Origin of the sequence: Polaromonas sp., from assembly GCF_030680935.1 — a bacterium.
GTDB lineage: Bacteria > Pseudomonadota > Gammaproteobacteria > Burkholderiales > Burkholderiaceae_C > Polaromonas.
On record NZ_JAUXUP010000026.1, the window covers coordinates 55,757 to 113,427 of the forward strand.

49 protein-coding genes and 1 other RNA gene (2 of these 50 running past the window's edge) are annotated in these 57,671 nt (G+C 62.1%); 15 read left to right on the top strand and 35 right to left on the bottom strand.

Features of this window, described 5'->3' with window-relative positions; all coding sequences use genetic code 11:
- A protein-coding gene (locus tag Q8L50_RS07200; protein WP_305347983.1) for an amidase crosses the window boundary here: on the top strand, positions 1-223 show its end. Its footprint begins 1,067 nt before the window's first position; only the last 223 of its 1,290 coding nucleotides appear in the window; its start codon lies off the left edge, out of view; it ends in the stop codon at positions 221-223.
- 18 nt (positions 224-241) lie between these two features.
- Here Q8L50_RS07200 and lgt read toward each other — a convergent pair whose 3' ends face one another.
- Positions 242-1,048 carry a prolipoprotein diacylglyceryl transferase gene (gene lgt, locus Q8L50_RS07205; protein WP_305347984.1) on the bottom strand — a complete coding sequence of 269 codons (807 nt, stop codon included), beginning with the start codon at positions 1,046-1,048 and terminating at the stop codon, positions 242-244.
- Between the two features lie 5 nt (positions 1,049-1,053).
- Positions 1,054-1,995 (bottom strand): LysR family transcriptional regulator, encoded by a 942-nt coding sequence (locus Q8L50_RS07210; RefSeq protein ID WP_305347985.1) that lies wholly within the window; start codon positions 1,993-1,995, stop codon positions 1,054-1,056.
- A gap of 96 nt (positions 1,996-2,091) precedes the next feature.
- On the opposite strand from Q8L50_RS07210, the gene ilvD reads away from it, so the two are divergent.
- Positions 2,092-3,801 (top strand): dihydroxy-acid dehydratase, encoded by a 1,710-nt coding sequence (gene ilvD, locus Q8L50_RS07215; RefSeq protein WP_305347986.1) that lies wholly within the window; start codon positions 2,092-2,094, stop codon positions 3,799-3,801.
- 27 nt (positions 3,802-3,828) lie between these two features.
- Here the strand turns inward: ilvD and Q8L50_RS07220 are convergent, their stop codons facing one another.
- The 5 genes from Q8L50_RS07220 to Q8L50_RS07240 all read right to left on the bottom strand — a co-directional run bounded on the left by Q8L50_RS07220 (position 3,829) and on the right by Q8L50_RS07240 (position 10,973).
- A complete protein-coding gene (locus tag Q8L50_RS07220) occupies positions 3,829-4,773 on the bottom strand; it encodes a hypothetical protein (RefSeq protein ID WP_305347987.1) in 945 nt (314 codons plus the stop codon).
- A 61-nt stretch (positions 4,774-4,834) separates the two neighbouring features.
- Complete coding sequence (locus Q8L50_RS07225; protein ID WP_305347988.1) at positions 4,835-7,996, bottom strand: efflux RND transporter permease subunit; 3,162 nt, start codon at positions 7,994-7,996, stop codon at positions 4,835-4,837.
- 33 nt (positions 7,997-8,029) lie between these two features.
- A complete protein-coding gene (locus Q8L50_RS07230; RefSeq protein WP_305347989.1) occupies positions 8,030-9,439 on the bottom strand; it encodes an efflux RND transporter periplasmic adaptor subunit in 1,410 nt (469 codons plus the stop codon).
- Positions 9,440-9,648: 209 nt separating this feature from the next.
- Entirely contained in the window at positions 9,649-10,122 is a 474-nt protein-coding gene (gene rnhA / locus Q8L50_RS07235; RefSeq protein ID WP_305347990.1) for a ribonuclease HI, read from the bottom strand.
- Positions 10,119-10,973 carry a class I SAM-dependent methyltransferase gene (locus Q8L50_RS07240; protein ID WP_305347991.1) on the bottom strand — a complete coding sequence of 285 codons (855 nt, stop codon included), beginning with the start codon at positions 10,971-10,973 and terminating at the stop codon, positions 10,119-10,121. Before Q8L50_RS07240 ends, rnhA begins: the two co-directional genes overlap by 4 nt.
- Positions 10,974-10,985: 12 nt before the next feature.
- On the opposite strand from Q8L50_RS07240, the gene gloB reads away from it, so the two are divergent.
- The 3 genes from gloB to Q8L50_RS07255 all read left to right on the top strand — a co-directional run bounded on the left by gloB (position 10,986) and on the right by Q8L50_RS07255 (position 14,282).
- Complete coding sequence (gene gloB / locus Q8L50_RS07245) at positions 10,986-11,756, top strand: hydroxyacylglutathione hydrolase (protein WP_305347992.1); 771 nt, start codon at positions 10,986-10,988, stop codon at positions 11,754-11,756.
- Between the two features lie 140 nt (positions 11,757-11,896).
- Positions 11,897-13,318 carry a transglycosylase SLT domain-containing protein gene (locus Q8L50_RS07250; RefSeq protein WP_305348049.1) on the top strand — a complete coding sequence of 474 codons (1,422 nt, stop codon included), beginning with the start codon at positions 11,897-11,899 and terminating at the stop codon, positions 13,316-13,318.
- A 100-nt stretch (positions 13,319-13,418) separates the two neighbouring features.
- Positions 13,419-14,282, top strand: coding sequence for a restriction endonuclease (locus Q8L50_RS07255; protein WP_305347993.1), 864 nt, complete (start codon positions 13,419-13,421; stop codon positions 14,280-14,282).
- Positions 14,283-14,297: 15 nt separating this feature from the next.
- Here Q8L50_RS07255 and Q8L50_RS07260 read toward each other — a convergent pair whose 3' ends face one another.
- From Q8L50_RS07260 to dnaX, 8 genes are all read right to left on the bottom strand, one after another.
- Positions 14,298-14,450, bottom strand: coding sequence for a DUF3096 domain-containing protein (locus Q8L50_RS07260; protein WP_305347994.1), 153 nt, complete (start codon positions 14,448-14,450; stop codon positions 14,298-14,300).
- A 172-nt stretch (positions 14,451-14,622) separates the two neighbouring features.
- Complete coding sequence (locus tag Q8L50_RS07265; protein ID WP_305347995.1) at positions 14,623-15,462, bottom strand: ABC transporter permease; 840 nt, start codon at positions 15,460-15,462, stop codon at positions 14,623-14,625.
- 2 nt (positions 15,463-15,464) lie between these two features.
- Complete coding sequence (locus tag Q8L50_RS07270; protein WP_305347996.1) at positions 15,465-16,301, bottom strand: ABC transporter ATP-binding protein; 837 nt, start codon at positions 16,299-16,301, stop codon at positions 15,465-15,467.
- A gap of 245 nt (positions 16,302-16,546) precedes the next feature.
- A complete protein-coding gene (locus tag Q8L50_RS07275; protein ID WP_305347997.1) occupies positions 16,547-17,596 on the bottom strand; it encodes an ABC transporter substrate-binding protein in 1,050 nt (349 codons plus the stop codon).
- A gap of 120 nt (positions 17,597-17,716) precedes the next feature.
- Positions 17,717-18,130, bottom strand: a complete 414-nt coding sequence (locus tag Q8L50_RS07280) for an MAPEG family protein (RefSeq protein ID WP_305347998.1) — start codon at positions 18,128-18,130, stop codon at positions 17,717-17,719.
- A 90-nt stretch (positions 18,131-18,220) separates the two neighbouring features.
- Positions 18,221-18,847, bottom strand: coding sequence for a recombination mediator RecR (gene recR, locus Q8L50_RS07285; RefSeq protein WP_305347999.1), 627 nt, complete (start codon positions 18,845-18,847; stop codon positions 18,221-18,223).
- 135 nt (positions 18,848-18,982) lie between these two features.
- Positions 18,983-19,315: a YbaB/EbfC family nucleoid-associated protein gene (locus Q8L50_RS07290; protein WP_305348000.1), complete on the bottom strand. Its 333-nt coding sequence runs from the start codon at positions 19,313-19,315 to the stop codon at positions 18,983-18,985.
- A 30-nt stretch (positions 19,316-19,345) separates the two neighbouring features.
- Positions 19,346-21,124 carry a DNA polymerase III subunit gamma/tau gene (gene dnaX / locus Q8L50_RS07295; protein ID WP_305348001.1) on the bottom strand — a complete coding sequence of 593 codons (1,779 nt, stop codon included), beginning with the start codon at positions 21,122-21,124 and terminating at the stop codon, positions 19,346-19,348.
- 82 nt (positions 21,125-21,206) lie between these two features.
- Here dnaX and ffs point away from each other — a divergent pair.
- An RNA gene (gene ffs / locus Q8L50_RS07300) (signal recognition particle sRNA small type) lies at positions 21,207-21,303 on the top strand.
- 4 nt (positions 21,304-21,307) lie between these two features.
- Here ffs and Q8L50_RS07305 read toward each other — a convergent pair.
- From Q8L50_RS07305 to Q8L50_RS07340, 8 genes are all read right to left on the bottom strand, one after another.
- Entirely contained in the window at positions 21,308-25,288 is a 3,981-nt protein-coding gene (locus Q8L50_RS07305; RefSeq protein WP_305348002.1) for a PAS-domain containing protein, read from the bottom strand.
- Complete coding sequence (locus Q8L50_RS07310; protein ID WP_305348003.1) at positions 25,285-26,451, bottom strand: two-component system response regulator; 1,167 nt, start codon at positions 26,449-26,451, stop codon at positions 25,285-25,287. The genes Q8L50_RS07305 and Q8L50_RS07310 overlap by 4 nt, the downstream gene beginning before the upstream one ends.
- On the bottom strand, positions 26,441-26,911 hold the full coding sequence (locus tag Q8L50_RS07315; RefSeq protein ID WP_305348004.1) for a response regulator: 471 nt from the start codon (positions 26,909-26,911) through the stop codon (positions 26,441-26,443). The genes Q8L50_RS07310 and Q8L50_RS07315 overlap by 11 nt, the downstream gene beginning before the upstream one ends.
- Positions 26,901-28,673 carry an ATP-binding protein gene (locus Q8L50_RS07320; RefSeq protein WP_305348005.1) on the bottom strand — a complete coding sequence of 591 codons (1,773 nt, stop codon included), beginning with the start codon at positions 28,671-28,673 and terminating at the stop codon, positions 26,901-26,903. The genes Q8L50_RS07315 and Q8L50_RS07320 overlap by 11 nt, the downstream gene beginning before the upstream one ends.
- Before the next feature lie 93 nt (positions 28,674-28,766).
- Positions 28,767-29,048 (bottom strand): hypothetical protein, encoded by a 282-nt coding sequence (locus Q8L50_RS07325; RefSeq protein ID WP_305348006.1) that lies wholly within the window; start codon positions 29,046-29,048, stop codon positions 28,767-28,769.
- Between the two features lie 74 nt (positions 29,049-29,122).
- Positions 29,123-30,490, bottom strand: coding sequence for a TIGR03862 family flavoprotein (locus tag Q8L50_RS07330; protein ID WP_305348007.1), 1,368 nt, complete (start codon positions 30,488-30,490; stop codon positions 29,123-29,125).
- Positions 30,491-30,691: 201 nt separating this feature from the next.
- Complete coding sequence (locus Q8L50_RS07335) at positions 30,692-33,910, bottom strand: exodeoxyribonuclease V subunit beta (RefSeq protein WP_305348008.1); 3,219 nt, start codon at positions 33,908-33,910, stop codon at positions 30,692-30,694.
- On the bottom strand, positions 33,907-36,411 hold the full coding sequence (locus tag Q8L50_RS07340) for a PD-(D/E)XK nuclease family protein (RefSeq protein WP_305348009.1): 2,505 nt from the start codon (positions 36,409-36,411) through the stop codon (positions 33,907-33,909). The genes Q8L50_RS07335 and Q8L50_RS07340 overlap by 4 nt, the downstream gene beginning before the upstream one ends.
- Before the next feature lie 108 nt (positions 36,412-36,519).
- Between Q8L50_RS07340 and trxA the strand changes: the two genes are divergently transcribed.
- The 6 genes from trxA (at position 36,520) to Q8L50_RS07370 (ending at position 42,419) form a co-directional block, all read left to right on the top strand.
- Entirely contained in the window at positions 36,520-36,852 is a 333-nt protein-coding gene (trxA, locus tag Q8L50_RS07345; protein WP_305348010.1) for a thioredoxin TrxA, read from the top strand.
- Positions 36,853-37,122: 270 nt separating this feature from the next.
- The gene (gene rho / locus Q8L50_RS07350) at positions 37,123-38,385 is read left to right on the top strand and encodes a transcription termination factor Rho (protein WP_188709245.1); all 1,263 of its coding nucleotides are present in this window, start codon (positions 37,123-37,125) and stop codon (positions 38,383-38,385) included.
- Positions 38,386-38,584: 199 nt separating this feature from the next.
- On the top strand, positions 38,585-38,869 hold the full coding sequence (locus Q8L50_RS07355) for a type B 50S ribosomal protein L31 (RefSeq protein ID WP_305348011.1): 285 nt from the start codon (positions 38,585-38,587) through the stop codon (positions 38,867-38,869).
- Between the two features lie 108 nt (positions 38,870-38,977).
- Positions 38,978-40,684, top strand: coding sequence for a hypothetical protein (locus Q8L50_RS07360; protein ID WP_305348012.1), 1,707 nt, complete (start codon positions 38,978-38,980; stop codon positions 40,682-40,684).
- Positions 40,685-40,833: 149 nt separating this feature from the next.
- The gene (locus Q8L50_RS07365; protein ID WP_305348013.1) at positions 40,834-41,508 is read left to right on the top strand and encodes a GNAT family N-acetyltransferase; all 675 of its coding nucleotides are present in this window, start codon (positions 40,834-40,836) and stop codon (positions 41,506-41,508) included.
- A complete protein-coding gene (locus Q8L50_RS07370) occupies positions 41,505-42,419 on the top strand; it encodes a carbon-nitrogen hydrolase family protein (RefSeq protein ID WP_305348014.1) in 915 nt (304 codons plus the stop codon). The genes Q8L50_RS07365 and Q8L50_RS07370 overlap by 4 nt, the downstream gene beginning before the upstream one ends.
- 33 nt (positions 42,420-42,452) lie before the next feature.
- Here the strand turns inward: Q8L50_RS07370 and phoR are convergent, their stop codons facing one another.
- The 7 genes from phoR to pstS all read right to left on the bottom strand — a co-directional run bounded on the left by phoR (position 42,453) and on the right by pstS (position 49,067).
- A complete protein-coding gene (gene phoR / locus Q8L50_RS07375) occupies positions 42,453-43,796 on the bottom strand; it encodes a phosphate regulon sensor histidine kinase PhoR (protein WP_305348015.1) in 1,344 nt (447 codons plus the stop codon).
- Positions 43,793-44,518: a phosphate regulon transcriptional regulator PhoB gene (gene phoB, locus Q8L50_RS07380; RefSeq protein WP_305348016.1), complete on the bottom strand. Its 726-nt coding sequence runs from the start codon at positions 44,516-44,518 to the stop codon at positions 43,793-43,795. The genes phoR and phoB overlap by 4 nt, the downstream gene beginning before the upstream one ends.
- A gap of 3 nt (positions 44,519-44,521) precedes the next feature.
- Entirely contained in the window at positions 44,522-45,223 is a 702-nt protein-coding gene (phoU, locus tag Q8L50_RS07385; RefSeq protein WP_305348017.1) for a phosphate signaling complex protein PhoU, read from the bottom strand.
- A gap of 58 nt (positions 45,224-45,281) precedes the next feature.
- Complete coding sequence (gene pstB / locus Q8L50_RS07390; RefSeq protein WP_305348018.1) at positions 45,282-46,064, bottom strand: phosphate ABC transporter ATP-binding protein PstB; 783 nt, start codon at positions 46,062-46,064, stop codon at positions 45,282-45,284.
- An 11-nt stretch (positions 46,065-46,075) separates the two neighbouring features.
- The gene (pstA, locus tag Q8L50_RS07395) at positions 46,076-46,945 is read right to left on the bottom strand and encodes a phosphate ABC transporter permease PstA (protein WP_305348019.1); all 870 of its coding nucleotides are present in this window, start codon (positions 46,943-46,945) and stop codon (positions 46,076-46,078) included.
- Positions 46,942-47,907, bottom strand: a complete 966-nt coding sequence (gene pstC / locus Q8L50_RS07400; protein ID WP_305348020.1) for a phosphate ABC transporter permease PstC — start codon at positions 47,905-47,907, stop codon at positions 46,942-46,944. The genes pstA and pstC overlap by 4 nt, the downstream gene beginning before the upstream one ends.
- A 116-nt stretch (positions 47,908-48,023) precedes the next feature.
- The gene (gene pstS / locus Q8L50_RS07405; RefSeq protein ID WP_305348021.1) at positions 48,024-49,067 is read right to left on the bottom strand and encodes a phosphate ABC transporter substrate-binding protein PstS; all 1,044 of its coding nucleotides are present in this window, start codon (positions 49,065-49,067) and stop codon (positions 48,024-48,026) included.
- 191 nt (positions 49,068-49,258) lie between these two features.
- On the opposite strand from pstS, the gene Q8L50_RS07410 reads away from it, so the two are divergent.
- The 3 genes from Q8L50_RS07410 to ppx all read left to right on the top strand — a co-directional run bounded on the left by Q8L50_RS07410 (position 49,259) and on the right by ppx (position 52,598).
- Positions 49,259-49,741, top strand: a complete 483-nt coding sequence (locus tag Q8L50_RS07410; RefSeq protein WP_305348022.1) for a fasciclin domain-containing protein — start codon at positions 49,259-49,261, stop codon at positions 49,739-49,741.
- A 151-nt stretch (positions 49,742-49,892) separates the two neighbouring features.
- A complete protein-coding gene (locus Q8L50_RS07415) occupies positions 49,893-51,041 on the top strand; it encodes an ABC transporter substrate-binding protein (protein ID WP_305348023.1) in 1,149 nt (382 codons plus the stop codon).
- A gap of 66 nt (positions 51,042-51,107) precedes the next feature.
- Positions 51,108-52,598 (top strand): exopolyphosphatase, encoded by a 1,491-nt coding sequence (gene ppx / locus Q8L50_RS07420; RefSeq protein ID WP_305348024.1) that lies wholly within the window; start codon positions 51,108-51,110, stop codon positions 52,596-52,598.
- Between the two features lie 28 nt (positions 52,599-52,626).
- Here ppx and Q8L50_RS07425 read toward each other — a convergent pair whose 3' ends face one another.
- The 5 genes from Q8L50_RS07425 to Q8L50_RS07445 form a co-directional block, all read right to left on the bottom strand.
- A complete protein-coding gene (locus Q8L50_RS07425; RefSeq protein ID WP_305348025.1) occupies positions 52,627-53,097 on the bottom strand; it encodes a histidine phosphatase family protein in 471 nt (156 codons plus the stop codon).
- 5 nt (positions 53,098-53,102) lie between these two features.
- Complete coding sequence (ppk1, locus tag Q8L50_RS07430) at positions 53,103-55,211, bottom strand: polyphosphate kinase 1 (RefSeq protein WP_305348050.1); 2,109 nt, start codon at positions 55,209-55,211, stop codon at positions 53,103-53,105.
- 117 nt (positions 55,212-55,328) lie between these two features.
- Positions 55,329-56,396: a glycosyltransferase family 1 protein gene (locus Q8L50_RS07435; protein ID WP_305348026.1), complete on the bottom strand. Its 1,068-nt coding sequence runs from the start codon at positions 56,394-56,396 to the stop codon at positions 55,329-55,331.
- Complete coding sequence (locus Q8L50_RS07440; protein WP_305348027.1) at positions 56,393-57,256, bottom strand: UDP-2,3-diacylglucosamine diphosphatase; 864 nt, start codon at positions 57,254-57,256, stop codon at positions 56,393-56,395. The genes Q8L50_RS07435 and Q8L50_RS07440 overlap by 4 nt, the downstream gene beginning before the upstream one ends.
- A protein-coding gene (locus Q8L50_RS07445; RefSeq protein ID WP_305348028.1) for a GNAT family N-acetyltransferase crosses the window boundary here: on the bottom strand, positions 57,256-57,671 show its 3' portion. Its footprint extends 439 nt past the window's final position; the window shows 416 of its 855 coding nt (coding positions 440-855); its start codon lies beyond the right edge, outside the window — the gene reads right to left on this strand; the stop codon is at positions 57,256-57,258. Before Q8L50_RS07445 ends, Q8L50_RS07440 begins: the two co-directional genes overlap by 1 nt.

A 57,671-nucleotide genomic window follows, 5' to 3' on the forward strand; every position in this document is an offset into this window, starting at 1 on the left:
ACTGATCAGCACGGTGCAGGATGAGGACGCGTTTTTACGCACCAACGCCCTGCTGCTGCGCAACCCATCAGTCTTCAATTTTTTTGATCTCCCCGCGCTGTCCCTGCCGCTGGCGCGTGGCAGCGGACTCGCGGTCGGCCTCATGCTGGTGGGCCGGCGCGGACGAGACCGGGACCTGCTGGCGCTGGGCGCCGCAGTAGAGACCCTGCTGAAGAAACGGTAGCTGGGCGAAAGGCGTTTTTCAGCCGCGTTTTTCAGCCCACAACCAGAGCCAGACTCCGGCCGCAATCATTGGCAGGCACAACCACTGCCCCATGCTCATGCCCAGGGCCAGCACGCCAAGGAAGTCGTCCGGCTCGCGGAAGAACTCGGCAATAAAACGGAACACGCCATATCCGACCAGAAAGGCGGCTGACACCTGTCCGGTTTTGCGCGGCTTGCGTGCATACAGCCAGAGCAGCACAAAAAGCAACAGCCCTTCGAGCAGGAATTGATACACCTGCGACGGGTGGCGCGGCATCAGGGAGCCGCTGTTCCTGAAAACCATGCCCCAGGGCAGGTCCGGGCTGCTGAAGCGGCCCCAGAGTTCACCGTTGATGAAGTTGCCAACCCGCCCGGCTGCCAGCCCGGTGGGCACACACGGAGCGATCAAATCCATCACCTGCAACCAGGGCTTTTTCCGGGTGCGCGCAAACCAGATCTGCGACACCAGCACACCCAGCATGCCGCCGTGGAAACTCATGCCCCCCTGCCAGACGTAAAAAATTTCCAGCGGATGGGTCAGGTAATAACCGGGTTTGTAAAACAGGCAGTAGCCAATGCGTCCGCCCAGCACGACACCCATCACACCCAGGAACAAAATGTCTTCGATGTCTTTCCGGCTCCAGGCGGCCGCGCCGGTCATCGAGGCATACGGCTCATGCCTGAGGCGGCGCAGGCCCAGAAACAGAAAAAGGCCAAAAGCCGCCAGGTAAGTCAGGCCGTACCAGTGGATGGCCAGGGGTCCCAATTGCAGGGCGACGGGATCAATGGTGGGGTGAATCAACATGCGGCTTATTGTGCCAGCGTGCCGCGCGCTGCCAGACCAGCCGGTGCCGGGGCATAAGCCACAAAACGCTGCACACAGGGATTGACCATGCCGGCGGGCCAGACCAGGCTGGTCTCACACACCGGGACGCGCTGCCCCCGGGTGCCGGCCACGCCGCGATAGGTCACGCCCGCCCGCTGAAACTGCCGCACGCTGTCGGGCACCCATGCCACGCCCAGCCCCGCCGAAACAAGGTTCACGATGGTCTGCATCTGGATCGCTTCCTGGGCGATCTGGGGTGACAGGCCAGCCGCGTGGTACATGGCAAAAATGGCGTCATGCAGCGATGGCAGAATGCGGCGCGGAAAAATCACCAGCGGCTCGCCCAGCACCTGAGCCAGCGTCAGCTGTTTTTGCGCGGCCAGCGGGTGCTGATCGGCCAGCGCCAGCACCAGCGGCTCCCTGGCCACCAGCCGGTGCGCCAGACCGGGCAACACCATGCCCGGCGAGTGCAGCATCACACCGGCATCGATGTCATGCCGTTCAAATGCCTGCAGTTGCATATCGCCAGTAGCTTCCAGCAGTTCGAGCTGAACCCCGGGCTCCTGCTCACGAAAAGCCCGCACCCACGGCGGCAGCAAGGAAAATCCGGCGGTAGAGACAAACGCCAGGCGCAAACGCCCCACCTGACCGGCAGCCGCTGCCCGCGCCTGCCCGGGCAGCGCCTCGGCCCGCGCCAGCAAGTCCAGCACCTGCGGCAGCAGCGCCAGCGCCGCTTCCGTCATGTGCACGCTGCGTTTGGTGCGCTCAAACAGGCGCACGTCCAGCAACTTTTCCAGGTGGGCAATCGCCTGCGTCAGCGGCGGCTGCGTCATGTGCAGGCGTGTAGCCGCCCGGCCAAAATGCAGTTCGTCGGCCAGCGCCGCAAACTGGCGCCAGAGCCGCAGGTCTATGTGGGGACTGCTCATATGTCCAACATATTAATTGATTGCCATAAATATATTGGAGCCGTTGTAGATGACGTTGCATACTCTGACTTTTGCCACCCCACCGAAAACCCCACCATGAATCAGCAAGACAAAGACAGCGCAGGCGACGCCATCAACCGCCGCAGCAGAAACATCACCGAAGGCACAGCCCGTGCGCCAAATCGCTCGATGTACTACGCCATGGGTTACGAGGCGGGTGACTTCAAGAAACCGATGGTCGGTGTGGCCAATGGCCATAGCACCATCACCCCCTGCAACAGCGGCCTGCAAAAGCTTGCCGACGCAGCGATTGCCGGTATCGAGGAAGCTGGCGGCAACGCGCAGGTTTTTGGCACACCCACCATCTCTGACGGTATGGCCATGGGCACCGAGGGCATGAAGTATTCACTGATCAGCCGCGAGGTCATCTCCGACTGCATCGAAACCTGCGTGCAGGGCCAGTGGATGGACGGCGTGCTGGTGGTCGGTGGTTGCGACAAAAACATGCCGGGCGGCCTGATGGGCATGCTCCGCGCCAATGTGCCTGCCATCTATGTGTACGGCGGCACCATCCTGCCGGGCAGCTACAAGGGCAAGGACCTGAACATCGTCAGCGTGTTCGAGGCCGTGGGCGAACATTCCGCCGGTCGCATGAGCGACGAAGACCTGCTGCAGATCGAGCGCCGCGCCATCCCTGGAACCGGAAGTTGCGGCGGCATGTACACCGCCAACACCATGTCGAGCTCATTCGAGGCCCTGGGCATCTCCCTGCCCTACTCCTCGACCATGGCCAATCCGCACGATGAAACCAAAAACTCGGCCAAAGAGTCGGCCAGGGTACTGGTCGAAGCGATCAAAAAGAACATCAAGCCACGCGATATCGTGACCAAAAAGGCGATTGAAAACGCAGTGGCCGTGATCATGGCAACTGGCGGCTCGACCAATGCCGTGCTGCACTACCTGGCCATTGCGCATACGGCGGGTGTGGACTGGGCGATTGAAGACTTCGAGCGCATTCGTCAAAGAACCCCCGTGCTGTGCAACCTCAAACCCAGCGGTCAATACCTGGCGGTGGACCTGCACAAGGCCGGCGGTATTCCGCAGGTCATGAAGACCCTGCTGGTGGCCGGCCTGCTGCATGGCGACTGCCTGACCATTAGCGGCCAGACCATCGCTGAAGTGCTCAAAGACGTGCCCGATGTGCCGCGTGCCGACCAGGACGTTATCCGTCCGATCAACAACCCGATGTACGCGCAAGGTCACCTGGCGATCCTCAAGGGCAACCTGTCGCCCGAAGGCTGTGTGGCCAAGATCACCGGCCTGAAAAACCCGGTGATGACCGGACCGGCGCGTGTATTCGACGACGAGCAGTCAGCGCTCAAGGCCATCCTGGCCGGCAAAATTGTGGCGGGTGATGTGATGGTGCTGCGTTACCTGGGCCCCAAAGGCGGGCCCGGCATGCCCGAGATGCTGGCACCTACAGGCGCACTGATAGGCGCGGGGCTGGGCGAAAGTGTGGGCCTGATCACCGATGGCCGCTTCTCAGGCGGCACCTGGGGCATGGTCGTTGGCCATGTGGCGCCTGAGGCCGCGGCAGGTGGCAACATCGCCTTCATCAAGGAAGGCGACTCCATCACCATCGACGCCAAACAGCTGCTGCTGCAATTGAACATCGACGACGCCGAGTTGGCCAAACGTAAAGAAGGCTGGAAAGCACCCCTGCCACGCTACCTGCGGGGTGTGCAGGCCAAATTTGCATTCAATGCGTCGAGTGCCAGCAAGGGTGCGGTGCTGGACGACTACTGAAGCTTTCCCTTTCGCGGGGGTGAAAAACTAGCCCTTGAGGCCGCGTGCTGCCACTTCCAGGATTTCCGGCGTGGATTTACCCTGAAGGCACAAGGATCCAATCAGGCGCCCCGAAGCGCCCAGCGCATGCCTTTGCGGGTCGTTGCCTTCGCCCGGGATCAGCTCTACCGTTGCGCCCAGTTCTTTCAGGCGTGTTGCCAGGGGCAACTGCGTGGGCCAGGGCACATTGCTGTCCCTGGGATCGCCAAGAACAAACACACGCAGCTGAGGATGGAAGACCTCGCGCCTGAGCTGATCCACCGGTTCGTATGAATCCGCATGCCCCGTCAGGTCGGCAGTTCGTCCCATACCCTGCCAGCGCATTTTGGGCGAGGACACCGATGAAGTGGGCACGGCGCAGACGATGTCGGAACGCCACCCCAGCAGCGACGCCACCGTGTGTCCACCGCCGCTGAGTCCCACCAGCACCAGCTCGCTGATGCCATGCCTGGCCTTGATCAGGTCCAGCGCCGCCGACATCAGGCGCGGCTCCAGCTCGCGCCGGCGCTGCTTGTGTTCACCCGATGAGCCAAAGATGCCCGGACGCGACAGCAGGATCAAGGGCGCACCGGCGCGGGCAGACATGCCATCGGTCAGGCCTTGCATGATCTTCGGGTTGCGGCCCGCATACCCCGCATCGGCCTGGTCAAAAGCCATTTGATCGCTGGGAATGTAAATCAGCACGCGCGCCACCGGCCCACCTGCGGGCAGGCCCGATGCCCAGTACCGAAGACACTCGGCCGAGCCGCCTGGGGCGCGGGCCCACACCGCGTTGGGCACGGCGGCGCATTGCGCCTCGCTGGCGACAACACCGCGCACGAGGCCCTCTGCGGTGAAGTTGTCATCGCCTGTCGAGAATGAAGTGCGCTGGGCATGCACCGGACCGATGGCACTGAGCACCAGCAGGAGACGAAGAAACAATCCACGACGCATTGCAACTCCTTGTTAAACCGTCGGGGCTGTCCGTACGCAAAAGCAGTCGGCGGCGGAAATCCTATTTGGCGACCAGTTCACCTTCACGCGGCAAACCGGGCAACTCTTTGGCTTCGGCCGTATTGGCACCCGGTATCTTCTTGCGCGCAAACAGCGAATACATGGTGGGCACCACAAACACGGTCAGCAAGGTACCCAGCGACATGCCACCCACAATCACCCAGCCGATCTGGACGCGGCTTTCCGCACCGGCACCGGTGGCCAACGCCAGCGGCAGGGCACCCAGCACCATGGCGCCAGTGGTCATCAGGATGGGGCGCAGGCGCTGCGACGAGGCCTTGATCAGGGCCTCGATCATGTCCATGCCCTGCCCGCGCAACTGGTTCGTGAACTCGACAATCAATATGCCATGTTTGGTGATCAGGCCGACCAGGGTGATCAGGCCAATTTGTGAATAGACATTGAGCGAGCCGCCCGACCATTTCAGTGCCAGCAGCGCGCCAATCATGGACAGCGGCACCGACAACATGATCACCAGCGGATCGACAAAACTCTCGAACTGCGCGGCCAGCACCAGAAAGATGAACAGCAGCGCAAGCACAAACACAATCGCCAGCGCGCCCTGCGAACTTTTGAATTCGCGTGAGGTGCCGTTCAAGTCCGTGGTGTAGCCCGCTTTGAGCACCTTGGCCGCTGTCTGGTCCATGAAGCTCAGGGCCTGTCCAAGGGAATAATCAGGCGACAGATTGGCAGTGATGGTGGCTGAGCGGCGCTGGCCAAAGTGGTTGAGCTCGCGCGGCGACACGCTTTCGCGCACCTTGACCAGCGCCGACAGCGGAATCATGGCCTCGTTGCGGCCGCGTACATAAATGCCGTCAATGTCTTCTGGCGTACTGCGGCCACTGGCCTGGGTCTGGACAATCACGTCGTATTGCTCAGCGTCGCGTTTGTAGCGCGTCACATTGCGCCCGCCCAGCATGGTCTCCAGCGCCTTGGCGACCACCTCCACACTGACGCCCAGATCTGCCGCCTTGTCGCGATTGACTTCAATACGCAACTCGGGTTTGTTCAGGCGCAGGTCCACATCGGGCGACTGGATGCCGGGGTTTTTGGCAATTTCGTCCATCATCTGGCGAGCCACCAGGTTGAGGTTCTGGTAGCTGTCCGATGTCTGGATCACAAAGTTGACGGGCCGCTCGCGAAAGCCCTGGCCCAGCGAAGGAGGTGTGATCGGAAACGCCGTCACGCCCGGCAGGCTGGCAAATTTGGGTTGCATTTCGCGCGCCAGTTCCAGCGTACTGCGCTTGCGGTTTTCCCAGTCCACGGTGCGGTAGACCACGCTGGCCTGTGACACCGTGGGGTTGCCCACATTGGCAAAAATGCGGTCGAATTCTTTGTAGGGCTGACCAATTTTTTCCAGCGCCAGCGCATACCGGTTGGTGTAGTCCAGCGTGGCACCGTCCGGCGCAGTCACGGTGGCCAGTATCGTGCCCCGGTCTTCCAGCGGTGATAACTCCTGCTTCATGGACGGGAACACCAGTGCAATGGCAGCTGCACAAACCAGCATGACCGCCACCACCATCCAACGCGCCTGCAACACCACCCCCTTGATTTTGCTGGCCACACCTTTCTCGCCCGGTGCAGCGCGGTAGCGGCGCGAGACGACCCAGCGCAAAGCCGTTCCGTAGCGATCCGAGAGCGTCGTCAGCCAACGCTCCATGGAGCGGTCAAACCAGTTGGGCTTGGGGTTGTGCTTGAGCAAGAGCGAACACATCATCGGCGTCAGGGTCAGGGCGACCAGGCCCGACACCACCACCGCACCGGCCAGCGCCAACGCAAACTCGACAAACAGCCGCCCGGTTCGCCCGGGGGTAAAAGCCAGTGGCGCATACACCGCCACCAGCGTGGCCGTCATGGTGACGACTGCAAAGCCAATTTCACGCGCGCCCTTGATCGCTGCAGAGAAAGGGTCCAGTCCCTCCTCGATGTGCCGGAAAATATTCTCCAGCATCACAATTGCATCGTCAACGACGAGCCCAATGGCCAGCACCAAAGCCAGCAAAGTCAGGGTGTTGATCGTGAACCCGGCCAGCGCCATCAGCGCAAAGGTACCCACCAGACTCACAGGAATGGTGACGATGGGAATGATGGAGGCACGGAAAGTGCGCAGAAACACAAAAATCACCAGCGCCACCAGAGCCACCGCCTCGGCAATGGTCCTGTAGACGTTTTTGACGGAGCGGTCGATGAAGATCGAGTTGTCGTTGGCCACGTCAATCAACATGCCGCCGGGCAGGTCTGCCTGCAGGCGCGGGATCATCTCGCGCACCCCCTTGGAGAGCACCAGCGGGTTGGCTGTCGCCTGCCGTATCACGCCGACAGCCACCGCCGAGCGGCCATTGAGCCGCACGGCGCTGCGCTCGTCGGCGGCGGCCTCTTCCACCCGGGCCACATCCCGGATCTTGACGGGAAAACCGTTGACGCTTTTGATGACAATCTCTGAAAACTGCGCCGGGCGCACCAGGTCGGTCTGGGAGGTGACGCTGAACTCACGTTGTTGGGATTCAATGCGTCCGGCCGGCAGTTCCAGGTTGCTGCGCCTGAGGGCGTCTTCCACATCCTGGGTCGTGAGCTTGTAACCGGCCAGCTTGTCGGCATCCAGCCAGACACGCATGGCATATTTGCGCTCACCAAAAATGCGCACATCCGCCACACCGCTCACCGTCTGCAGGCGCGATTTGACGACCCGGTTGATCAGGTCATTGATCTGCAAACGAGACAGCGTTTCGCTGCTGAAAGCCAGAAAAATAACCGGGAAGGCATCGGCCTCTACCTTGGCGATCACCGGTTCCTCGATCGCCTGCGGCAAGCGGTTGCGTACACGCGACGTGCGGTCACGTACCTCGGCGGCGGCGGCGTCTGCATCTTTTTCAAGCCGGAAGCGCACCGAGATCTGCGCCTGCTCTGCCCGGCTGATGGAAGTGATGACATCGACCGCATCAATGCCAGCGATCGAGTCTTCCAGCGGCTTGGTGACCTGTGACTCAATCACCTCGGCCGACGCGCCGGCATAACGCACGCTCACGGTGACTACCGGCTCATCGATTTTCGGGTACTCGCGCACCGCCAGGCGGCTGAAACTGACCGCTCCCACCAGTACGATCAACAGCGAGAGCACGGTGGCAAAGACGGGCCGTCGTATGGAAATTTCAGCTAGTTGCATAAAGGGCTGCCTCTTCGGTCACCGGGTCAGTATTCAGGCCGGATCACGCGCCGCTGCCGCCGGACGGCGATCCGGGGTGGCCGCATTGCGCCCCGCTTTCGAGGCGGTCGGCAACTCGGCAACAACGGATCCGCAGGGGTTTGGCCCGGAAGTCGACATCCGCGCTGCGGGCGCAGCAGCAAGCGCCTTGTCTCCGCGCGGCCCAACCGGGGACGAGGCGGCTGGCGCAGCAGCAGACGAAGGCGGTGGCGCTGGCCCCGTTGCAGAAGCGCCGGCCGAAGACGCTGCGGCGGAAGGGCCTGGCCCCCCCGCACGCGCACTGGCCAGATCGACCACAGTGACCACCGTCCCGTCGCGTTGCACCCGCTGCTGGCCCGCCGTCACCACGCTGTCACCGGCTTCAAGCCCTTCCAGAATTTCCACCTTGCCGGGGCTGCGCAGACCGAGCTTGACTTCCACGCGCTGGGTTGTGCGGGTTTTTTCGTCCGGCCCGCCCAGCAGCTTGATGACAAACTGTCGGCCGCCCTGGGGAACAATGGCTTCCTCGGGGATCACGCGTGCGCCTTCACGCACACCAAAAACAGTATTGACCCGCGCAAACATGCCAGGCCTGAGCTGCAACTGGCGGTTGTCAATACAAGCCCGGATGCCCACAGAGCGCCCATTGGCATCGATCAGCGGGTCAATCGCCTGAATCTGCGCGCTGTATTTGCGCCCTGGCAACGCATCAATGTCGAGCAGGGCCGTCTGACCCCGTTTGACCTTGCTCTGAAAGCGCTCAGGCAACCTGAAATCCACAAAAATCGCTTCGATGTCTTCGATGTTGACAATGTCTGCGCCGTCTTTCAGGTAGTCGCCCACGTTGACCAGCCGGATACCGGCAATGCCGTCAAACGGCGCGACGATTTTCAGCCGTGCGGCCGTGGCTTTGGCCAGCGCCAGCTTGGCTTGCGCGACCTGCAGATTGGCCGCGCTTTCATCCAGCGAGCGCTGGCTGATGAAATTTTGCGCCACCAGTTCCTGGTTGCGTTTCTGGTTGGCCTGGGCTATCGACAGCTCGGCCTGGCTTTGCTGGACTTGTGCCAGCGGCAGCTGGTCGTCAAACTGAACCAGCACCTGCCCCATGCGCACGCGCTGCCCATCCGTGAAATTGAGCGCGGTGATACGGCCGCTGACCTCGGGCCGCAACACCACCCCACGGCGTGAGCGCAGGCTGCCCACCGCCGAGGTGTCGTCGCTGAGCCGCGCCAGCTCCACCCGGGCCGCTTCCACCGAGGGCGGCCTTGCGCGGGTACCGGCCGCACTGGCGACCGAGCCAGGCGCAGCAAGCGCAGGCTGCGCTACCGTATCGCCGGAGGCAGGCTTCTGGTACCACCAGGCTGCACCCGACGCTGCGGCAATGCCGGCCACCGCGATCACCATGTAAGTTGCTTTTTTAGCCATGAAGACTTGTTATAAAAGGAAACGAACTTCCAATGTATCAGGACGCTTCGGGCTGTACAGGCTGCGGGCTTCTCCGACGCTCTTTTTCCTGGCGGCTTTACAAGGGCTTTACCCACGCCAGTCGAGTTGGGGCTGCCTTGTCGGCTGCGATAATGTGTATGCTTGTTTTGCCCACTTTTCGCGCTCGCGGGTGGGCACAGGCGCCCTGTTCAGCGGCGACCCAGCGCTCGCTCCACACCCATGTTGGCCAGCGCATCGGCGCGCTCGTTGCCGGGGTCGCCGGCATGGCCCTTGACCCAACGCCAATCAATGGTGTGGCCGCCGCTGCTGACCAGTGTGTCGAGTTTTTGCCAGAGATCCACGTTTTTTACCGGCTGTTTGGCTGCGGTGCGCCAACCCCTGGCCTTCCAGCCGCTGATCCATTCGGTGATGCCCTTGCGCACATATTCGCTGTCCAGATAAAGCGTAACGCGGCAGGGCCGCTTGAGCGCGGCCAGGGCTTCAATCACCGCCGTCATCTCCATGCGGTTGTTGGTGGTGCCCAGTTCGCCCCCGAACAGCTCCTTGAGCGTGTCGCCGCTGGTCAACATCGCGCCCCAACCACCCGGGCCGGGGTTGCCCTTGCAGGCGCCGTCGGTGTAGATCACCACCTGTTGGGCCGCTGTCTGTAAATCGTCTGTCATGAATCCGGGGTATCCAGTTTTTTGTGGTGATTGGGATGAAGTGAAAATGTGCCGGGGCGCCGCACCTGATTGGCAATCACGGCCGGCGCGGCGGCGCCTGCCTTTTGTGTTTTCCAGTTAGGCTCCAGCAGGCGCATGCCTCGCACGCGCTTGACTGCCACCAGAAAATACAGGGCTCCAAAAATAGGCCACCAGCGCTGGCCCACCTTGTCCATCCAGGAAAACCGCTCCAGCGACGCTGCGCGGCTGACTGCAGGCCGGTAACAGCCGAACTGGCCGGATTCGACCTCAAAGCTGAGCAGGCGCAGCCAGTCGCGCAGCCGCCAGTAACCAATAAATTCGCCGGCTTCAGGCAGAAACAACTCGCCATAACCCAGGCGCCGGTAAAAATGCGCCCGGCGCTGGCGCAAGCCCCAGAGGCTGGCAGGGTTCAGGCCGGTGATGACCACGCGGCCTTCCGGCACCAGCACACGCTCGACTTCGCGCAGGGTCGCATGCGGGTCAATGCTGAGTTCCAGCGTATGTGGCAACAGCACCAGGTCCAGGCTGTTGGCAGGAAAAGGCAAGGCGGCTGAATCGCTCAACAAGGCGATGCGCGGGGAACTCGCTGCCGGCCTGGCGCTCTGACCCGCGTTGGCGGATGATGCGGATTCGGAGCCCTGCGCCGCCAGCCATTTGTGCGGCATGCGGTTGCTGCCCAGCGCGTCGAGTTCGGGCAGGCCGAGCTGCAGGGCGTGGTAGCCAAACATGTCGGCGACGGCCTGGTCAAATCGCTCGCGCTCCCACGCCAGCAAATACTCGCCGGGCGGGGTTTTGATCCAGTCTGTGAATCCTATAATTTGTGAGCCCATGAAGACTGCTGCATGTTCCTGACACCCATCCCCGCATTTGACGACAACTACCTGTGGATGCTCGACGACGGCCGCCGCGCGCTGATTGTCGATCCAGGCGATGCGGCGCCCGTGTTTCAGGCGCTGCAAGACCGGCAGCTTCAATTAGAGTCGATTCTAGTCACGCACCATCACGCGGACCACACCGGCGGCGTGGAAGCGTTGCGGCGCGCCACGGGCGCCAAAGTGTTTGGCCCGGCACGTGAGCGCATACCCGGGCCGTTTACGCCGCTGGCCGATGGCGACACGGTGCAGGCACTCGGGCTGAACTTCCAGGTCATCGACGTGCCAGGGCACACCGCCGGGCATATTGCATTTTTCGCACCCGAAAGGGACGGCAGCCCTTTGCTGTTCTGCGGCGACACGCTGTTTTCAGGTGGCTGCGGGCGCCTGTTTGAAGGCACCCCGGCGCAGATGCTGGCATCGCTGGATCGCCTGGCCGCGCTGCCTGGCAACACGGTTGTCTGCTGTACCCATGAATACACCATGGGTAATCTGCGTTTTGCCCTGGCGGTAGAACCTGACAACAAGGACTTGATTGGTTACCATGCACGCTGTACTGCTTTGCGGAACAACGGAGAGCCGACCTTGCCCACGTCGATTGACCAGGAACTGCTGATCAACCCGTTTTTGCGTACCCGACATCCCACGGTGGTGGCCGCGGCCAGACGTTTTGACCCGGCGGCCCATGACGAGAACACCCAATTTGCCGCCATCCGGCAATGGAAGAACCAATTCAAATGACCGAGCCGTACGCCCCGCCCTCTTCACCTTCACTCATCTTTCATGGCCGTGCTGCCAGCCGTATCACCCGACTTCCTTCCCTTGTTGCCTTGCTCGCAGTCGCGGTGCTCGCCGGCTGTGCCAGCACCAGCCCGACCGGCATGCCCGGCGACCCGGTACTGAGTACCTCATCGGTTCCCGCATCGGCTGCCAAACCGGTTTACCCCAGCGGTCCGCTGACACCGATTGACCGGGCCCAGGCAACGTCCAGCGCGGTGACCGCTACCCAGACGCCCGCTGATTTGTGGGACCGCATGCGCCGTGGCTTCGCCATGCCCAACCTGGAAGGCGAACTGGTGACCGACCGCGAGCAGTGGTATGCCAGTCGGCCCGACTACATCCAGCGCATGACCGAGCGCTCCAGCAAATACCTGTTTCACATTGTTGAAGAGCTTGAACGCCGCAACATGCCGACCGAGCTGGCCTTGCTGCCCTACATTGAAAGTGCCTTCAACCCGCAGGCGGTGTCCAGCGCCAAGGCCGCTGGCATGTGGCAGTTCATGCCGGCCACCGGCAGGTATTTTGATTTGAAGCAAAACGCCTTTCGTGATGACCGCCGCGATGTACTGGCCTCCACACGCGCCGCGCTGGACTACCTGCAAAAACTGCACCGCATGTTTGGCGACTGGCATCTGGCGCTGGCCGCGTACAACTGGGGCGAGGGCAGTGTGGGCAGGGCCATCGCCAGGAATAAAAAAGACGGGCTGGGCACCAGCTACACCGATCTGCGCATGCCCGATGAAACCCGGCTGTACGTGCCCAAGCTGCAGGCCGTCAAGAACATTGTGGCCAACCCCCAGGCCTTTCGGGCCGAGCTGCCAGTGATCGAGAACCATCCCTACTTCCAGCAGGTGCAGATCACCCGCGACATCGACGTCGCGCTGGCCGCCAGACTGGCCGACGTGGAGCTGGCCAACTTCAAGGCGCTCAATCCGTCGGCGCACCGCCCGGTCATTCTGGCCGCCGGCACGCCGCACATCCTGCTGCCCTGGGACAACGCCAAGGTGTTCCAGCGCAACTTCGAGGCCTACACCCAGGGCCAATACGCCAGCTGGACCGCCTGGACGGCGCCGGCCACACTCAGCGTCGGCGATGCGGCCAGACGTGTCGGCATGAGCGAAGACGCCCTGCGCGGCGTCAACAACATCCCGCCACGCATGCTGATCAAGGCCGGCTCTACCCTGCTGGTGTCGCGCACCGCAAAAATGGACGATGACGTGGCCAGCCATGTGGCCGACAACGCGCAGATGACGCTGGCACCAGAGATCGTCACACGCCGCAGTACTGTCAAGGCGCGCAAGGGCGAAACCGTGGCCAGCATTGCCAGACGTTACGGCCAAAGCGTCGCCAGCGTGGCCGAATGGAACAGCGTCAGCGCCACAGCCAGCTTCAAGCTGGGGCAGCAGGTAGTGCTTTTCCTGCCGGTGCGCGCGGCGCGGCCGGCGCGGGCGCAAACACGCGGCGCCGTGAAGGCGGTCCCGCGCAGCACCGGCAAAGCCGTGGTCAAGAGCAAGAAACGCTAGCCGGGCAAGAGCCTGAAGTACACGGTTGTTATCCCTTGACGCCCTTGTCCAGTCTGCGTAATCAGCTATCAACATAATAGCTAATCAGACTGCATTTCACATGGTCGCCAGCACTCCTCGCAAACCAGTCCAGGCCAAGGCACCCGCCCAGTCACCGTTTAGCTTTCTTTTCGTCATCGGGCTGCTGGCTCTGGCTGCCGGCGTCGTCCTGCTGCTACTTTCCTTCAAAAATCGGGCTCTGCGTCCCGTCGGTGGCGCACTGCTGCTGATCGGCGTCGTCCTGGCGGGCGGCTACCTGACCAACCGGATCATTTCCGGGATTTATGTCGATCCCCTTGCCTATGAACCGCCGTGGGCCAAGCTGGGCAGGGGCGATGGCCCGCCCCGATTGCCAGCGCCCGGCAAGCCGGCTGCCCCCGAGGACAAGCCTTTTGAGATGGACAAACTGATCGACTTTCCCGTGGCTGATGCGCCCCGCCGACCGGTCGCGCCCGTCAACAGGCCCGTTGTAAGCCCGCCGCCGGTGCGATCCGGCTGGACGACGGAGATATTTGACTTCATGACGCCGCAGCAGTTTGACGCTGTGTGTGCAACACTGTTTGCGCAAAGTGGTCTGGAAACCCGCGCCCAGTCCCATGGCGCCGCCGGCGGCGTGACCATCTGGCTTCATTCACGCAACGCCCAACAGGGCAAGGACAGCCCGGTGGCAGTTGCCCTTTGCAAGTTATGGCCAGGGCAGCCGCTGTTGGTTCGCGATATCCACCCCCTGCTTACCTTGATGGCTGCGCGGGGCCTCAAGCGCGCCACCTACGCCACCGGATCAAGCTTCACCGAGAACGCCAGCGAGTTTGCGAAAAACAACGGCATCAACGCGCTGGACCGCTTCGGCCTGCTCAAGCTGATTGCCACGCGCACACCTGCTCAGCAGCAGCAGCTGCTGGCCATTGCTCTTGCGAGGCGCTGACTGGCCTGCGGGTTATTACAGTCGCAGTGAGCCGCTGCCAAACAGGCCAATCAGACCAATGACAATGAGGTAAATCGCAACGATGTAATTTAGAAGCCGGGGCATGATCAAAATCAGGATGCCGGCAATCAAAGACACGATGGGGCCGAGGTGGAGCGAGAGATTCATGGGGGTTCCTTGTCATGAGACCGCCCTTGCCTTGCATGGAGTCAGCACCGATAGCGACAGCGCACGGTGTTGGGCGGTGAACGTTCAATGTAGCTTCGGGCCTGCCGGTCGTCTGTAGGACGGAGCAGCTACCGTACCCCGGCCTGCGCAACCGTCAGAAATACACAGCCCATCACAGTTTCTCCGTATCGCCGGTGCGCGGCTGCCACTTCATGAGCTTTTTCTCGACCCGCCCGACGATGCCGTCGAGCACCAGCGCAAACGCGGTCAGCACCACAATCCCGGCAAACACGGTGTTCACATCAAACGTGCCCTCCGCCTGCAGGATCAGGTAACCAACACCGCGTGCAGAACCCAGGTACTCACCGACCACCGCACCGACAAAAGCCAGGCCCACCGAGGTATGCAGGCTGGAGAAAACCCAGCTGGTGGCACTTGGCAGGTACACGGTGCGCAGCAACTGCCGCTGGTTGGCACCGAGCATGCGCGCATTGTTGAGCACCACCGGGCTGACCTCTTTCACACCCTGGTACACGTTGAAGAAAACAATGAAAAATACCAGCGTGACCGCCAGCGCCACCTTGCTCCAGATACCCAGTCCAAACCACATGGCGAAAATCGGCGCAAGAATCACGCGTGGCATTGAATTGGCGGCCTTGATATACGGGTCCAGGATGGCGCTGGCCGTGGGCGCCAGCGCCAGCCAAAGGCCGCATGCCAGGCCCAGCATGGTTCCGATGCCAAAGGCCAGCACGGTTTCCAGCAAGGTGGTGCCGAGATGGATGTAAATGTCGGCATTGCCCGGCAAGCCATCGGGGAACAGGAGGCTGGGACCAAAACCAAAAGGCATGAACCAGGACCAGACACGCCCTGCCACCTTGACTGGCTCACCCAGAAAGAAAGCCAGTTGCTGATCCCGCGAAGCCAGCTGCCACAGCGCCAGAAAAGCCAGCAGCATGCCGACTTGCCATGCGCGCAGGTTGGATGCAGACGGTTTGAGAGAGGACCACATGTTCAGGCCCTCTTCAGTTGTTGCGCATAACCCTTGAGCACTTCGTCGCGCAGCACATTCCATATCTGCGTGTGCAGCTCGATGAAACGCGGCTGGGTGCGAACCTCGGCGACATTGCGTGGGCGCGGCAAGTCAATCTCGAACTCCCCCAGGGGCCGGGTCGCCGGTCCGGCCGACAGCACCACCACGCGGTCGCTCATGGCAATGGCTTCGTCCAGGTCGTGTGTGATGAACAGCACCGCCTTCTTTTTGGCGGCCCACAAATCCAGCACTTCGTTTTCCATGAGCTGGCGGGTCTGGATGTCCAGTGCTGAAAACGGCTCGTCCATCAGGATGATGTCGGGGTCCAGCGCCAGCACCTGGGCCAGCGCGGTACGCTTGCGCATGCCGCCAGACAACTGGTGCGGGTAACGGTCGCCAAAGTCACTCAGGCCCACGCGCTCCAGCCAGGACTGCGCCTGCTCACGCGCCTCGGTGTCAGGCACACCCCGGTACTGCAAGCCCACCATGACGTTGTCGATGGCGCTGCGCCAGGGCATCAGCGCCTCGGTCTGAAACATGTAGCCAGCGCGGGTGTTGATGCCCTGTAAAGTCTGGCCGAAGACCTTGACGGTACCGGAGGTCGGCGGCAACAGGCCGGCGCTGATATTGAGCAGGGTGGACTTGCCGCAACCGGTCGGGCCAACCACGGAGACAAACTCGCCGGCGCGTATGCGCAGCGAGGTCTGGCCGACGGCGGTGTAGCCCGGCCCGGCATCGTCCCGTGATCTGAAGGTACAAGTGATGTCCAGCAGTTCGAGCGCGCAGTCAGCGGTGTGATTTTGGGTCGGGTCCGGCATGGTTGAATTGTCGCTGCGAACGGACCGGCGCCGTGGCTGTGTGAGTTCAAACCAGCCGGGGCCGCGGAACCGGCTCCGCCGGGCCGCAGGCTGGAGGCTGTCCAAGCCCGCTTGAGCGGGCTTGGACAGCCTCCAGATGCGCTGCCTCTGGCAGCGCGGCGCCCTGCAAGGGCAGCGGCCCCTTTTTCAGTGCAAGGGGCAGGGAGCCGCCGCAGGCTCGAAGGCAACGACCGTGGGGGCCCTATTCAGGCCTTGAACTTTTCCTTGGCCCGGCGGGCAAATTCGTTGGTGTAGGTCTTGCTCAGGTCAATCTTGTCGACCTTGATGCTGGGGTCAAAACTGGCCAGCGCCTTCAGTGCTGTTTTGGCGCCTTCTTCGGGCAGGATGCCGTCGAGCGCAATCGCATCGCGCACCTTGGCAAAGGACGCCAGGTAGAGGCCCCTGTCACCGAGCAGGTAGTTCTCGGGCACGGTCTTGATGATGTCGCCCGGGCCGGCGGTCTGCAGCCACTTCAGCCCGTGCACGATGGCATTGGCCATCGCCTGGCAGGTGTTGGGATTTTTCTGGATGAACTCCAGCGGCGCGTACAGGCAGGCGGCGGGCATGGGACCGCCAAACACATCGACCGTGCCTTTGAGCGTGCGGGTGTCAGAGATGATCTTGACCTCGCCTTTTTGCTCCAGCATGGTCATGACGGGATCGGTGTTGCTCATCGCATCGATCTGCCCGGAACGCAACGCGGCCAGTGCGCCGGCAGCCGTGCCGACGCCGATAAAACTCACATCAGCGGGCTTGATGCCTGCGCGCGACAGCACCAGGTTGGCCATCATGTTGGTGGATGACCCCGGTGCCGACACACCAATTTTTTTACCCCGAAGGTCTGCCACCGACTTGTAGTTGGGCATGTTTTTGGTGGACACACCAAAGGCAATCTGCGGCGCCCTGCCCTGCAACACAAAGGCCTGGAACATCTGGTTTTTCGATTGCAGGTTGATGGTGTGCTCGTAAGCACCCGACACCACGTCGGCCGAGCCACCCACCACCGCCTGCAGGGCGCGCGCGCCGCCGGCAAAGTCACTGATCTCCAGCTCCAGGCCCTCGGCTTTGAAATAACCAAGCTGCTCGGAAATGGTCAAAGGCAGGTAATAAAATGCGGCCTTGCCACCCACGGCCAGCGCGATTTTTGTTTTCTCCAGCTTGCTCTGGGCGCGCAGCGCAGGGAAAGCCAGCGTTGCGGCAGCAAGCGCCACCACCCCAGAAAAACCTCGGCGCGTCGGGCTGAAATCAGGCTTCATGAACAATCCTCTCTCTGTTTTTATGTGTTCAGAAGAGAATAGCCAGCCACCCCATCAACCGCATCGGTATCATCCCGTGCGGGTTTGTACGGAACGGGGACTCCCCCCGGTTACCAGACGTTACCGGTAGCCCAGAAAAAGTATGCCTACGTTGACCAGCAAGGCCAGGAACCACAAGACGCTACGGCTTTTGGCCATGTCGGCAACATACATGATCACATAGGCCATGCGCAACACCACAAACACAAACGCAAACACATCAAGCCGCACCTGCGAGGCCTGCAATTGGTGCGCAATGATCACGGCGGCAAAAAAGAAGGGCAGCGCCTCGAAGGTGTTGGCCTGCGCGCTGTTGGCACGCGCGCGCCAGTCGGTCTGACGCGCCAGCCAGGCGCGCGGGTTGTGGTTGTCATAACCGCCCAGACGTGCAGACACACCAAACATGCCCCATTTGGCCAGCGCAGCGCAGGCAAAAGGCAGCAAGGCCGCGACCAGCAGGCACCAGTAGGCTACGGTGAAACGGGCGTAAGTCATTTTTTGAGCCTTTCTGGCGTTGGGACTTCGGGAGACGGGCGGGAGCAGCTATAAAAGCAACAGCAGTTTGAAACACGGTGCGGCCACGCATCAGCGCCGGTCCACCAGTGCGTGGGCGATGGTGCCAAGGTCAACGTACTCCAGCTCGCTGCCCACCGGCACGCCGCGCGCCAGCCGGGTGACCTGCACGTTGCGGCTTTTCAGCGCCTGCGCAATCACGTGCGCGGTGGCCTCGCCTTCGGCTGTGAAGTTGGTGGCCAGGATGACCTCCTGCACCTCGCGCTCTACGGCAGCGACCGGTTCACCCTGCGCATCCCGGGGCAGGACGCGGTCAAAGAGTTTCTGCAGCCCGATGTCATGCGGGCCAATGCCGTCCAGCGGACTGAGCTTGCCCATCAACACAAAGTAAAGGCCGCGATAAGCCAGCGTACGCTCCAGCGCCGCCTGGTCGGCCGGGGTCTCCACCACGCAGAGTTTGCTGCGGTCCCTGCCCGGGTTGGCGCAGGTGCTGCAAACCTCGTGCTCGGTCAGGGTGTTGCACAGGGCGCAGTGTTTGACACTTTCAACCGCGTGTATCAACGCGCGGGCAATCTGCAAGGCGCCCGGTTTGTCGTGCTGCAACAAATGAAAAGCCATGCGCGCGGCCGACTTGGCGCCCACCCCCGGCAGGCGCCGCAGCGCCTGGGTCAGGCCTTCGAGAGCGTTGGAGTCAGCCATCTATTGTGAGCCCCCACGTTCGCTCACTGCGAGCCTTCGGCAGCTCTCTGCCCCTTGCACTGAAAAAGGGGCGCTGCTCATGCGCTCAGGCAAAGCCAGTCCCGCGGCCCCGGCTGGTAAATGCAGATACCAAAGTCAGAAGGGGAGTTTCATGCCGCCGGGCAGGCCTGGCATGCCCGCCGTGAGCTTGCCCATTTTTTCCTGGCTCAGGTCTTCCGCCTTTCGCACTGCCGCGTTGAAAGCCGCTGCCACCAGGTCTTCCAGCATGTCTTTGTCTTCCGCCAGCAGGCTGGGGTCGATCTCGACACGTTTGACATCGTGTTTGCAGGTCATGGTGACCTTGACCAGGCCCGCGCCGGACTCAGCGGTGACTTCGATAAAGGCCAGCTCGTCCTGCGCCTTTTTGAGGTTGTCCTGCATGGCCTGCGCCTGCTTCATCAGGCCTGCAAGTTGTCCTTTGTTGAACATGTCTGTATTCCTTTAAAAACTTGTGATTAATCATATCGGCTTGCTGACCAGGGGGGCCAGCGGTTTGATGCTGCCTGGTACCACACGGGCGCCCCACTGGCGCACCATGTCCTGCACAAACGGGTCATTTTCAATCGTTGCTTCGGCCTGGCGCTGGCGCTCAATCTGCGCGGCGGCATTGCGCCGTGCGGGCGTATCAAGCACCGGGCCGAGCTCCACCACCAGTTGCGGCGCAGCTTGGTCCGGCAGGGCGGCTTGCAGGGCAAGCTGGAGTTTTTCCCGCGCCGCGACCTGGTTCAATGACTCGCGCTCGACCCGCAAGGTCCAGGTGCCGCCGGCCTGCGAGCGCAATTCGGACTGCAAGGCCAGCTCTCGCGCCAGCGCTGCCACCATGTCAGCCGCCACCATGCGGTTGACCAGCTCGGCCCAGGTGTCACCCAACGGGTTGACGCCGAGGGCTGACGGCGGCGCAGCGGTGATGGCCGGCGCTGGTATCGGGGCAGCGCTTGGCGGAGCCTCTTCCCACGGAGCGGGCACCCTTGCGGCTGGCTGATCAGGCCGCTTTTTTGCTATCAATTCAGGAGCTGCTTGCGCATGTCCCCCAAGGGCTGGCGGCTTATTTCGTTCTACATTTTCAGGGAAGGCCGTGGCGCTGGCGGCACGCTCAGGCGACGGCTTTTTTGCGGGCTCGACGGCGCCTCCCGCAGGCTTGAAGGCCAGCAAGCGCAGCAGCACCATGGTGAGGGCCGCATAGTCGTCAGGCGCCAGCCCCAGCTCTGCGCGGCCATGCAGGCACAGGCTGTACAGCAATTGCGTCTCGTCGGCCGGCATGGTTTGCGCCAGCCGCGCCGTCGCAGCGGTGTCGGGGTCAGAGGCGTCATCGCCCTCACCGATACCTGGAACCGCCTGCAGCACCGCCATGCGCTGCAGGACGGTGGCCATTTCCTCCAGAGTGGATGCAGCGCTCAGGCCATTGAGACGCAGCACCTCGGAAGTTTCAACCACACTTTTGCCGTCGCCATGCGCCAGCGCATCAAGCAGCTGGAACACATAACTGCGGTCCACGCTGCCCAACATCTGGCGCACACTGGCTTCCTGCAGCTGGCCGGAACCGAAGGCAATCGCCTGGTCGGTCAGCGACAGTGCATCGCGCATGGAGCCGCGCGCGGCGCGCGCCAGCAGGCGCAGGGCCTGCGGCTCGGAAGCCACCGCTTCCGCCTGCAGCACCTGGCCCAGATGCTCAAGAATGGTTTCGGGCGCCATGGGCCGCAGGTTGAACTGCAGGCAACGCGACAGCACGGTGGCCGGCACTTTTTGCGGATCGGTCGTGGCCAGCACAAATTTGAGGTATTCGGGCGGTTCTTCCAGCGTCTTGAGCATGGCGTTGAAGGCCGTGTTCGTCAGCATGTGCACCTCGTCGATCATGAAGACCTTGAAGCGCCCAACGACGGGTTTGTAGACCGCCTGCTCCAGCAACTGCGCGATCTCGTCAACGCCGCGGTTGGAGGCCGCGTCGAGCTCGGTGTAATCCACAAAACGGCCGCTGTCGATGTCGGTGCAGGCCTGGCACACGCCACAGGGCGTCGCCGTGATGCCGCCCTGCCCGTCCGCGCCCAGGCAGTTGAGCGACTTGGCCAGGATGCGCGAGATCGTGGTTTTGCCAACGCCACGCGTGCCGGTGAAAAGGTAGGCATGGTGAAGGCGCTGTGTCGTCAGCGCGTTGCCCAGGGCCTGCACCACATGCGCCTGCCCGACCATTTCAGAAAAATTCCGGGGGCGGTATTTGCGGGCAAGCACGAGGTAGGACATGAGACGATTCTAAAGCGCGAGGCCAGGGGTTTTTCTCCGCATAGCCCTTTAAGTCCGGCGCACCGCCCTTACAATACAAAGCGACGGGCCTTCCCGCATGGTGAAGCGGCCAACCGGGTCAGATGGGGAACCAAGCAGCCCTAACTGCAGAGCCAGTGCCGGGGTCAAGGTCCGTCACCTTTTTCATGGCTGTGACCGGTTTTTCCCGGCCGCAGCCACAAACCGCGCAAGCGCCTCCCGCAAGCCGGGCAAATTGCGCTGCACACTTGCCAGCTTGCCTTCGCTGGCGCTGTGGTGCAGCGAAGCCAGCGCCATATGTACCTCGGTGGCGGCAATGGCCGATGACGCGCCCAGCAGGGAATGCAGATGGCGCGCAACCGGCGAGGCATCACCGTCCTGCAAGGCGCGCTCCAGCTCGGCCATCACCTTGGGCAGTCGTTCCACGAACGACTGCACCACTGCGTCCAGAAGCGCCTGATCGCCCCCCAGTCGCTCCAGCGCCGCCTCGCGCTCGAACACAGCCACGCCCGCCGGAGCACCAGCCCCTGGCACCGGCGAATCACCGGCCGACGGTGCGTCGCTGCTGGCCACCCAGCGGTTCAGGGTGTCCCGCAAAGTCACCCGGGCCACGGGTTTGGCCATGTAGTCGTTCATGCCGGCCTGCAGGCATCTTTGCGCGTCGCCCTCACTGGCATTCGCGGTCATCGCAATGATGGGCGTCAACACGCCATTTTTCCGAAGCGTGCGGGTCGCCTCGTACCCGTCCATCACGGGCATCTGGCAGTCCATCAAAATGACGGCAAACTCACTGCGGCCACACTGGTCTACCGCATCACGCCCATTGCCCACCACGATGACGTCGTCATAACCCAGTTTGTTGAGCAGGCCCACGGCGACAATCTGGTTGGTTGGATTGTCTTCGGCCAGCAAAATCCGGCCCGAACGTCTGTGAGCCTCGGGCTCACGCCGCGCCGACATGCTGCCGGTCACCGCACCCGACGCCAGCCGCACGTTTTCGAGCACCAGCGTAAAAGTGGACCCCTTGCCGGGAACACTGTCCAGCTCAACCCGCCCGCCCATGAGCTCACTGAGCTGCCTGACAATGGCCAGCCCCAGCCCGGTGCCGCCGTATTTGCGGGTGGTGGACGTGTCAGCCTGCACAAAGTTGTTGAATATCCGCGCCTGCACCTCCGGCGCAATGCCTATGCCGGAGTCGGTGATTGAAAACCTCAAGCTCAACCGGTCTGCGACACGGTCTCCCGCCTCCACCAGCAGGCCCAGTTCGCCGGTTTCTGTGAACTTCAGCGCATTGCCCAGCAGGTTGACAAGAATTTGCCGCAAGCGTGATGGGTCGCCCCAAATCCACTCCGGCAGCGCAGGGTCCACCCTGCGCTGGAACATCAGGCTTTTCGCACTGGCCCGGTAGGCAAACAGGTCGCCTACATCGGCCAGCAAACGCTGCAGGTTGAAGGGCACATCTTCCAGCACAGTCTGACCGGCATCAATTTTGGCCAGGTCCAGGAAGTCGTTGGCCAGCACCAGCAAAGACTGCGCACTGCCGTCAATCAGCTGCGCAAACTGGGCTTGCTGAGGGCTCAAGGGCTCATCCAGCAACAACTGGGTGATGCCCAGAATACCGTTGAGCGGCGTGCGAATCTCATGGCTCATGGTCGCCAGAAAAGTGCTTTTGGCCCGATTGGCAGCTTCCGCTGCGTCTTTGGCCTGCTTGAGCTCGGCTTCGGCCGCCCTGCGGGCGGTCACGTCGCGAAAACTCCAGACGCGGCCAAAGCTCTGCGCGCCCAACCTGTGCAGTTTGGAATACCGCTCAAAAACGCGCCCGTCCGTGAACTCCAGGACATCAAGACTATCTGCAGCCTGCGTGCGGTACAGCTCTTCAACTTTTGCCAAAAATCCGGCAGGGTCATTTAACTGTGTCATCGCAAATCGTGTCATCTCCTTGTTGCCGGACTCAACCACTTTTTCCGGGAATCGCCACATGTCCAGAAACCGCTGATTGAAAAGCACCATTTCCCGTTGCGCGTTGATCACGAGAATGCCGTCCTCGGTGGCGTCCAGCGTGGCGCTGGTAAGAGCTGCGGCGCTTTGCTGCTCGATCTGCGCCACCTTGCGTGCGGTGACATCCTGATTGGTCCCGCTGGCACGCAAGGCGCGGCCCTTGGCATCGCGCCGGGTGACCTGCCCGACGCTCAACACCCACGCGCTTGTTCCGTCCGCTTTGCGGACGCGGTGCTCCACCGAATAACTTTCCTGGGTGCCCTTGAGTACGGGCACAAAGGCATCCCAAATGGCGAGCCGGTCTTCATGTGGGACCAGGTCAACCAGCGCCTGCAAGGTGGTCACGGTGGTACCGCCGCTGCCGCCTACCAGATCGGCCCAGTTTTCGGACAGATAGATCTGGCCGGTTTCCAGGTCGAAGTCCCAAAGTACCACGCCGGAGGCCACAAACGCACGATGCTGCCTTTCCTCACTCAGGCGCAGGGCTTCCTCGGCATCTCTTGCGGCGCTGACGTCCACATAGGTGGTCACGAAACCACCGACCGGCATCGGGGAACCGCGTATGTCCAGCGTGATGCCGTTGGGCCGGGTACGCTGAAAATGATGTGCGACCGAACTGCGCGCATGTCCCACCAGCCGATCAATCACGGCCTGGATCGGACCACCTTCGTATTCGCCGCGTGCGGCGTTGAAGCCGATGATGCTTTCGAAGGTCACCACCGGCACATCAAACAGGCTGTCGGGCAACTCCAGCAGCTGGCGAAATTGTGCGTTGTGGGCCACCAGTTGCAGATCACCGTCAAACACACTCATGCCGCAGGGCAGGTTGTCCAGCACCGCCTGCAACACCTTGTTGGCATGGCGCAGCTCTTCCTCGACGGCTTTTTTGGCAGTGATGTCTTGCAGGGCGCCGACCAGGCGCACGGGTTGCCCGCCTTCAAATTCTGCAAGCCCTACCGAACGTGTCCAGACCCGGCGCCCTTTTGCCGTGACCATGGGCAGCTCCAGGTCCCAGGGCTTGCCGGTGCGCATGGCGTCTTCTGCCGTTTTTTCAATGATGGCGCGCGCCTCGGGGTCAAAATGCGCGTTGTGCGTCGCAAAGTCAGGCTGAAAGTCGGCTGGTAGCTCGTAAATGCGCTTGCACTGGTCCGTCCATTTGACGCTACGCTGGCGCAGGTCCACCTCCCAGCCGCCTACACCGGCAATACGTTCGGCACGATCCAGAAAACGGTTGCTGGCGCGCAACTCTTCTTCAACCAGCTTGTAGCTGGAGATGTCTTCCACCGCGCCGACAAAGCCGCGCTGGGGCGGGTCACCCCAGGTCACCGAGCGGGCTTGGGCCCGGACATGGGTCACGTCACCATTGCTGCGACGCAAACGGTATTCCATGCGCAGCGACCCGCCGCGTTGTGCAGAGTGTCTCAACTCACTGAACAGCGCCTCACGGTCCTCGGGGTGAATCACCTCCCGCCAGGCGGTCCCCATGCTCTGGTTCAGTGGAATGCCGTAAATTTCACGCCACCTCGGGTTGGTATAGGTACAGTTGCCCTGTAAATCAGCGTGGAAGATACCAAGAGGCGAGGCTTCGGCAATCACCTTGAATCGGTCTTCATGACCGGCAACCTCAAAGTAGTGAAACCGTTCACGCAGCAGCAAGGCCTGGGCCACCACATCGGCCAGATCGCTCAGGGCATGCAGTTGCTCCGATGACAAGTGGCGCGGCTCGCGGTCGATCACACACAAAGTGCCCAGACGCTCACCGCCCGGCATGATAATCGGCGCACCGGCGTAAAAACGTATGCCAGGCTCGCCGGTGACCAGCGGATTCGCCTGGAAGCGGCCATCGAGCAGCGCGTCCGGGACTTCCATCACTTCTGCGCCCTCGATCGCATGGGCACAAAAGGCCAAATCCCGCGCCGTCTCGCTGACACCGTCCAGCCCGACATTGGCCTTGAACCACTGGCGCCTGTCATCGAGCAGGCTGACCAGTGAAATCGGTGTGCCGCAAATCGTGCTGGCCAAGCGCGCCAGCAATTCAAAGATGGGCTCGGGCCCGCTGTCCATCACCGCCAGCAAGCGAAGGCGCGCCAGACGGCGCTTCTCCCCCTCAGGGTCTGAAGGATGACCCGATGCCGGTAGATTGGTCATTCTTGCTCAAGCGCATGCAGCTCGATAACCGGGACAAGTTCCATGGCGTCCCCGCGCGAGACCAGGGCTGCGCCGCCAGTCACCACCCATTCTGAAAATCCGCTGATCACCTCTTTGGCACAGCAGATCTGCCAGGATTCGGTCCGCGCATGCGCGCCCAGCGCCCTGACGGCATCCAACGCCTCACCGCTGGCAAAAGTCAACCCTTCGCCGCCATGCAGCGGGTCTTTGATATGCACCAGCGTGACCGTGCCGCCGTACAAGGCAATCGTGACGGGCGGATAGGCAACATCGCCGCGCGCCGACTCAGGCGCGACGGAATGAAAAGCAGCGTTGACAATTTTTTGCAGGCCCAGCGCTGCGCGCACCGCCAGCAAACCGGTGTGGGCTGCCCCTGCCTCGCCCGTATCCGGAAAAATTGCCAGCAGGTCGTTGCCAGCGGGCACCAGCCGGCTGGCGCCAAACAGGTACAAGGTATCGCTGGCAGCCTGGTAGACGCGCCGGGTGGCGCTGAAGCGCTGAGCGAGCGGAAAGCGGTGGTTGATGCTGCTGAAGAGGTCCACCAGCAGCACCGTCGCATTGTCGTAGCGTACCTCCAGATTGGTATCGTCCTGTGCGCTCCAACGCTCATTGAGCTCCTGCATCAAGCGCTTTTCATAACGCAGAGACAGGGCATCTTGTTGCGCCTGCAGGGCGGTGCTCATTTTCTTCTCAAAGTCACGGTCGTACTGTGCACGCTGCACTTCGCGCTTGGCCAACAGGGCTGCGACGGCCCGCCGCAACTCAGCCGCCCGGAAGGGTTTGGACAGATAGTCGTCGGCACCCGCCGTCATGCCGGTGCGCACATGCGCACGTTCGGTCATGGCCGTCAACAAAATGACCGGTATGGTGGACAGCGCGGCCTCCAGCTTGAGCGCGGCGACCAACTGGTAACCGTTCAGCCCCGGCATCATGACATCGCACACAATCAGGGCCGGCTTGGCTTGGCGTGCCAGCTCCAGGCCGGTTGGCCCGTCTTCTGCCTCAAGGACTTCGTAGCCGGCGCTGCGCAGCACAGAGCTGCTCAGCAGCCGCTGCGTCGGATCGTCTTCAATCACCAGAATCAGCGGAGCCTGCGCCGGCAGTTCGAAGTCATCGCCCTTGCCACCCGGATCAGGACCCATGGCTGCCACCTGCCCCAGGCACCACCACCACCGTCAGCCAGTAACCCGCCAGTTGGCTGATGGCCTTGACGAAGCTTTCAAAATCAACCGGCTTGGTGATGTAGGAGCTGCAGCGCAGGCCATACATTTTGTGAATATCAGCCGCCTCATAAGAGGTTGACAGCACAACCACAGGCAGGTGATGCAGCTTGACGTCCTTGACAATTTCTGACAGGACCTCATATCCGTCCATCACCGGCATGTGCATGTCGAGCAGGATCAGGTCTGGCGTGGAAGCACCCGCATAAGGCCCCTGCTTGCGCAGATACTGCAGACATTTTTCGCCATTGTCGACATGCTGAAGGTTGACCCGCAGGCTGGCCGCATCAAAGGCCTCGCGGGTCAGGAAAACATCGTCTTCGTTGTCATCAACCAGCAGGATTTCTGCAATGCGGCTGTTGGCGAGGGGTTCAAGCTTCATAGGTTGCCTCAGGTGAATACACCGGCAGTGTAAAGCTGAAAGTGCTTCCGACGCCGCTCTCCGACGTGACCCATATTTTCCCGCCATGACCCTCCACCACCCGCCGGCAGACGGCCAGACCGATGCCGGTGCCGGGGTATTCGTTCTGGGTATGCAGGCGCTTGAAGACTTCAAACACTTTTTCGTGGTGTTTGGCAGCGATACCAATGCCGTTGTCCTCGACAGAAAACACCCATTCGCGCCCGGTTCTGCGCGCTGAAACATGCACCACTGGCGCCCTGTCGGCACGGTACTTGATACCGTTGCCAATCAGGTTGAGAAACAGCTGCACCAGTTGCGTGCGGTCGCCGGTAACTTCGGGCAAATCGCCAAAGCTCACCTTGGCCCCGCTGCCCACAATGGCGGCATCCAGCAGGTGAACCACTTCATCGAGCACCTCAGTGCAATGCACAGACGCAAAGGGCCTGACTTCAGAATTCACCCGGGCATAAGACAGCAGGTCCTCGGTCAGTTGCTCCAGCCTTTTGACCGCAGCAGCGGTGCGGTGAATCAGCATCAACGCCTTTTCATCGAGATTGTCTGCGTAATTCTTTTCGAGAATCTGCACAAAGCCGCCAATCGAGCGCAGCGGTGTTTTGAGGTCGTGCGAGGCGATGTAGGCAAACTGCTGCAGGTCCAGATTGCTGCGCTCCAGCGCCTCGTGCGTCTGGGCCAGAACCGAAGATGCCCTTGTCATGGCTCGGGCGACTTCGTCCGCTTCCCGGATAGGCAGTGCTGGCACCACCACCGCCTGCCCGTGGCCCAGCTGTTCAGCCGCAGGCCCCAGCGCGCGGACAGCGCGTGCGATACGCCCGCCCAGCGCCCAGGCCAGGCCCAGGCTGCCAGCCAGCAGCAGCGCGGAAAAACCGGTGAGCAACCAGAACGATCGCCGCAAGTCGGCCGTCAGGCTGTCAATCGGCGTGCCAATGGCCACGGTCCAGCCCGACCTCGCCGAACGCACATAAACGACTAAAGCAGGTATGCCTTCCAGCGTGACGAGTTCAAACGCGCCCTGGTTACTTTCTTCTTTCAGGCGCTGGGCCAGGTCCGGCGTCAGACCTTTTCCGATGAAGCGCTCAATCTCATGAGTACGCGCCACCACCTTTGACGCGGCATCGGCGATCACCACAATCCGGCCTGGCGGAAACTGCTGGGCCTGCAACATCTTTTGAAAATACCCCGGAAGCAACTCACCAACCAGGGAGTGCGTGGGGCCAGCAGCAGCACCGACACGGACAGCAAGCGCCACATGGATCACCAGTCGGTCCAGCACGGGCGAGAGAAACAGATTGGAGACGTCAGTCCGGCCTGTCGAAAAGACACGCGCGAGCTGGGCCAGGTTGTTGGCTTTGGGCAAAGGCTGGCCAAAAGCCCTGGCTGTATTGAGGCGCTGCTGGCCACCCGCGTCAATCAACACAAAATTGTTCACGTCACTGCTTGCCAGCACCTCGGTGGCCTGAGCATGAAAGGCCCTCAGATCTTGTTGCGCGAGCGAGGGCGAGGTGGACAACGCGTACAAAGACCTTTCAACACCCTGGAACTCCCGGTCTACTGCCAGCATCAGCGCCTGCGCGGTTTCCTGCGAGTCCTGTATCAGGCGTGCCCGCTCGCGTTGGTAGTCGTAATACACAAGTACGGCAACCAGCAACACGGCCGGAATCAGACAGGCCGCCACCAGCCCGGCCAGACTGGAACGTATCGACTGAGCCGACTTTGATGTCAAAAAATTCCAACCTGCTTTCTTGTTCAGAAATAGTAGTCCCAATTGCCCACCCCGACAAGGGAACAAGCCCCCGACAAGGCGCGCGCAGGCTACTTACCCGCAAACCTCTTCAATCGCCGTGGTTGTCTGCAACGCATGGTCTGCGATTTGTGCCGACGCCAATGCCAGTGAAGCCAGCGCATAGGTGCCGCTGATCACGCCCTTGTAAGCCACCTCTGCGGCCACGGCGTCCTGCCCCAGGCCTTCGGTGGCGGCGACGATACAGGCTTCGATGCTGTGCAACCCCGCATCGGCATAAAGCGCTTCACCCTCGTAAGTCACGCGGTAGTCGTAGCGGTCCTGCCCGTCCGGGTCAATGTGAAAACGCACAATCATGCTTGGCTCCTTGCAGGTAACGAAGTCCTGATACGCTATCAAATAAATAGCTGCTTACGCCCATCATATAAGGGCTACAGCCCGAAATGTCTTATAACACCTTGCCCCGCCACACGGCCGCTGGCAAAACACGCCGTCAGCAGGTAGCCGCCGGTGGGCGCCTCCCAGTCGAGCATTTCACCGGCGCAGAACACGGGCGGGGTGATGCCGGGCGGCAGCACAATTTTCAAGTTGGCGTCCAGGGCCTCAAAGCGCACACCCCCGGCGCTGCTGATGGCCTCGTCAATGGGCCGGGCCGCCGTCACACGCACCGGCAGGCCCTTGATGGCGTGGGCCAGTTGCACCGGGGCGTTCATCGCTTCCTTGCCGAGCAGCTCGTGCAGCATCGCGGCCTTGATGCCTTCAATGGTCAGGCGGCTTTTGAGGTGGCTGGACAGCGAGCGTGAACCGCGCGGATGGCGCACTTCGACCAACACCTGCTCGGGTGATTTGTCCGGCAGCAAATCCAGCATGAAGGTGGCGCTGCCGTGGGCTGCGATTTCATCGCGCAGCAGGCTGGAGGCGGCGTAGATCAGGCTGCCTTCCACGCCGGTGGCGGTCGCCACAAACTCGCCCTTGCGGCTAAAAACCCGACCCTGTGAATCCGTGAAGCTGATAGCCACCGACTTGAAGGGCTGACCGGCAAAGCGGCTGGCGAAATGTTCGGTCCAGCCCGGCTGCTGCGACGGCCCTGTGCCGATCAACTCCTTGAAAAACTCGCGGCGGGTTTCGCCCTGCTCCGCAGTGGCCAGGGCGTGGGGCTCTGGGCCGACGTCGAAGCCACAGTTCGACGGCAGCAAGGGCGCCACAGCCACGCCGCGCGCAGCCAGCAGCGACACCCAGGCACCGTCCGAGCCGAGCCGCGCCCAGCTGCCACCGCCCAGCGCCAGCACCACCGCGTCGGCCTGCGCCGTGACCTCACCTGCCGGACTGGAGAATTTCAGGGCGCCGTCTTCAGCCCAGCCCAACCAACGGTGCCGCATCGAGAACTTCACACCCGCAGCGCGCAGGCGCTGCAACCAGGAGCGCAGCAGCGGGGCCGCTTTCATGTCTTTGGGAAAGACCCGGCCCGAGCTGCCGACAAAAGTCTCCACGCCCAGGTCTTGCGCCCAGGCACGCAGCTCGGCCGGTCCGAAAGCTGCCAGCAGTGGCTCCAGCTGCGCACTGCGTTCACCATAACGACTGAGAAAAGGCGCGGCGGCCTCGGAATGTGTGAGGTTCAGCCCGCCCTTGCCGGCCAGCAAAAACTTGCGGCCCACCGAAGGCATGGCGTCGTACACCTGCACCTGCAAGCCAGGCACGCCAGCACTGGCCAGCACCTCCGCAGCCATCAGGCCGGCGGGGCCGCCGCCAATGATGGCCACGCGCAACGGGGAAGCGGAGGAAGAAGGTAAGTCGTTCAAGAAAAGTCCGTCTGCACAAGGTGGCAATGGGTAAAGCACAAGAGCCGGGGGCCAGCTGAGCCCGCATACGCTCTGTTTTTGATAGCTGCCCGCGCACAGCCAGAAAGGGCTGCAAGGTCAAAAAGCTTGAAAACTGCGTCCAGGCGGTTCTCGCGGGCCATGCACCCATTATTGCAGGGCGCCACCCGCCCGGCACCGGACTCAGTCCACTTCGATCACCTTGCCCTGCGGCGTCAAAAACGCGGCCTTGACCATCACGCCGGGGTAGACGGACTGCACGCCCGTGCGGTAGAGCTGCATTTTCGCCAGCAAGTCGGGCTGCTGTTGCGGCGCACTGCCTGACTTGTAGTCCAGCACCCACCAGTGGCCTTCGTGCCCCGCATCGCGGCGCTGCACCAGGCGGTCCAGCCTCAGGGTCTGGCCCTGGTGAACCAGCTCCACCTCGTTGCCCTGCCAGGCCATCACGGCCGGGTCCCAGGCCCAAGCGCCCTCGCCCGCCAGGATGCGCTGCGCCTTGTCAGCGGCTTCACGCGCCTGCGCTGCGTCAAGCCGAAACTCGCGTTGCACCGCACGCAGCCGCGCGTCCGACACGCCGCCCCACTCCAGCAGCCGGTGCATGGCATTGCCGATGCGGGCCAGCAGGGAGTCTTGGTCGGGGCTTGCCGCAGCGGCTGGCGCAAGCAGGGCAGGGGCTGCGGGCAGCTCCAGCAATACAAAAGGGGTGGCCGTATCGCCCTGGGCCGGGCTGGGGTTTGCAGGTGACGGCGCCGCGCATTCGTCCACGCAACCGGCCAGCCTTTGCCACCAGCTGTCCGGCGCCGGGCGGTAAGGCGTGATCGACGACAGCGTCAATGTGTGTTTGGCACGGGTCAGGGCGACATAGAGCGCGTTGAGCTCTTCGCGCCGCCGGGCTTCCTGCTCGATGCGCAGGGTCTCCAGCGCGCAGGCAGGTGGCCGGGTTTCGCTGACCAGAAAGACAAACTTCTGGGGGACACTCGCCGCGCCCGGCCAATCGACCAGCACCCCCATGCTGTCGGCGTTGCGCTCGGCGGTGTCGGTATCCAGCAGCAGCACGGCCTCAGCCTCCAGGCCCTTGGCACCGTGGATGGTCAACAGGCGCACGGCCTGGCTGTTCACCGTGGCGGGCGCCTGCAGACCCCCCGCCTTGAGCGCGCGCACAAAGGCATAGGGCGTGGCGTAACGACCGCCGTCAAGTTGCAGCGCCGCCGTCAGCACCGCGCCCAGGTTGGCCAGCACGCTGGCGCGCTGCGCAGCGGGCGCGGCAGCGGCAAACCGCGCCAGCACATCGCCGTGGTGGTAAATCGCCTGCAAAGCGTCGTGCGGCGGCAAACTGCCCAGCCATCCTTGATAGAGTATCAAAACAGGCGCCAGGCCTTTGGTGGCAGGCGCAAGCAGCTCTGATTTTTGTAGCACCTCGAACCACGACAGGTGTGAACCGCCTTTTGCCACGGCGATCTGCACCAATGCGTCGTCGCTCAAACCGAACAGCGGCGAGCGCAGGGCTCTAGCCAGCGACAGGTCGTGTTGCGGCGACACCAGCACGTCGAGCAGCGCGACGATGTCCAGCACCTCGCAGCAGTCGATCAAGGCGGTTTTCTCGCCGATCAGCGCCGGGATGTGTATGGCCCGCAGTTCGTCCTGCAAAGGCAACAGGCCGGCGCGTTTGCGCGACAGCACCATGATGTCAGACGGCTGCAGACCTTGCGCCACCTGCCCGGCGATCCACGCTACGGCCTGCCGGGCTTCGAGCGTGCGCAATGTTTCTTCAGGGATCTCGCGCGGAGTCGTCAGGCTGTCGCGCCAGCCGCCTGCCCCGTCGCCGCCGTCCTCGGCTTCGCGGCGCGGAATTGGTGGCAGTCGGCCCACTATGCCGGCCTCAAGGGAAGCGGTGGTGTGTTCGCGAAAACCGTCGTAGCCGTCGTTCTCGCGCGCTGCAGCCATCACGGTATTGACGGTGTGGATCACCCCCAGGGCGTTGCGCCGGGTGTGGTCACAACTGAGCAGATCACCGCCCAGGCCTTCGCGCACAAACTGCTGCGCCGCCTTGAAAACCTGCGGCTCGGCGCGCCGGAAGCGATAGATGCTCTGCTTGGGGTCGCCGACGATAAACACGCTGGGTGCGTTGCCGGCACCGCCATAAGCGCTGAGCCAGGACCACAGCGCCTGCCACTGCAAGGGGTTGGTATCCTGGAACTCGTCGATCAGCAGGTGCCGGATGCGCGCGTCCAGGCGCTCCTGCACCCAGCCGGACAACACCTCGTCGCCCAGCAACACACCCGCCACGCGTTCAATGTCGTTCATGTCGACCCAGCCGCGCTCGCGCTTGAGCGCGGTGAACTCGGCGATCAGCAGGCGGCTCAAACGGGCCATGCGCTGTTGGTACAGCCACGCATCGTGCTGCTGGCGTGCGGCCAGCACGAGCAGCACCAGGTCTTGCGCAATGCGCACCTGCTCGATGCCGGTAATTTTTTCGCCAAACTTTCGCGGTGTGCCTTTCTCGGTCAGCAAGGCGGAAAAAGCCGCCGGCATGTCGCCAGACGTCAAGGCCTGCTCCAGCTCCACCCCCTTGGCCGAAAAGGTGGGCGCACTGGCGCGGCCCAGGGCCACGGCGGCATCACGCAGGGTCTGGCGGTGAAAGCGGTTGGTGCTTAGCAACTCTTCGGGTTCGTCGAGCCCGCCGAATTCGGTGAACTGCAAAGTGAAGTGCTGCACCGAGGCGTCCACCACACCGGCAGCGTCGGCCAGCGCAAATTCGGTGCGTTTGTCGAGCGCGGCCTGCAGCGCCTTGTCGGTCTGAAAGCGGCCATGCACCAGGACCACCGCTTCAAAGTCGGCCTTGAGGTCGGGCTGTGCCAGCAGCGCCGCATAAAAGCGCCGCCAGACCAACGCGCGGGCCGGCGCATCGTCTTCCAGCAGCTCGTAGTTCAGCGGCAGACCCTGCTGCTGCAGCACCACCAGCGGCGCGCTGCGCAGCAAGGCGGCAAACCAGCTGTGAAAGGTGCGTATCTGCACGGCGCGGCCGGTGTCGAGAATGCGCTGGTACAAATTTGATAGCTGCTCACGCCCATCCGCCGTGGGCTGCGGGCCATTTTCGCTTGTAAATCCACGCATGGCGAGCTCACGCAGCAAGGTGGCATCGTCCGCATGGGCAAACTGCTGCAGCCATTCATACAGACGCTCGCGCATCTCGCCGGCGGCCCGTTTGGTAAACGTGATGGCCAGGATTTCCTGCGGCTCGGCCCCGGCCAGCAAGGCCCGCACAATGCGCGACACCAGCATCCAGGTCTTGCCGGCACCGGCGCAGGCCTCGACCGCGACGCTGCGGCGCGGGTCGCAGGCGATGGCGTAAAACGCCTCGGCAGAGACCGGTTGGCCGTTGTGTTCGTAGGCGGCGTTCATGACCAGAAGTCTTTTCTACATAGGCCGCGTGCAGCGCAGTATTCGCAGGCCTTGCCTTCACCCAGCGCGGGCAGTGGCGTGCCGCGTGCCACCCGCGCCATGTCGGTGACGATGCTGTCCAGCAATTCATCACGCAGCGCCACGATGTCTGGCTGTTCATACGTGCGTGTGGCTTCCTTCTCGCCAAGGTTGATGTAGGCCGCTGCCAGCGTGTCGTCCTCGAGCAGGCCCGCGTAAAACGCCAGTTGTGTGTCTTCCTGGGGCTGCTTCAGGCGCTCGGCGGTGGTGGCGCGGGCTTCGGTTTTGTAGTCCATCACCAGCGTGCTGCCATCGGCGAATTTGTCGATGCGGTCTATCTTGCCGATCAAGCTCAAGGCGCCCAGCGGGACTTCGCGCGAGACTTCGCCCGCCTCAAACACCGCCCCGGCGGCTTCGTGGTCCGCCAGCCAGGCCAGGTAGCCGTCACGCACCCTGGGCCAACTGGCGGCAAAAGGCAAAAACTCGCTGTCACTCAAGGCCAGATCGCGTGCGGCCTGCTCAGCCGCTATGTTTATCATAGCTATCCGTGCAGGTGGAGTCTGGGCTGGCGCCTGTTTCAGTGCATCGTGAAAGAGCTTGAGCAGGGTGTGCAGCCAGTTGCCAAAATCGCGCTTGCCAAGTTCACTGTCCAGCTCATCGGCCTCTTGCAGACGCAGCTGGCGCAGCGCAAAAAAGCGATAGGGGCAGCGGCGCAAGTCGTCATACGCGCTGGCCGACAGGCGTCGCACCGGCAAGGCCTCTCCCGTCGGCAATGGGCGCGCCGTTGGCTGGGCGTTGACAAGCCGGGGCTGGCGCGGGTCGAGCGCCACTGGCGGTGCATGAAGTAACAGCAACTCTTGCACAAAGCCGCTGGGCATCAAACGTTCACCGCCTTCGCTTTCACGCCACAACACATCCAGGTGCGAAAACCGCAGGGCGTAGCGCCAGGCCGCGCTCTGGGCTTCGCTCAGGGCTTCGCGCGATGGCAGACCCAGCAAGGCGCGCTGGGCGGGTGTCCACAGGCCGCCGGGTTCGGGCGACACCGCCAGGTGCAACTCGTCGCAACCAGCCAGAACCACCGCCTGCGGTATGCGGCCCAGCAGCTGGCTCAGCGGCAGGATGATGACCTGCTCTTGCGGCGGATGCGCCGGCCTGAAGTCAGCGTCCTCCAGCGCATGGTTAACCCAGTTGCTGAAGTCGCTCAAGTTCATACGCCCGGCATCGGCGAACTCTGCCTCGGCACCTTCGTGCAGCCGCAAGGCATCCAGCACCGCCTGCCCGGCCACATCGCCCGCCAGGCCGTCCCACTGGCCTGCGCTTTGCAGGGCGACACGCAGGTCGCGCAGCCACGCAGGCAGCGGTCTGGCACGCTGCAGCCCATCACGCAGGGCCTGCATCTGCCCTGCCATCGCGTGGCAGGCGGGCAGCGAAGCCGTGACCGTGCGCCAGTCACGCACACCGGCCTGGCGCAATTCTTTTTCAGCCGCAGCCACCGCCTCCGCCTCAAAAGCCGGGGCATTTTTCAGCCAGTCCAGCACCGTGTCGCAACTGGCTTGCCAACTCAAGGCGCGCAGCAAGCCCACCAGCGTGGCCGCAGCCCGGGTAGTGGACAGCTTCCAGCCGGTTTCGTCGCGTATCGCCACCCCGCGCTCGCCGAGCATGGCGCGCACGCGGCGCGTCAGCTCGCGGTCCTGGGCGATCAGCGCCACCGGGCTGCGCCCCTGCGCCAGGTGCGCCAGCACACAGGCGGCTGTGCGCTGCGCTTCGTCGTCGGCATCCTGCGCCGCATGTATGGCAGGCAAGACGGCATCCCCCGGGGCATCGAGTTCCAGCAACACGGCGCGCTCACCGAAATGCGCCTGCAGCGCGGCATGTAGCGGCTCGCTCTGAAAGCCCTCTACCAGCACCAGCAGGTCCACCGGCGCGTGGTCAGCAAAAAGTACATCCGACGGATAAGCAGATGCGGCCACCCAGGCCAGCGCAATCCGGCCCAGCGCTGCCTCCAGTTGCAGCAAAGGCGAGTCCAGACCAGCACCCAGCTCGACAGCCATGCGTACACCCCAGGCGGTTCGCTGTGCGGGAGGCACAGCCGCCGCCAGCCGGGCCAAAGGAGCAGCTGCCTCCACAAGGCGTGGTGCGAGAGCTTCTTGCTGCCGGCCCAGCCCGGCGCTTTCCAGCAACAGCGCTGCCGTCAGCAAATCGTGGGCGGCGTCGAGCCGGATGTCGCCTGCGGCGGGCTCCCAGCCGCCGAGGCTGCCGACCCAGTTCATGGTGGTTTCAAAGCGGGGCACAAAATGGGTATCACCCGCCGTAGCCGCCCAGGCATCCCTGGCCTGCTGCATGAGCTGGGCGTAAGGCAGCAAAACCACCGTCCGGGCGGGGTGGATCTGGCGCTCTGCCAACAACGCAGCAAGTCGCAAGCAGACCTTTTGCCAGCATGCCTCGCCCGGCCCGTAGGCACCGGCTCCGACTATCGCGGCCATAGGCGGCGCCTCATGCGGTGTCTCACAAGGAAACTTGCTTTCTGCCACAATGCCTGCAACTTTAGACCTGACTTCAAAATTTCCGACCCCTCTTCCAAAGGACATGCCATGGCCAGCGAACTGATCAAACATACCACCGATGCCACCTTCGAGGCCGATGTACTGCAGGCCACAAAACCAGTGCTGGTGGACTACTGGGCTGAATGGTGCGGTCCCTGCAAGATGATTGCCCCGATTCTGGACGAAGTCGCTACCGGCTACGACGGCCGCCTGCAGATCGCCAAGATGAATGTTGATGAAAACCGCGACATCCCGGCCAAGTTCGGCATTCGCGGCATTCCGACCCTGATGCTGTTCAAGGACGGCCAGCTTGCCGCCACCAAGGTGGGCGCCATGAGCAAGGCGCAGCTGACCGCGTTCATCGACCAGCAACTGGCCTGACCTTCCGGCCCGCCATGCGAACGATCCCGCCCGCGGATTCTTCGCATGTCAGGGCACCAGCCCTGCGCCTGCCCATCTTGTGCACTGGGGCACTGGCGCAGCCCCGCTTTGGATCTGACGGGCACCTCTGATTTCCTGTCATAATGACCTTGTTCGCTGACCGGCCGCTGCCGGTTGGTTCGAGTTCCCGGTTTGTAAGCCTTCCCTCTGAAGCGGCTTCTTTTCAAACCTCCCCCGTTTCCATCAATGAACTCCGCAAGGAGTAATTCCATGCACTTAAACGAACTCAAGGCACTGCACGTGTCTGAAGTCCTCAAGCAGGCCGAAGAGCTTGAGATTGAAAACGTTGGCCGTATGCGCAAGCAGGAGCTGATGTTTGCAATCATCAAAAAGCGCTCCAAAACCGGTGAAACCATCGTTGCCGACGGCGTGCTCGAAGTGCTGCCCGACGGTTTCGGCTTCCTGCGCGCGCCGGACTCCAGCTACACCGCGTCCACCGACGACATCTACATCAGCCCGAGCCAGATCCGCCGCTTCAACCTGCACACCGGCGACATGATCGAAGGCGAAGTGCGCACCCCGAAAGACGGCGAGCGCTACTTTGCCCTGAACAAGCTCGACAAGGTCAACGACGGCGCTCCGGAAGCGAACAAGCACAAGGTGATGTTCGAGAACCTGACGCCGCTGTTCCCGCGCGAGCAGTTCAAGCTCGAGCGCGACATCAAGGGTGAAGAAAACCTGACCAGCCGCATCATCGACATCGTGGCCCCCATCGGCAAGGGCCAGCGAGCCCTGCTGGTTGCACCGCCCAAGTCCGGCAAAACCGTGATGATGCAGAACATCGCCCACGCGATCACCGCCAATTACCCCGAAGTGGTCATGATGGTGCTGCTCGTCGATGAGCGCCCTGAAGAGGTCACCGAGATGCAGCGCAGCGTGCGCGGCGAAGTGATCTCCTCCACCTTTGACGAACCCGCCGCCCGCCACGTGCACGTGGCCGAGATGGTGATCGAGCGCGCCAAGCGCCTGGTCGAGCTCGGCAAGGACGTCGTGATTTTGCTGGACTCGATCACCCGCCTGGCCCGCGCCTACAACAACGTGTTGCCTTCGTCGGGCAAGGTGCTGACCGGTGGTGTGGATGCCAACGCGCTGCAGCGCCCCAAGCGTTTCTTTGGCGCCGCCCGCAAGATTGAAGAAGGCGGCAGCCTGACCATCATAGGCACCGCACTGGTCGATACCGGCAGCCGCATGGACGAGGTGATCTTTGAGGAATTCAAGGGCACCGGCAATTGCGAGATTCACCTGGACCGCCGCCTGTACGAAAAACGCGTGTTCCCGGCGATTCACCTGAACCGCAGCGGCACCCGCAAGGAAGAGCTGCTGCTGGCCCCGGAAATCCTGCAAAAGTCGCGGATTTTGCGCCAGTTCATGTACAACATGGACGAAATCGAGTCCATGGAGCTGATGCTCAAGAACATGAAAGCCACCAAGAACAACCACGAGTTCTTTGACATGATGCGGCGTGGCGGCTAACTAGCCCCCACGGTCGCTCACTGCGTGTAGCGCCCTGCCCCCCGAGGGGGCCGTTGCGCCTGCGGCCCGGCAAAGCCGGTTCCGCGGCCCCGGCTGACAAATTCGCCCTCACAGACTCCAAAGCACGCTATAATGCGAGGCTTCACGGAAAGTGCTCAAAACTGGTTTGAGTGGCTGCCGAAACGAACAAGGAAAGATCATGAAAGAAGGCATTCACCCCAATTACCGCGAAGTTTGTTTTGTGGACTTGTCCAACAACTTCAAATTCGTCACCCGCTCCTGCGTGAACACCAAGGAAATGGTGAAGATGGACGACGGTCGCGAACTGCCCCTGTACAAGCTCGACACCTCCAGCGAGTCGCACCCCTTCTACACCGGCACACAAAAATCCGTGGACAACATGGGTGGCCGCGTCGAGAAATTCCGCAACCGCTTTGGCAAGACTCCCGCCAAAGACGCAGCACCCGCTGCTGCTGCCGAATAAGCTGCGACACTTTCTCAAGTCCAACCAAAAAAAGCAGCCTGGCACCCAGGCTGCTTTTTTTTGCCCCAAAATCGGGCATTCCCTGACCCATCCACCCCGCCTCGCCCCTTGAACAAGCCCTCGCCCGCCCTTATTGCCCAAGCTGCGGTTCGCCGTTTGCCGCGGCTCGCGCTGCTGCTGTTTTGTCTGGCCTATGTATTGCCGGGCTTTTTGGGCCGCGGCCCCTGGAAAAACGCCGATATCGCCGCCTTTGGCACCATGCGTGCGCTGGCGTCGGGTCAGACTTCGTGGCTGAACCCGCAGTTGCTGGGTCAGGCAGGCGAGTTTGAAGCCCTGGCGCCTTACTGGCTGGGCGCACTGGCCATCAAGGTCCTGCCTTTTCTGGACCCGGCGCTGGCGGTGCGTATTCCCTTCGGCCTGCTGCTGGCGCTGACCCTGCTGTGCACCTGGTACGCCGTGTATTACCTGGCGCGCAGCCCGCAGGCCCAGCCAGTGGCCTTTGCCTTTGGCGGCGAGGCCAGCCCGGTGGATTACGCCCGCGCCATCGCCGACGCAGGCCTGCTGGCCCTGATCGCCAGTCTGGGGCTGGCGCAGCTGTCGCATGAAACCACACCAGCCCTGACGCAACTGGCTTTCACCGCGCTGGTTTTTTATGCCATGGCGGCCAGCGCCTACCGCAGCGCCTACAAGATCCTCGGTCCGGCGCTGGGGCTGGCCATTGGCCTCACGGGGTTGGCCCTGAGCGGGGCCCCGGCCGTGGCCACACTTCTGGGCCTGGGCAGCACCCTGATTGCGCTGGGTGCGGTGTCCGAGAAAAACCAGCCACACCCCTGGCGCTGGGTGCTGCTGACGAGCACACTGACCCTGGCCGTGGCCGCACTCGCCCATGCGTTGGACCTCTGGCGCTGGCATATCGAGATTCCCGGCCTGGAGACCCCTGCCGACCGCAAGGAATGGCGCAGCCTGGCACGCCTGCTGATCTGGTTCACCTGGCCCACCTGGCCGCTGGCCGCCTGGACCTTGTACCGCTGGCGCAGGCAATTGACCAGCCGGCACGTGGCCCTGCCGCTGTGGTTTGCACTGGTGGCGCTGGCCGCCACCGTCACTACCAGCGCCTCGGACCGCAGCCTGCTGCTGAGCCTGCCGCCGCTGGCCGCGCTGGCCGCGTTTGCCCTGCCCACCCTGAAGCGCAGTGTGGCCTCGCTGATCGACTGGTTCACCCTGCTGTTTTTCACCGGCTGCGCCTTCGTCATCTGGGTAATCTGGATTGCCATGCAAACCGGCATGCCTAAGCAGCCTGCAGCCAACGTGGCCAAACTGGCTCCCGGTTTCGAGCCCAGTTTTTCCTGGCTGGCCTTTCTTGCCGCGATGCTGGCCACGCTGGCATGGGCCTGGCTGGTCCGGTGGCGGGCGGGCCGCCAGCGCGCGGCCATCTGGAAATCCATGGTGTTGCCCGCAGGCGGTGCCACGCTGTGCTGGCTGCTGTTGATGACTTTGTGGCTGCCGCTGCTGGACTATGCGCGCAGTTATGCGCCCCTGTCGCGGCAGGTGGCCGCTCGCGTCGACCCGTCGGCCTGTGTGGAGGTGTACGGTTTGAACAGCGCGATGGTAGCGGCCTTTCAGTACCACGGCCACATGGAACTGCGCAGGGCCGGAGCCAAAGCAGTCTGTCCGTACCTGGTGGTCAATGCCGATGCGCAGGGTACGCTCAGCGGGACTATTGACATGCCTGAGTGGGCATTCCTCGCCACTTTGCGCCGTCCGACCGACAGGAACGAGAATGTCCTGCTGTTCAAACGTGTCAGCCGTCCCTGACCCTGGCGATTCTCAAACACTGTTTCCTGTCTCGCTCCTGGAGCCGTTCCTCCTCCCCCCCCAACCCAAAGGGAACAGACGCCAGCGGCGCCTCTTCAACGTTGCACCGCCAACGCAACTGCCACTTTTTTTCACACTCCGCGACCGACATGCCCAAACTCATCGTCAGAAATACAACCCGCGATGACATCGATGCGCTGGTGCGCCTGCAACGTGAGGTCTACCCCCATATTGCCTCCTGGCAGCACGACCGTGTAGCTCACCAGATTGAACTCTTTCCGCAGGGGCAGTTTGTTGCCTTCTACGATGGCCGACTCGTCGGCTGCGCCAGTTCGCTGGTGATCCAGTGGGATGAATGGTCGGAGCCCCACACCTGGGATGAGATCACCGCCAAGGGCACCTTCGACACCCACGACGTCGCCGGCTTGACGCTGTATGGCGCCGAGGTGTTTGTCGCGCCGCTGCTGCGCGGCAAGCGCCTTGGTCACGCCCTGTACGAGGCCAGGCGAAAGGTCTGCAAGGCGTTGAACCTGCGTCGCGTCATCGCCTGCGGCAGGTTGCCGGGGTACCACAAGGTTGCCGACCAGATGCCCGTGGACCTCTATGCCCGCAAGGTGCTGTGGGGCGACATCACCGACCCGGTCTTGAGTTTTCAGCTGCGCGAGGGATTCCGGTACTGTGGCATCATGAAAAACTACATCGCCGACGACCGCGAATCCTGCGGCTACGCGTCCTTGATTGTCTGGATCAATCCGGACTTCGACCCTTCCAGGCCCTCCGGGCTTCAACTGGCGCGCGACGCCGCAAAGGATGTCCAGCAATGACCAACAAACCCCAGGCCGGCGTACACGAACCCAAGCCGATCACCGTACGTATCGCAGCCGTGCAATACCTGCTGCGCTCCATCCACGACTGGAACGGTTTCGAGAACCAGGTGCGCTTCGTGATGAAAGCCGCTGGCGACTACAAACCCCAATTTGTGCTGCTGCCCGAAATCTTCACGACCCAGCTGCTCTCGTTCATGGACACCAGCGACCTGCACCAGGCGGTGCGCAACATGAACGACTACACCACGCGTTATGTCGACCTGTTCAAGGAACTCGCCGCACAGTGGAAAGTCCACGTGATAGGCGGCAGTCACCCGACCATACGAGACGGCCAGCTGCTCAACACCGCCTACCTTTTCACCCCGGAAGGCAAGGTGTTCACCCAGGACAAGATTCACCTGACCCGCTGGGAAAAGGAAAAATGGAAGGGCGACCCCGGACACCACCTGCGGGTATTCGACACGCCGCATGGCCGCATTTCAATCCTTATCTGTTACGACATCGAGTTCCCCGAGCTGAGCCGCAAGGTCTGCGAGATGGGCGCCGACATCATCTTTGTGCCATCGTGCACCGACGATCGCCAGGGTTTTCTGCGCGTGCGTTATTGCTGTCACGCCAGGGCCATCGAAAATCAGGTTTACGTCGCTGTCACCGGTACCGTGGGCAACCTGCCGGTCGAGGGTTTGGGCCTGCATTATGGCCAGGCGGCCATCATCACGCCGTCGGACTTTCCTTTTGCACGCGATGGCATCGCCGCCGAAGGTGTGCCCAATATGGAGCAGATCGTGATTGCGGATGTGGACCTCGGCAAGCTGGTCATGAACCGCGTCAATGGCACCACCATTCCGCTTTATGACAAGCGGGTCGACGTCTACGACAACGATGTGGAGATCGTCTCGACGATCTGACCCAGCCGGTCAAGGCATCAGGCGCCCGGGGAATCAGGCCCGCTGGAGCTGACGCACCCGCGCAGCCGGGAAGACGATTGAAAATCGCGATCCCTGACCCGGCTGACTTTCAATACGCAACTCGGCGCCGTGGCGCTGGGTCACATGTTTGACAATCGCCAGCCCCAGCCCGGTGCCACCTGTTTCGCGTGAGCGGCTGCGGTCAATCCGGTAAAACCTTTCGGTCAGACGCGGAATGTGCTCGGCAGCGATGCCGGGGCCGCTGTCCACCACCCGAAACTCCCCACGGCCATCGTCCAGCACGCTCCAGCTGACCTTGATCAGACCCCCCTGTGGCGTATAACGCACTGCGTTGGTGACCAGGTTGGACATCGCGCTGAGCAGCTCATTTTGTACGCCGGCCAACTCACACGGTGGCCCGGTGTCGAACTCCAGCCGGTGCCCGGCAGGTGCCAGGACCACAGAAAGCGCCCTGCCCTCCTGCTCGCAATGCGCCAGCAGCGCGCTGGTGGCGACCCACTCGCTGGTGTCTGGAAAAGGACTTCCTTCCAGTCGGGACAAAGTCAGCAGATCATTGACCAGCGTCTGCATGCGTTGCGACTGCTGCGCCATCAGACCCAGGTAACGCGTGCGTTCGGCCTCCTTGAGTGGCAGTGTTTGCAGGGTTTCAATGAAACCGGACAACACCGTCAGCGGCGTGCGTATCTCATGCGACACGTTGGCAACAAAATCGCGGCGCATGGCTTCTGCCAGTTCCAGCGACGTGATGTCCCTGGACAAAAGCAGCTTGCGGCGGTTGCCATAGGCATGCAGATGCACCGACAGCCGGACGGGCCGAGCCGGAGAGGAACGCCCTCCTGGAATGGTCACGTCCCTCGAAAAATTGCCTGACGCCAGGTAGGCCGTGAACAAGGGGTCGCGTACCAGATTGGCGATATGCTGCATCACATCGCGGTGCGCATCAAACCCGAAGTGCTGAGCTGCGGTCTGGTTGCACCACTCAATCCGGCCATCGGGATCCAGTAGCACCACCCCATTGGGCGACGCTTGCATCGCCGACAGAAATTCATTCAGGCGCGCCTGACTTTCAAGGTGCTGGCGATCACGGCTTCTGAGCAACCTGCGAGTGCGGTCAGCCAACTCGCCCCACACACCGCCTATGACCGGCGCCGTGCTTGAAAGTACGCCCGGCTCCTGCGCATTCTGCTCGGACCGCAACCACCGCAGCAATTTGGCAATGTACAGGCTGTCAAGCAGCAACCAGGCAAACCCGGCGACCAGCAAGCCCGGCTCCAGGCCGTCTTTTCCCGCCAGCCACCAGCCCACACCAGACCCAAGCAGCAAACAGACTGAAAACGTTAGCCAGCGATTGATCATGCCCCGGATTGTGACGCAGCAGACTGGCCCGCCGACACAAGCGCCGTCAGCCGGTAGCCGGCGCCGCGAACGGTTTCAACCATCGCACCGGCAGAGCCCAGGGCTTCACGCAGACGTTTGACATGCACATCCACCGTGCGCTCTTCAATGAACACGTGGTCGCCCCAGACCTTGTCAAGCAGCGTGCTGCGGCTGTGCACACGCTCGGCATGTTTCATCAGGTAATGCAGCAGTTTGAACTCGGTAGGCCCCAGCTTGAGTTCCTGCCCCTGGTAGGAGATGCGGTGGGTCGCCGCATCCAGCAGCAACTCGCCCACCGTCACACTGTCATTGACAGACTCGGGTGCGCGCCGGCGCAACACCGCGCGGATGCGGGCCAGCAGCTCCTGGGTTGAAAAAGGCTTGGTGATGTAGTCATCGGCACCCGCGTCCAGGCCCGCCACCTTGTCAGGTTCATCGCCCTTGGCAGTGAGCATCAGGATGGGAATGCCTTTGGTGCGGGGCTGCTTGCGTAAATGCCGCGCCAGCGCCAGCCCGCTTTGCCCCGGAAGCATCCAGTCGAGCAAAATCGCATCGGGCAGCACAGCATCGAGCTCACGCTGCGCAGCCACGCTGTCACCGGCGATCACTGGCGAAAAACCGCCGTGCGAGAGATTGACGGCAATCAGCTCGGCAATCGCCGGCTCATCTTCAACAATCAATATGCGCGGTTGATGTTTCATGAATTACCTAACCGCGGACTCAATCTGTTCCATCGGCGTGTGCCGCACATCGGCACCCTTGACGATGTAGATGATGAACTCGGCAATGTTCTTGGCATGGTCACCCACACGTTCAATCGCCTTGGCCACAAACAGCAGGTCCAGGCTGGGAGAAATGGTTCTCGGGTCTTCCATCATGTAGGTGATGAGTTTGCGCACAAACCCGTCAAACTCCTGGTCAATCAGGTCGTCCTCCTTCAGGATGGAAACCGCCACCGCCGTGTCCAGCCGGGCAAATGCGTCGAGCGCCTTGCGCAGCAGGCCCGAGGCCAGTTCTGCGGCTACGTTCAACTCCGAAGCAGGCAGAGAACGCGCCGACCCGCTTTCGATGATGGACTTGACCATGCGGGCGATCTTCTCGGCCTCGTCGCCTGCACGCTCCAGGTTCGCCGTGGTTTTTGAAATGGCGATCAGCAGCCTCAGATCGCGTGCCGTCGGCTGACGCCGAGCAATGATGGATGACAAATCGCGGTCAATGTCGACTTCCATTGCATTGACCCGGGCCTCGGTTTCGATCACCTGATTGGCAGTTTCGGCGCTGAACTGGGACAGGGCGTAAATCGCCAGACGGATCTGGGATTCAACCAGCCCGCCGAGTTCCATCACGCGCGAGGACACGGTGTTCAGTTCGCTGTCAAACTGCGTCGATAGATGTTTATCTGGCATGGAGCAATCCTTGTATTCAGTGGGGACAATGTAGACACACCCTCCCCTGATTCATGTCTCAGCCGAAACGGCCGGTGATGTAGTCTTCGGTCTCTTTGCGTTTGGGCTTGAAGAACAGGTCTTCGGTCGCGCCAAATTCAATCAGGTCGCCAAGATACATGTAGGCCGTGTAGTCGCTGCAACGGGCAGCCTGCTGCATGTTGTGCGTCACGATGACCACGGTGTAGTCCGCCTTGAGCTCGGCAATCAGCTCTTCAATCTTTGCAGTGGACAGCGGGTCCAGTGCCGAGCACGGCTCATCCAGCAGCAATACCTCGGGCTTGATCGCAATACCGCGGGCGATACACAGGCGCTGCTGCTGCCCCCCGGAAAGACTGGCGCCGTTCTGGTTGAGTTTGTCCTTGACTTCGTTCCAGAGCGCCGCTTTGCCCAGCGCCCACTCAACGCGTTCGTCCATGTCACTGGCACTGAGACTTTCAAAAAGCTTCACACCGTAGGCAATGTTGTCGTAAATCGACATGGGAAACGGCGTGGGTTTCTGAAACACCATGCCAATGCGGGCGCGGATCAATGACACGTCTTCCTTGGAAGTGATCATGTTTTCACCGCCCATCATGACCTGGCCTTCAGCCCGCTGGTCGGGGTACAACTCGTACATGCGGTTGAAGGTACGCAACAGGGTCGACTTGCCGCAGCCCGATGGACCAATGAAGGCGGTCACCTTTTTCTCGGGAATATCCAGACTGACGTTTTTGATCGCATGGAACTTGCCGTAGTAAAAGTTCAGGTCGCGTACCGCCATCTTGATCGGGTCGTTGGCAACCATGGAGGATGTTTGCATTTTGGGATTCCTCAATTTTTATTTCTGAACAGCACACGGGCCAGAATATTCAGGGCCAGCACCCCGAGGGTAATCAGCAGCACCCCGGCCCAGGCCAGTTTTTGCCAATTTTCGAAAGGACTCATGGCGAACTTGAAAATGGTCACCGGCAAGCTGGCCATCGGCTGGCTCAGGTCACTGGTCCAGAACTGGTTGGACAGTGCGGTGAACAGCAGCGGCGCGGTCTCGCCGGCCACACGGGCCACAGCCAGCAGCACCCCGGTCACCACACCCGCCTGGGCCGCACGCAACGTGATGCCCATGATCACTTTCCACTTCGGGCTGCCCAGCGCGTAGGCCGCTTCGCGCAGGGCATTCGGTACCAGCCGCAACATGTTGTCGGTGGTGCGGATCACCACCGGAATGATCAGCAATGCCAAAGCCACCACACCGGCCCAACCGGAAAAGCTTTTGACCTGCGCCACGATCATGGCATAGACGAAAAGGCCAATCACGATGGAAGGCGCCGACAACAGAATGTCATTGATAAAACCAGTGAGCTTGCCCAACCGGGTGTGTGCGCCGTACTCTGCAAGGTAGATACCAGCCAAAACACCAATCGGTGTGCCAAGCACGGTGGCCAACAAGACCATGGTCAGGGAGCCAAAGATGGCGTTGGCCAAGCCGCCGATCTCGGCATTGGGCGGTGGCGTCATCTCGGTGAACAGCGCCAGGCTCAACCCGCCCAGACCCAGTCGAAAGGTTTCAATCAGTATCCACATCAGCCAGAACAGGCCGAAAGCCATGGCGCCCAGGGACAGGGCAATGGCCACCGCATTGACGGTTTTGCGGGCGCGAAATTTTGCCAGCCGGGCTTGCTGCGCGGTATTGAGGGTACTCATGTGCGCGCCCCTTCGCCTTTTTGCAGGCGCGACAGCAGCACCTTGGACAGCGTCAGCACCACGAAAGTGATGAAAAACAGCACCAGACCGAGGTAAATCAGCGCCGCCTGGTGCAGGCCCTCACTGGCCTCGGCAAACTCATTGGCCAGTGCCGAGGTGATGCTGTTGGCCGCCTGAAACAGCGACAGCGAGTCAAGCTGGTTGAAGTTGCCGATCACAAAAGTGACCGCCATGGTTTCACCCAGGGCGCGGCCCAGGCCCAGCATGATGCCGCCAATCACACCGGCCTTGGTGTAGGGCAGAACAATCTTGAAGACCACTTCCCAGGTCGTGGCACCCAGGGCATAAGCCGACTCCTTGAGCATGGGCGGCGTGACCTCAAACACATCACGCATCACAGATGCGATGAAAGGAATGATCATGATCGCCAGGATGATGCCGGCCGCCAGAATGCCAATGCCCACAGGCGGGCCGGAAAACAGCGCACCCAGATACGGCACATCGCCGAAAGCCGCCTGCAAAGGCGCCTGGACATACTTGGCGAGGATGGGCCCGAACACCAGCAAGCCCCACATGCCATACACGATGGACGGCACGGCAGCCAGCAGTTCAATCGCCACACCGAGGGGGCGCCTGAGCCAGCGCGGCGACAACTCGGTGAGAAACAAGGCAATGCCGAAACTCACCGGCACGGCAATGACCAGCGCAACCAGCGAGGTCATCAGCGTGCCGTAAATCATCACCAGGCCACCGTACTTGTTCTGGACCGGGTCCCACTCGGAGGTCCATAAAAAGCTCAGGCCGTATTCCTTGATGGCGGGCCATGCACCCATGACCAGGGACAGAATAATGGCCGCCAGCAGCAGCAAGGTGGCAATGGCAGCCAGCCGGGCCGCCCACTCAAAAGCAATGTCCGCAGTACGGCTGGATCTGCGCGTGGAAGGACCGGGGGGGACAGACATGGTTGTATCGCTGCTGCGGTAGGAATTTGCAGGAAGTGTAGCTGCCACGACAGGCTCCTATCCAGAGAAAAGAAAAGGCGAAGCAACCCAAGTTGCTTCGCCTCGCTGGGGCGGGGTTATTTGACCGCGACTGCTTTGCCAGCGCCGTCAGTGATCTTGCTCCACGATTGGCGGATCACTGTTTTCACCGAATCGGGCATCGGCACATAGTCCAGCTCGTCGGCCATCTTGTCGCCGTTGCCATAGGCCCAGTCAAAGAACTTCAGCGACTGGGTAGCCTGGCCTGGCTTGTCCTGCTTGGCGTGCATCATGATAAAGGTGGCGCCGGTGATGGGCCAGGAATCCTTGCCCGGCTGCTCGGTCAGGACCTGGTAGAAGGACTTGGCCCACTCAGCACCTGCTGCAGCGGCCTTGAAAGCGGTGTCGCTGGGCTGTACGTAGGCGCCAGAAGCATTGCGCATGGACACATGGGTCTGCTTGTTCTGCTTGGCGTAGGCGTATTCCACATAACCAATCGAATTGGGCAGGCGCTGCACAAAGGCCGACACGCCCTCGTTGCCCTTGCCACCCGCACCGGTTGGCCAGTTCACCGCCGTGCCTTCACCCACCTTGGTTTTCCACTCGGGATTGACCTTGGACAGGTAGTTGGTGAACAAAAAGGTGGTGCCAGAGCCATCTGCGCGGCGCACCACCGCAATCGCTGCGTCCGGCAGCGGCACACCGGGGTTCAGGGCGGCAATTGCTGCGTCATTCCATTTGGTAATCTTGCCCAGATAGATGTCACCCAGCACCGCGCCGGTCATTTTGATCTGGCCAGCGGCAATACCCTTGATATTGACAACCGGAACGACACCGCCAATCACGGTGGGAAACTGCAGCAGCCCGTCTTTGGCAAGTTCTGCGTCTGTCAAAGGGGCGTCAGAGGCGCCGAAATCCACCGTCTTGCCGCGAATCTGGCGCATGCCCGCGCCCGAGCCGACCGACTGGTAGTTGATACGGACACCGGTGGCCTTGTTGTAGGCATCTGCCCATTTGGCGTAAATTGGCGCCGGAAACGATGCGCCTGCACCGGTCACATCCTGTGCGTTGGCCATGGACGAAAGGGAAAGACCAGCCAAGGCCAGTGTGGTGGCAACCGTCGCTTTGAATATCAGCTTCATTCGCAAACCTCTTTAGTTGAAGAAAGATGGCCTAACTCTAAGAAGCTTGTGTGACAAAGGCATGACAGTGCCCCCTGCCCCGGTCAAGGAGGCTGTCACTGGCCGATGGGCGCGTAAACCGCCTTGATCGTCATTCAATTGTCACGAAACGTCCATAAGCTCACCCCTGTTTATCAACCAGGAGTGACCTTATGTTTCGTCGTCGTGTTTTGCTTGTCGCGGCTGCTGCCGCCATCGTGTCCGGTTGCGCCACCATGTCTTCACCCGTGTCGGTCGCAGACACCATTGCTGCCAACCCATCCCTGAGCACGCTCAACGGCCTGATCGTGAAAGCCGGCCTGACCCCCACCCTGAAAGGCGCAGGCCCTTTCACCGTGTTTGCCCCGACCAACGACGCCTTCAAGGCCGTGCCGGCCAAAACCATGGACGATCTGGCCAAAAATCCGGCAATGCTCAAGGATGTCCTGACCTACCACGTCATCTCCGCCAAGGTCATGAGCGCTGATGTGAAAAACGGCCCCGTCAAAACAGTCAACGGCGCAAATGTCGCCGTTGCCAAAGCCGGTGATTTCGTCACCGTTGAAGATTCCATGGTTCAGACAGCCAACATCGTGGCGACCAATGGCGTGGTGCACACCGTAGACCGCGTGATGATCCCACCCAAAAAGAACTGAGGATGAGCGTCCGGCCCCATTCGCCGGTTTTTACGCGCCTACCTCGGATTTTCAGCTGATGCCCCAGTTCAGCGGGCATCAGCTGCTATTCATTCAGTAGCATTTTCAACAAGACGGTGAGGCCCTCCGGGCCGCGCCATGGGGGAAGACCGTGTACAAACAGCCAAAAAACAAAAAACGTCGCCAATTCCTGCAAGGGGCCGCCCTGCTTGCCGCCGGTGCAACCGCCCCCCTGTGGGCCCAGCCCGGAAAAACGGTCGGCAACTCGCGCGGCATCACCGTGGCCCAGGTGGTCGATTTTTCGTTGGCGCAGCAAGACGTGTCCAAGGATTTCCTGATTGGCTCACGCGCCGCCTGGCAGGACATCAATGCCAAAGGGGGCCTGCGCGGCAAGCCGGTCCAGCATCTGACACTGGAAACCGACGGCACCCCAGCCAGCATCCGCGCCGCCCTGGACAAGATCAAGGACGACCCTTCCTGCGTCGTTCTGTCCGGGAGCGTGGGGGACCAGGTGGCAGGGCATGTCATTTCCCAGTTGCAGCAAAGCAGAACAGAAATTGCGCACACGGCCCCCTGGCTGCAGAACTCCAGCCTGGACATTGACCAGCAGACCTTCCCGATTTTTGCGGCACGCCAGCAACAGATCAGCCATGCGCTCAAAACCCTCTCGGTGATGGGCCTGAAGGAGTTGGGAGCGGTGTACGCCTCGGACGCGGACCAGGCGATCTACCGCAGCGACGTCGAGCGCATCGCCAGTGGCATGGGGCTCAAGCTGCTTTCTTTTCGCAGCGGCGGCGATCTGGCGGTACTGGGCCAGAAGCTCACGCCAGCCACCCCGGCGGTGCTGCTGTTCCTGGGCGGGACGCCCGAGCTTGCACAGTTCACACAGGGCCTGGACAAGCAGGCAAGGCAACGTTACGTGGTTGCGCTGGCCGATGTCAACCTCCAGACCATGGTGCAGATGGGCGGCACGCGAAGCACGCCCATCATCGCCACGCAGCCTGTTCCCCTGATCAAATCCAGCATTCCCGTCGTGCGAGCCTACCGCGAGACCCTGGCCCGCCTTTTTGACGAACCGCCGGTACCCCTCAGTCTGGCCGGCTTTATCGCGGCCCGCTATACCTATGAAGTTCTGCGCGATATCGAAGGCCCGCTGACCAGGCAACACACCCTGGGTGAATTCCAGCGCCGGGCCAGTGTCGATGTGGGCGGCTTCCGCGTCGCTTTCGACGCCCAGCGGCGCAGCGCGACCTACGTCACCCAAAGCATGACCACTGCCGACGGACGGGTGATCGGATAGAGCTGCAAAAAGCGCGGGCGGGCCCCGTGCGGATGCTATGCTGGGATTCCAACAAAACGCTCATACATGCAAAACGGAACCCGCCTGGCCGCTGTTGATCTGGGATCCAACAGCTTTCGCCTCGAAATTGGCCGCCTTGAACACGGCCAGATCAACCGCACTGAATACCTCAAGGAAACCGTCCGCCAGGGCAATGGCCTGGACGCCGACCGCAACCTCACGCCTGAGGCCATGCAGCGTGGCTGGGACTGCCTGGCGCGTTTCGGCGAGCGGCTGGCCGGCTTCAAAAAAAGCCAGGTGCGCGCTGTGGCCACGCAGACGCTGCGCGAGGCACGAAACCGCGATGTCTTTCTGGAGCGGGCGCACCGCGTGCTGGGCTTCCCGATTGATGTCATTCCTGGCCGCGAAGAAGCGCGGCTGATCTACCAGGGCGTGGCCCACATGCTGCCGCAGTCGGACGACCGCCGCCTGGTGGTCGATATCGGTGGCCGCTCTACCGAATTGATTCTCGGCAAAGGCCTGACGGCCCAAACCATGGAGTCTTACCGCGTAGGCAGTGTGGCCTGGTCCATGAAGTATTTTGCAGAAGGCCTGTTCACGACACGCGCCTTTCAGAGCGCCGAGGTGGCCGCCAAGGCGGTTCTTGAGGAAGCCATCAACACCTACCGCGCAGGCTGGGACATTGCCTACGGCTCATCGGGCACCATTGGGGCCGTCAGCGATGTGCTGGTGGCCGCCGGCTGGCCGCAGGGCCTGGTCTCACAGGACGGGCTGGACTGGCTGCTGGACCGGCTGCTCAAGGCCCAAAGCTCCGACCGCCTGCGACTTGACGGCATGAAGGACGACAGGCGTGCCGTCATAGGTGGCGGCGTCAGTGTGCTGCGCGCCGTGTTTGAGCTGCTCGGCATTGACCAGATGCATGCAGCCCAGGGTGCGCTGCGCCACGGCGTGTTGTACGACCTGCTGGATCGGGAGCAGGAGGTGACCGACCTGCGCTCTGTCACCGTGCAGCGGCTGGTGCGCAAGTTTGAGGCGGACCAGGCCCAGGCCGTACGGGTCAGCAAGGTCGCCAGAACACTTTTTCTGCAAGTTGGTACCGGTTTGCCCGAGCCGGACCTTGATCGCCTCCAGCGCAAACTAGACTGGGCCGCGCAACTGCACGAAATTGGCAGCCATATCTCGCACAGCGAGTATCACAAACACGGCGCCTACATTCTGGACAATGCCGACGCGCCCGGTTTTGCCCTGCCCGAGCTGCACCGGCTGAGCCTGCTGGTGCTGGGGCACCGCGGCAAGCTGCGCAAACTCGAAGCCGATTTCGAAGACATACTTTTTGTACAGCAGTTGCTCTGCCTGCGCCTGGCCGTCATCCTGTGCCATGCGCGCCGCGACCCCGACATCCGGGACATGCGCATCGAAGCGGCGGGTGACCATGTGTTTGCACTGGCCTGCCGCGACGGCTGGTCGGACAGCTTTCCGCAATCGGCCCACCTGCTGCGCGAAGAAGTGCTGGCCTGGCAAAAAACCCCCTGGACGCTGGCCCTGACCGGGCTGTAGAATTTTCTGCGGCGCGGAGCCAGCGGGCTCAGAGCACTTCTGGCGACTGCACCGTCACCACCACGGTCTGCGGTGCACCCTCACGCTCGCGCGTGCGTAACCACCACACCGCGCCTTTTTTCACCGCGCAATCGTTCTCCTGCAAGCCCAGCAGATGGGCAATGGTCTGCCCCAGAACGGGCTGGTGGCCAATCACCAGAATCGGCAGCTTGTTGACCGGCCATTGAACCAGCTCCAGCAGCTGCCCGGGCAGCGCATCGGGGCCCAGCTCGGCCCGGACCTTGTATTTGCGGCCCAGCGCCAGGGCGGTCTGCTCGCAGCGCCTGGCCGGGCTGACCAGAATGCGCGCGCGCTCCGGCAACTGACGGTCCAGCCAGACCGCCATGCGGGCCGCCTGCTTTTCGCCGCGTGGTGTCAGCGAGCGATCCAGGTCGCTGCCGCCCTCGGCATCCCCGGGTAGCTCTTCAGCCTCTGCGTGGCGCCAAAGAATCAGGTCCACCGGGTTTACCTGTGCGGCTTGCCGCCGGTGGCCGAATAACGCGCCATCAGTGCGGCTTGTGCGCCGTGCCGTCTGCCTTTTTCGGGTGCCCCCACATGCTTGTAACTGCCGTCAGGCTGCAGGTCCCAGGCGTCCTGGCTGTCGTGCAGGTAAGCGACCAGGCATTCATCGATGATGCGCTGACGGATCATCGGGTCTGTGACCGACCAGGCCAGCTCCACCCGCCTGAGCATGTTGCGGTTCATCCAGTCGGCACTCGACAGGTACAGCGTCTCCACACCCGCGCAACGGAAGTAGAACACCCGCGAATGCTCCAGAAACCGCCCGACCACCGAACGCACCCGGATGTTGTCCGTCACGCCTGGCACGCCGGCCGGCAGCATGCAGGCACCGCGCACCACCAGATCAATCTTCACGCCGCACCGCCCTGCCCTGACCAGCGCGTGCATCAAGGCTTCGTCGGTCAGCGCGTTCATCTTGGCCACGATACGTGTGTCCTTGCCCAGTTTGGCAGCTTCGCCCAGTGCATCCATTTTTTCAATCAACTTGCGGTGCAGCTGAAACGGCGCCACCAGCAGCCGGTTCAGCCGGGGCAACTTGCTCTGGCTGGCCATGTGCACAAAAACATTGTCAATATCTGCTGTGAGGTCCGCATCTGCGGTGAGGTAACTCACATCGGTGTACAGCCGGGCGGTGTTGGGGTTGTAGTTGCCGGTGGACAAATGGGCATAACGTTTGAGATGTTTGCCCTCGCGTCGCGTCACCAGCAGCATCTTGGCGTGCGTCTTCAGGCCTACCACCCCATACACCACCTGCGCACCAATTGATTCCAGCATCTCGGCCCAGTTGATGTTGGCTTCTTCATCAAAGCGGGCTTTCAATTCCAGCACCACCGTGACTTCCTTGCCACGGCGCACCGCCTCGCGCAAAAGCACCATCAGTTCGGAGTCCGGCCCGGTGCGGTAAATGGTCTGCCGGATGGCCAGCACCTGCGGGTCGTTGACCGCTTCGCGCAGAAAATCAAGCACACCGCCAAAACTCTCAAAAGGCTGGTGGATGGACACATCCCCGTGTTTGAGCCGTTCAAAAAAAGACTGACCCGGTACCAGTTGCACCGGGTAACAGGCCTTGTAGGGCGGAAAAAGAAGTTTCGGGTCGTTCACCAGATCCACCAGCTGCGTCAGGCGTACCAGGTTCACCGGGCCATGCACGCGGTACAGCGACTGCGCCGGCAGATTGAACTGCCGCAGCAAAAAGGCAGAGAGGTATTCCGAGCAGCCGGATGAAACCTCCAGCCGCACCGCCTGACCATAGTGGCGCTGCTCCAGGCCCAGGCGCAGGGCGGTACGCAGGTTTCTCACATCGTCTTCGTCCACCGCCAGGTCCGAGTGCCGGGTGACCCGGAACTGCGAGAACTCGCCTACCTCCCGCCCCGGAAACAGGTCGGTGAGGTGCGCGCGTATCACGCTGGACAGCGACACAAACAGCGATTTTTTATGCGAGCCCTTGTCGGGCATGTGAATCAGCCGCGGCAGCACCCTGGGCACCTTGACAATCGCAATGTCGTTTTCGCGGCCAAAAGCATCGCGGCCGCCAAGACGCACAATGAAGTTCAGCGACTTGTTGGCCACCTGCGGAAAAGGGTGAGACGGGTCCAAGCCCACCGGGATCAGCAGCGGTCTGACCTCGGTATCAAAGTAATTTTTGACCCAGCGGCGCTGCGCAGCATTGCGGTCACCGTGCGACACAACGCGTATGCCATGGCGTGCAAATTCGGGCATCAAGGCGTCGTTGTACAGCGCGTACTGCCGCTCCACCATGTCGTGCACAGAAGCCGACAAGGTCTGAAATGACTGTTCCGAGTAGCCGGCCTTGGCCTCCTGCTGCACGGCTGCCGTCAGGTGCAGCGCTGCGCGCACTTCAAAAAACTCGTCCAGGTTGGAAGAAACAATACACAGAAAGCGCAGGCGCTCCAGCAGCGGGACCTCAGGGCGTTTGGCCCAGTCCAGCACCCGCTCATTGAAGGCCAGAATGCTCTGGTCCCTGTCCAGAAACCGCACGGCAGGTGAAGTTGGCGGGGTAGTCACAACAGGCGTGGAAGGTGTTTGGCGCATACAAATTTCAGGCGAGGCGTTGGCCTCTTGTTCTTTTGTCATCATTCTGACTCATCAGTGTGGTCGCAATTGGTGACAGTTGTGTGACAGCCTTGTTGCAAATCAATGACAAGTCGATCAGGTCAGCGCCTGCACCGCAGTGGTCTTGACTTCAGCCTGCGCATGGGCCGGCACAAGATGCCGCTCAAACAGCTGCGCGGCATGCTCCCAGCTGAAGTCCAGCGCACGGGCACGCGCCGCGTGACGCGGCACCTGCATGGCCTGGTAGCTGGCCTGCTTCAGGTCCTGGTCCATCACACCCCCATGACAACTGCCGTCAGGTTTTCCCAGCACCTCCAGAGGGCCGTCCACCGGATAAGCCGCCACCGGTGTGCCGCAGGCCATGGCCTCCAGCATCACCAGACCAAAGGTTTCTGACCGACTGGGAAACACGAATACATCGGCCGCCGCGTACACCCGGGCCAGCTCGTCGCGCGGCAACACGCCCAGCCAGCGCACCTGCGGATACCGCTCTTTGAGCGACGCTTCCAGTGGGCCTACACCACACACCACCTTGGTCCCCGGAATGTCCAGTGCCAAAAAGGTATCGATGTTTTTTTCATAGGACACGCGCCCCACAAACAGCGAGACCGGCCGCACCAACGTACCCATGGGAGGGTAGAGCCGCGCCTCGGGATAAAAAGCAAACAGCTCAGTGTCCACACCATGCGTCCAGCTGCGCAGATTGCGAAAGCCACGCTTTTCCAGCATGTTCAACACGCCGTTGGTGGGCACCATCACACCTGATGACGGCTTGTGAAAATGGCGAAACAGCGCATACCCCCAGGACAGCGGTATTTTCAGCGCAGCGTTGAGGATTTCCGGAAATTTGGTGTGAAACGCGGTCGTGAACTGCAAGCCCCGCTTCAGACAATACCCGCGCGCCGCCCAGCCCAGCGGACCTTCGGTGGCAATATGAATCGCGTCCGGCTGCAAGGCATCCATCTTCGCGCTAAGCAAAGCCTTGGGGCGAATCGCCAGGTCAATGCCCGCGTACCCCGGGCAAGGCCGCGTTTTGAACAGGCCCGGGTGAATGACCTCGACCCGGTGGCCAAGGTCTTCCAGCTCGCGCACCAGCTCTACCAGGGTGGTGACAACGCCGTTGACCTGTGGCTGCCAGGCATCGGTAATCAAAGCGATCTTCATGCGGCCACCGTGCTGCTGACATGGCCGAGACCACGGGTTTCGTGCGCAGGCGCCCAGTGCAGCAGCTCCAGCCTGCCGTCGAAGTGCTCTACCAGCGCGGTGCGGCTTTCCACCCAGTCACCGTCGTTGCAATACAGCACACCGTTGATGTCGCGCATCTCTGCGCGGTGAATGTGGCCGCAGACCACACCCTGATGGCCCTTGCGCCGCGCCTCGTTGGCCACGGCCACCTCAAAATCGGTCACATAGTTCAACGCGCTTTTGACCTTTTGCTTGAGGTAAGCCGACAGCGACCAGTACGGCAGGCCCATGCGGGCACGCAGGCTGTTCAGGTAGCGATTGAGTTTGAGTGTGAATTCATAGAGGTTGTCGCCCACAATGGCGAGCCACCTGGCGCATTGCACCACTGCATCGAAATAGTCTCCGTGGATCACCCACAGATTGCGGCCGTCGGCGGTGGTGTGCACCGCCTCTTCCATGACCTCGATGCCGCCGAACTGGTGGCCAATAAATTCACGCGCAAACTCATCATGGTTGCCGGGCACATACACCACGCGGCAACCCTTGCGCGCTCGACGCAGCAGCTTTTGCACCACATCGTTGTGGGTTTGCGGCCAGTACCATTTGCGCCGCAACTGCCAGCCATCCACAATGTCGCCGACCAGGTACAGGTAGTCGCTGGGGTGCGCCTTCAAAAAGTCCAGCAGCGCAGTGGCCTGGCAGCCGGGCGTGCCCAGGTGCAGATCCGAGATAAAGATGGTGCGGTAACGCTTGCGCAGCGCATCCTCGTCATGGTCGTCATCAGGCTCTGGCGCACCGCCGTTGTTGAGCGGGCCCAGCTTGTCGAACATCGTGCGCATCAGGCCGCCCCGGCAGAAAAGTGTTTGCGATAACGCGGCGGCAAATCGGCAATACGCATCATCATCGGCAGATCGGCAGAGTTGAAATCAGGGTCCCAGGCTGGCGCGCCCAGCACCTTGGCACCCAGGCGCAGGTAGCCCCGGATCAGCGCTGGTGGCTCTACATCGAGCGAGTCGTCCATGCGCTCCACCGGCAGCGGCAGGCGCGGCGTCACATGAAACTCAATCGGTGCCAGATGTGTTTGCCGCACCTGGCGCCAGATGCTGGCGGCCGCCTGCCCGCTGGAGGCCCCGGTGTGCTGCATGGGGATGCTGGCGCAGCCAATCATGGTGTCCAGCTGGTTGCGCGCCATGAACTCGGCCAGCGCGCCCCAGAGCGCCAGAATCACGCCGCCGTGCCGGTGCTCGGCATGCA

Excerpts from the sequence above, each read along its gene's own strand:
- lgt (WP_305347984.1), bottom strand. The coding sequence starts at position 1,048 with ATGTTGATTCACCCCACCATTGATCCCGTCGCCCTGCAATTGGGACCC.
- Q8L50_RS07210 (WP_305347985.1), bottom strand. The coding sequence starts at position 1,995 with ATGAGCAGTCCCCACATAGACCTGCGGCTCTGGCGCCAGTTTGCGGCG.
- ilvD (WP_305347986.1), top strand. The coding sequence starts at position 2,092 with ATGAATCAGCAAGACAAAGACAGCGCAGGCGACGCCATCAACCGCCGC.
- Q8L50_RS07220 (WP_305347987.1), bottom strand. The coding sequence starts at position 4,773 with ATGCGTCGTGGATTGTTTCTTCGTCTCCTGCTGGTGCTCAGTGCCATC.
- Q8L50_RS07225 (WP_305347988.1), bottom strand. The coding sequence starts at position 7,996 with ATGCAACTAGCTGAAATTTCCATACGACGGCCCGTCTTTGCCACCGTG.
- Q8L50_RS07230 (WP_305347989.1), bottom strand. The coding sequence starts at position 9,439 with ATGGCTAAAAAAGCAACTTACATGGTGATCGCGGTGGCCGGCATTGCC.
- rnhA (WP_305347990.1), bottom strand. The coding sequence starts at position 10,122 with ATGACAGACGATTTACAGACAGCGGCCCAACAGGTGGTGATCTACACC.
- Q8L50_RS07240 (WP_305347991.1), bottom strand. The coding sequence starts at position 10,973 with ATGGGCTCACAAATTATAGGATTCACAGACTGGATCAAAACCCCGCCC.
- gloB (WP_305347992.1), top strand. The coding sequence starts at position 10,986 with ATGTTCCTGACACCCATCCCCGCATTTGACGACAACTACCTGTGGATG.
- Q8L50_RS07250 (WP_305348049.1), top strand. The coding sequence starts at position 11,897 with ATGCCCGGCGACCCGGTACTGAGTACCTCATCGGTTCCCGCATCGGCT.
- Q8L50_RS07255 (WP_305347993.1), top strand. The coding sequence starts at position 13,419 with ATGGTCGCCAGCACTCCTCGCAAACCAGTCCAGGCCAAGGCACCCGCC.
- Q8L50_RS07260 (WP_305347994.1), bottom strand. The coding sequence starts at position 14,450 with ATGAATCTCTCGCTCCACCTCGGCCCCATCGTGTCTTTGATTGCCGGC.
- Q8L50_RS07265 (WP_305347995.1), bottom strand. The coding sequence starts at position 15,462 with ATGTGGTCCTCTCTCAAACCGTCTGCATCCAACCTGCGCGCATGGCAA.
- Q8L50_RS07270 (WP_305347996.1), bottom strand. The coding sequence starts at position 16,301 with ATGCCGGACCCGACCCAAAATCACACCGCTGACTGCGCGCTCGAACTG.
- Q8L50_RS07275 (WP_305347997.1), bottom strand. The coding sequence starts at position 17,596 with ATGAAGCCTGATTTCAGCCCGACGCGCCGAGGTTTTTCTGGGGTGGTG.
- Q8L50_RS07280 (WP_305347998.1), bottom strand. The coding sequence starts at position 18,130 with ATGACTTACGCCCGTTTCACCGTAGCCTACTGGTGCCTGCTGGTCGCG.
- recR (WP_305347999.1), bottom strand. The coding sequence starts at position 18,847 with ATGGCTGACTCCAACGCTCTCGAAGGCCTGACCCAGGCGCTGCGGCGC.
- Q8L50_RS07290 (WP_305348000.1), bottom strand. The coding sequence starts at position 19,315 with ATGTTCAACAAAGGACAACTTGCAGGCCTGATGAAGCAGGCGCAGGCC.
- dnaX (WP_305348001.1), bottom strand. The coding sequence starts at position 21,124 with ATGTCCTACCTCGTGCTTGCCCGCAAATACCGCCCCCGGAATTTTTCT.
- Q8L50_RS07305 (WP_305348002.1), bottom strand. The coding sequence starts at position 25,288 with ATGACCAATCTACCGGCATCGGGTCATCCTTCAGACCCTGAGGGGGAG.
- Q8L50_RS07310 (WP_305348003.1), bottom strand. The coding sequence starts at position 26,451 with ATGGGTCCTGATCCGGGTGGCAAGGGCGATGACTTCGAACTGCCGGCG.
- Q8L50_RS07315 (WP_305348004.1), bottom strand. The coding sequence starts at position 26,911 with ATGAAGCTTGAACCCCTCGCCAACAGCCGCATTGCAGAAATCCTGCTG.
- Q8L50_RS07325 (WP_305348006.1), bottom strand. The coding sequence starts at position 29,048 with ATGATTGTGCGTTTTCACATTGACCCGGACGGGCAGGACCGCTACGAC.
- Q8L50_RS07335 (WP_305348008.1), bottom strand. The coding sequence starts at position 33,910 with ATGAACGCCGCCTACGAACACAACGGCCAACCGGTCTCTGCCGAGGCG.
- Q8L50_RS07340 (WP_305348009.1), bottom strand. The coding sequence starts at position 36,411 with ATGGCCGCGATAGTCGGAGCCGGTGCCTACGGGCCGGGCGAGGCATGC.
- trxA (WP_305348010.1), top strand. The coding sequence starts at position 36,520 with ATGGCCAGCGAACTGATCAAACATACCACCGATGCCACCTTCGAGGCC.
- rho (WP_188709245.1), top strand. The coding sequence starts at position 37,123 with ATGCACTTAAACGAACTCAAGGCACTGCACGTGTCTGAAGTCCTCAAG.
- Q8L50_RS07355 (WP_305348011.1), top strand. The coding sequence starts at position 38,585 with ATGAAAGAAGGCATTCACCCCAATTACCGCGAAGTTTGTTTTGTGGAC.
- Q8L50_RS07365 (WP_305348013.1), top strand. The coding sequence starts at position 40,834 with ATGCCCAAACTCATCGTCAGAAATACAACCCGCGATGACATCGATGCG.
- Q8L50_RS07370 (WP_305348014.1), top strand. The coding sequence starts at position 41,505 with ATGACCAACAAACCCCAGGCCGGCGTACACGAACCCAAGCCGATCACC.
- phoR (WP_305348015.1), bottom strand. The coding sequence starts at position 43,796 with ATGATCAATCGCTGGCTAACGTTTTCAGTCTGTTTGCTGCTTGGGTCT.
- phoB (WP_305348016.1), bottom strand. The coding sequence starts at position 44,518 with ATGAAACATCAACCGCGCATATTGATTGTTGAAGATGAGCCGGCGATT.
- phoU (WP_305348017.1), bottom strand. The coding sequence starts at position 45,223 with ATGCCAGATAAACATCTATCGACGCAGTTTGACAGCGAACTGAACACC.
- pstB (WP_305348018.1), bottom strand. The coding sequence starts at position 46,064 with ATGCAAACATCCTCCATGGTTGCCAACGACCCGATCAAGATGGCGGTA.
- pstA (WP_305348019.1), bottom strand. The coding sequence starts at position 46,945 with ATGAGTACCCTCAATACCGCGCAGCAAGCCCGGCTGGCAAAATTTCGC.
- pstC (WP_305348020.1), bottom strand. The coding sequence starts at position 47,907 with ATGTCTGTCCCCCCCGGTCCTTCCACGCGCAGATCCAGCCGTACTGCG.
- pstS (WP_305348021.1), bottom strand. The coding sequence starts at position 49,067 with ATGAAGCTGATATTCAAAGCGACGGTTGCCACCACACTGGCCTTGGCT.
- Q8L50_RS07410 (WP_305348022.1), top strand. The coding sequence starts at position 49,259 with ATGTTTCGTCGTCGTGTTTTGCTTGTCGCGGCTGCTGCCGCCATCGTG.
- ppx (WP_305348024.1), top strand. The coding sequence starts at position 51,108 with ATGCAAAACGGAACCCGCCTGGCCGCTGTTGATCTGGGATCCAACAGC.
- ppk1 (WP_305348050.1), bottom strand. The coding sequence starts at position 55,211 with ATGCGCCAAACACCTTCCACGCCTGTTGTGACTACCCCGCCAACTTCA.
- Q8L50_RS07435 (WP_305348026.1), bottom strand. The coding sequence starts at position 56,396 with ATGAAGATCGCTTTGATTACCGATGCCTGGCAGCCACAGGTCAACGGC.
- Q8L50_RS07440 (WP_305348027.1), bottom strand. The coding sequence starts at position 57,256 with ATGCGCACGATGTTCGACAAGCTGGGCCCGCTCAACAACGGCGGTGCG.